General features: G+C 59.3%; 49 protein-coding genes and 2 pseudogenes (2 of these 51 running past the window's edge). 23 read left to right on the forward strand and 28 right to left on the reverse strand.

Features of this window, described 5'->3' with window-relative positions; genetic code table 11:
• Positions 1–693, forward strand: partial view of an SGNH/GDSL hydrolase family protein gene (locus ABIE13_RS05475; RefSeq protein WP_354441851.1) — the 3' portion only. It extends 468 nt beyond the left edge of the window; only the last 693 of its 1161 coding nucleotides appear in the window; its start codon lies off the left edge, out of view; its stop codon occupies positions 691–693.
• Between the two features lie 34 nt (positions 694–727).
• Complete coding sequence (locus tag ABIE13_RS05480; RefSeq protein WP_354441852.1) at positions 728–1408, forward strand: OmpW/AlkL family protein; 681 nt, start codon at positions 728–730, stop codon at positions 1406–1408.
• Positions 1409–1675: 267 nt separating this feature from the next.
• On the opposite strand, the gene ABIE13_RS05485 is transcribed toward ABIE13_RS05480, so the two are convergent.
• Entirely contained in the window at positions 1676–3010 is a 1335-nt protein-coding gene (locus ABIE13_RS05485; RefSeq protein ID WP_354442349.1) for a TIGR03862 family flavoprotein, read from the reverse strand.
• A gap of 162 nt (positions 3011–3172) precedes the next feature.
• Here ABIE13_RS05485 and ABIE13_RS05490 point away from each other — a divergent pair, with 162 nt between their 5' ends.
• On the forward strand, positions 3173–3409 hold the full coding sequence (locus tag ABIE13_RS05490; RefSeq protein ID WP_354441854.1) for a hypothetical protein: 237 nt from the start codon (positions 3173–3175) through the stop codon (positions 3407–3409).
• Between the two features lie 134 nt (positions 3410–3543).
• Here the strand turns inward: ABIE13_RS05490 and ABIE13_RS05495 are convergent, their stop codons facing one another.
• On the reverse strand, positions 3544–4545 hold the full coding sequence (locus ABIE13_RS05495; protein ID WP_354441856.1) for a Bug family tripartite tricarboxylate transporter substrate binding protein: 1002 nt from the start codon (positions 4543–4545) through the stop codon (positions 3544–3546).
• 43 nt (positions 4546–4588) lie between these two features.
• On the reverse strand, positions 4589–5962 hold the full coding sequence (locus ABIE13_RS05500) for a carboxylesterase family protein (RefSeq protein ID WP_354441857.1): 1374 nt from the start codon (positions 5960–5962) through the stop codon (positions 4589–4591).
• A 73-nt stretch (positions 5963–6035) separates the two neighbouring features.
• Here ABIE13_RS05500 and ABIE13_RS05505 point away from each other — a divergent pair, with 73 nt between their 5' ends.
• The gene (locus tag ABIE13_RS05505; RefSeq protein WP_354441858.1) at positions 6036–6956 is read left to right on the forward strand and encodes a LysR family transcriptional regulator; all 921 of its coding nucleotides are present in this window, start codon (positions 6036–6038) and stop codon (positions 6954–6956) included.
• Positions 6957–6962: 6 nt separating this feature from the next.
• Here ABIE13_RS05505 and ABIE13_RS05510 read toward each other — a convergent pair whose 3' ends face one another.
• The 3 genes from ABIE13_RS05510 to ABIE13_RS05520 are packed head-to-tail and all read right to left on the reverse strand — an operon-like array spanning position 6963 to position 12928.
• On the reverse strand, positions 6963–7097 hold the full coding sequence (locus ABIE13_RS05510; protein ID WP_354441859.1) for a biotin/lipoyl-containing protein: 135 nt from the start codon (positions 7095–7097) through the stop codon (positions 6963–6965).
• Between the two features lie 12 nt (positions 7098–7109).
• Positions 7110–10412: a UvrD-helicase domain-containing protein gene (locus ABIE13_RS05515; protein ID WP_354441861.1), complete on the reverse strand. Its 3303-nt coding sequence runs from the start codon at positions 10410–10412 to the stop codon at positions 7110–7112.
• Positions 10409–12928, reverse strand: a complete 2520-nt coding sequence (locus tag ABIE13_RS05520) for a PD-(D/E)XK nuclease family protein (protein ID WP_354441862.1) — start codon at positions 12926–12928, stop codon at positions 10409–10411. The genes ABIE13_RS05515 and ABIE13_RS05520 overlap by 4 nt, the downstream gene beginning before the upstream one ends.
• Before the next feature lie 143 nt (positions 12929–13071).
• On the opposite strand from ABIE13_RS05520, the gene trxA reads away from it, so the two are divergent.
• The 3 genes from trxA (at position 13072) to ABIE13_RS05535 (ending at position 15298) form a co-directional block, all read left to right on the forward strand.
• Positions 13072–13404 (forward strand): thioredoxin TrxA, encoded by a 333-nt coding sequence (gene trxA / locus ABIE13_RS05525; RefSeq protein WP_028602370.1) that lies wholly within the window; start codon positions 13072–13074, stop codon positions 13402–13404.
• A gap of 292 nt (positions 13405–13696) precedes the next feature.
• The gene (rho, locus tag ABIE13_RS05530) at positions 13697–14962 is read left to right on the forward strand and encodes a transcription termination factor Rho (RefSeq protein ID WP_354441864.1); all 1266 of its coding nucleotides are present in this window, start codon (positions 13697–13699) and stop codon (positions 14960–14962) included.
• A gap of 81 nt (positions 14963–15043) precedes the next feature.
• The gene (locus ABIE13_RS05535; protein WP_354441866.1) at positions 15044–15298 is read left to right on the forward strand and encodes a type B 50S ribosomal protein L31; all 255 of its coding nucleotides are present in this window, start codon (positions 15044–15046) and stop codon (positions 15296–15298) included.
• A 208-nt stretch (positions 15299–15506) separates the two neighbouring features.
• On the opposite strand, the gene ABIE13_RS05540 is transcribed toward ABIE13_RS05535, so the two are convergent.
• From ABIE13_RS05540 to ABIE13_RS05550, 3 genes are all read right to left on the reverse strand, one after another.
• Positions 15507–16481 (reverse strand): Bug family tripartite tricarboxylate transporter substrate binding protein, encoded by a 975-nt coding sequence (locus ABIE13_RS05540; protein ID WP_354441868.1) that lies wholly within the window; start codon positions 16479–16481, stop codon positions 15507–15509.
• A gap of 73 nt (positions 16482–16554) precedes the next feature.
• The gene (locus ABIE13_RS05545) at positions 16555–17481 is read right to left on the reverse strand and encodes a TauD/TfdA dioxygenase family protein (protein ID WP_354441869.1); all 927 of its coding nucleotides are present in this window, start codon (positions 17479–17481) and stop codon (positions 16555–16557) included.
• A 172-nt stretch (positions 17482–17653) separates the two neighbouring features.
• The gene (locus tag ABIE13_RS05550; protein ID WP_354442351.1) at positions 17654–18757 is read right to left on the reverse strand and encodes an amidohydrolase family protein; all 1104 of its coding nucleotides are present in this window, start codon (positions 18755–18757) and stop codon (positions 17654–17656) included.
• Between the two features lie 14 nt (positions 18758–18771).
• Between ABIE13_RS05550 and ABIE13_RS05555 the strand changes: the two genes are divergently transcribed.
• Both ABIE13_RS05555 and ABIE13_RS05560 read left to right on the forward strand, forming a co-directional pair.
• Positions 18772–20484, forward strand: a complete 1713-nt coding sequence (locus tag ABIE13_RS05555; protein WP_354441871.1) for a hypothetical protein — start codon at positions 18772–18774, stop codon at positions 20482–20484.
• 137 nt (positions 20485–20621) lie between these two features.
• Complete coding sequence (locus tag ABIE13_RS05560) at positions 20622–21977, forward strand: MATE family efflux transporter (protein WP_354442352.1); 1356 nt, start codon at positions 20622–20624, stop codon at positions 21975–21977.
• Here the strand turns inward: ABIE13_RS05560 and phoR are convergent.
• From phoR to pstS, 7 genes are all read right to left on the reverse strand, one after another.
• On the reverse strand, positions 21974–23281 hold the full coding sequence (phoR, locus tag ABIE13_RS05565) for a phosphate regulon sensor histidine kinase PhoR (protein ID WP_354441873.1): 1308 nt from the start codon (positions 23279–23281) through the stop codon (positions 21974–21976). The two genes, ABIE13_RS05560 and phoR, sit on opposite strands and share 4 nt — an antisense overlap.
• Positions 23282–23381: 100 nt before the next feature.
• Positions 23382–24110: a phosphate regulon transcriptional regulator PhoB gene (gene phoB / locus ABIE13_RS05570; RefSeq protein ID WP_354441875.1), complete on the reverse strand. Its 729-nt coding sequence runs from the start codon at positions 24108–24110 to the stop codon at positions 23382–23384.
• Positions 24111–24288: 178 nt separating this feature from the next.
• Positions 24289–24990, reverse strand: a complete 702-nt coding sequence (gene phoU / locus ABIE13_RS05575; RefSeq protein ID WP_354441876.1) for a phosphate signaling complex protein PhoU — start codon at positions 24988–24990, stop codon at positions 24289–24291.
• 55 nt (positions 24991–25045) lie between these two features.
• Complete coding sequence (gene pstB, locus ABIE13_RS05580; RefSeq protein ID WP_354441877.1) at positions 25046–25861, reverse strand: phosphate ABC transporter ATP-binding protein PstB; 816 nt, start codon at positions 25859–25861, stop codon at positions 25046–25048.
• An 18-nt stretch (positions 25862–25879) separates the two neighbouring features.
• Positions 25880–26743, reverse strand: coding sequence for a phosphate ABC transporter permease PstA (gene pstA, locus ABIE13_RS05585; RefSeq protein WP_354441879.1), 864 nt, complete (start codon positions 26741–26743; stop codon positions 25880–25882).
• Positions 26740–27771, reverse strand: coding sequence for a phosphate ABC transporter permease subunit PstC (gene pstC, locus ABIE13_RS05590; protein ID WP_436278374.1), 1032 nt, complete (start codon positions 27769–27771; stop codon positions 26740–26742). Before pstC ends, pstA begins: the two co-directional genes overlap by 4 nt.
• A gap of 72 nt (positions 27772–27843) precedes the next feature.
• Complete coding sequence (gene pstS, locus ABIE13_RS05595; protein WP_354441881.1) at positions 27844–28890, reverse strand: phosphate ABC transporter substrate-binding protein PstS; 1047 nt, start codon at positions 28888–28890, stop codon at positions 27844–27846.
• A gap of 251 nt (positions 28891–29141) precedes the next feature.
• On the opposite strand from pstS, the gene ppx reads away from it, so the two are divergent.
• Positions 29142–30659, forward strand: a complete 1518-nt coding sequence (gene ppx, locus ABIE13_RS05600; RefSeq protein WP_354441882.1) for an exopolyphosphatase — start codon at positions 29142–29144, stop codon at positions 30657–30659.
• Between the two features lie 41 nt (positions 30660–30700).
• On the opposite strand, the gene ABIE13_RS05605 is transcribed toward ppx, so the two are convergent.
• Together ABIE13_RS05605 and ABIE13_RS05610 are read right to left on the reverse strand one after the other, a co-directional pair.
• Positions 30701–31753 carry a hypothetical protein gene (locus tag ABIE13_RS05605; RefSeq protein WP_354441884.1) on the reverse strand — a complete coding sequence of 351 codons (1053 nt, stop codon included), beginning with the start codon at positions 31751–31753 and terminating at the stop codon, positions 30701–30703.
• A 296-nt stretch (positions 31754–32049) separates the two neighbouring features.
• Positions 32050–33108: a hypothetical protein gene (locus tag ABIE13_RS05610; RefSeq protein ID WP_354441886.1), complete on the reverse strand. Its 1059-nt coding sequence runs from the start codon at positions 33106–33108 to the stop codon at positions 32050–32052.
• Positions 33109–33495: 387 nt separating this feature from the next.
• Between ABIE13_RS05610 and ABIE13_RS05615 the strand changes: the two genes are divergently transcribed.
• The 7 genes from ABIE13_RS05615 (at position 33496) to ABIE13_RS05645 (ending at position 39868) form a co-directional block, all read left to right on the forward strand.
• Positions 33496–35625 (forward strand): response regulator, encoded by a 2130-nt coding sequence (locus tag ABIE13_RS05615; protein ID WP_354441887.1) that lies wholly within the window; start codon positions 33496–33498, stop codon positions 35623–35625.
• The gene (locus tag ABIE13_RS05620) at positions 35622–35999 is read left to right on the forward strand and encodes a response regulator (RefSeq protein ID WP_354441889.1); all 378 of its coding nucleotides are present in this window, start codon (positions 35622–35624) and stop codon (positions 35997–35999) included. The genes ABIE13_RS05615 and ABIE13_RS05620 overlap by 4 nt, the downstream gene beginning before the upstream one ends.
• Positions 35996–36451 (forward strand): ATP-binding protein, encoded by a 456-nt coding sequence (locus tag ABIE13_RS05625; protein ID WP_354441891.1) that lies wholly within the window; start codon positions 35996–35998, stop codon positions 36449–36451. The genes ABIE13_RS05620 and ABIE13_RS05625 overlap by 4 nt, the downstream gene beginning before the upstream one ends.
• Positions 36452–36463: 12 nt before the next feature.
• Positions 36464–36802 (forward strand): STAS domain-containing protein, encoded by a 339-nt coding sequence (locus tag ABIE13_RS05630; RefSeq protein ID WP_354441893.1) that lies wholly within the window; start codon positions 36464–36466, stop codon positions 36800–36802.
• A gap of 117 nt (positions 36803–36919) precedes the next feature.
• Positions 36920–37804, forward strand: coding sequence for a patatin-like phospholipase family protein (locus ABIE13_RS05635; protein ID WP_354441895.1), 885 nt, complete (start codon positions 36920–36922; stop codon positions 37802–37804).
• Positions 37797–38696, forward strand: coding sequence for a patatin-like phospholipase family protein (locus ABIE13_RS05640; protein WP_354441897.1), 900 nt, complete (start codon positions 37797–37799; stop codon positions 38694–38696). Before ABIE13_RS05635 ends, ABIE13_RS05640 begins: the two co-directional genes overlap by 8 nt.
• A complete protein-coding gene (locus ABIE13_RS05645; RefSeq protein ID WP_354441899.1) occupies positions 38693–39868 on the forward strand; it encodes a PP2C family protein-serine/threonine phosphatase in 1176 nt (391 codons plus the stop codon). Before ABIE13_RS05640 ends, ABIE13_RS05645 begins: the two co-directional genes overlap by 4 nt.
• Before the next feature lie 389 nt (positions 39869–40257).
• Here ABIE13_RS05645 and ABIE13_RS05650 read toward each other — a convergent pair whose 3' ends face one another.
• Positions 40258–41007: a tyrosine-protein phosphatase gene (locus tag ABIE13_RS05650; protein ID WP_354441901.1), complete on the reverse strand. Its 750-nt coding sequence runs from the start codon at positions 41005–41007 to the stop codon at positions 40258–40260.
• Positions 41008–41312: 305 nt separating this feature from the next.
• Here ABIE13_RS05650 and ABIE13_RS05655 point away from each other — a divergent pair, with 305 nt between their 5' ends.
• Positions 41313–43769, forward strand: coding sequence for an AI-2E family transporter (locus tag ABIE13_RS05655; protein WP_354441903.1), 2457 nt, complete (start codon positions 41313–41315; stop codon positions 43767–43769).
• A gap of 9 nt (positions 43770–43778) precedes the next feature.
• On the opposite strand, the gene ABIE13_RS05660 is transcribed toward ABIE13_RS05655, so the two are convergent.
• From ABIE13_RS05660 to ABIE13_RS05695, 8 genes and pseudogenes are all read right to left on the reverse strand, one after another.
• Positions 43779–44786: an aldo/keto reductase gene (locus ABIE13_RS05660; protein ID WP_354441905.1), complete on the reverse strand. Its 1008-nt coding sequence runs from the start codon at positions 44784–44786 to the stop codon at positions 43779–43781.
• Between the two features lie 354 nt (positions 44787–45140).
• Positions 45141–46106 carry a Gfo/Idh/MocA family oxidoreductase gene (locus ABIE13_RS05665; protein ID WP_354441907.1) on the reverse strand — a complete coding sequence of 322 codons (966 nt, stop codon included), beginning with the start codon at positions 46104–46106 and terminating at the stop codon, positions 45141–45143.
• Positions 46107–47012, reverse strand: coding sequence for a class III extradiol dioxygenase subunit beta (locus ABIE13_RS05670; RefSeq protein ID WP_354442356.1), 906 nt, complete (start codon positions 47010–47012; stop codon positions 46107–46109).
• Positions 47013–47096: 84 nt separating this feature from the next.
• Positions 47097–47465, reverse strand: a pseudogene (ligA, locus tag ABIE13_RS05675) (protocatechuate 4,5-dioxygenase subunit alpha); the annotation flags it as partial.
• A 13-nt stretch (positions 47466–47478) separates the two neighbouring features.
• A complete protein-coding gene (locus ABIE13_RS05680; RefSeq protein ID WP_354441908.1) occupies positions 47479–48423 on the reverse strand; it encodes an amidohydrolase family protein in 945 nt (314 codons plus the stop codon).
• A 13-nt stretch (positions 48424–48436) separates the two neighbouring features.
• Positions 48437–49435, reverse strand: coding sequence for a Bug family tripartite tricarboxylate transporter substrate binding protein (locus tag ABIE13_RS05685; protein ID WP_354441910.1), 999 nt, complete (start codon positions 49433–49435; stop codon positions 48437–48439).
• 37 nt (positions 49436–49472) lie between these two features.
• Positions 49473–50156 carry a 4-carboxy-4-hydroxy-2-oxoadipate aldolase/oxaloacetate decarboxylase gene (gene ligK, locus ABIE13_RS05690; protein ID WP_354441912.1) on the reverse strand — a complete coding sequence of 228 codons (684 nt, stop codon included), beginning with the start codon at positions 50154–50156 and terminating at the stop codon, positions 49473–49475.
• Between the two features lie 2 nt (positions 50157–50158).
• A complete protein-coding gene (locus ABIE13_RS05695; RefSeq protein WP_354441914.1) occupies positions 50159–51187 on the reverse strand; it encodes an amidohydrolase family protein in 1029 nt (342 codons plus the stop codon).
• Between the two features lie 178 nt (positions 51188–51365).
• Here ABIE13_RS05695 and ABIE13_RS05700 point away from each other — a divergent pair, with 178 nt between their 5' ends.
• Both ABIE13_RS05700 and ABIE13_RS05705 read left to right on the forward strand, forming a co-directional pair.
• The gene (locus ABIE13_RS05700) at positions 51366–52283 is read left to right on the forward strand and encodes a LysR substrate-binding domain-containing protein (RefSeq protein ID WP_354441916.1); all 918 of its coding nucleotides are present in this window, start codon (positions 51366–51368) and stop codon (positions 52281–52283) included.
• Between the two features lie 240 nt (positions 52284–52523).
• Positions 52524–53366, forward strand: a complete 843-nt coding sequence (locus ABIE13_RS05705; RefSeq protein ID WP_354441918.1) for a response regulator transcription factor — start codon at positions 52524–52526, stop codon at positions 53364–53366.
• An 89-nt stretch (positions 53367–53455) separates the two neighbouring features.
• Here the strand turns inward: ABIE13_RS05705 and ABIE13_RS05710 are convergent.
• Positions 53456–54340, reverse strand: a pseudogene (locus ABIE13_RS05710) (right-handed parallel beta-helix repeat-containing protein); the annotation flags it as partial.
• 196 nt (positions 54341–54536) lie between these two features.
• Here ABIE13_RS05710 and ABIE13_RS05715 point away from each other — a divergent pair.
• The 3 genes from ABIE13_RS05715 to ABIE13_RS05725 form a co-directional block, all read left to right on the forward strand.
• Entirely contained in the window at positions 54537–55229 is a 693-nt protein-coding gene (locus ABIE13_RS05715; protein WP_354441920.1) for a response regulator transcription factor, read from the forward strand.
• A complete protein-coding gene (locus tag ABIE13_RS05720; protein WP_354441922.1) occupies positions 55216–57243 on the forward strand; it encodes a sensor histidine kinase in 2028 nt (675 codons plus the stop codon). Before ABIE13_RS05715 ends, ABIE13_RS05720 begins: the two co-directional genes overlap by 14 nt.
• Positions 57244–57445: 202 nt before the next feature.
• Positions 57446–57671: the beginning of an isochorismate synthase gene (locus ABIE13_RS05725; RefSeq protein ID WP_354441924.1), read on the forward strand. Its footprint extends 935 nt past the window's final position; the window shows 226 of its 1161 coding nt (coding positions 1–226); the start codon lies at positions 57446–57448; its stop codon lies off the right edge, out of view.

The raw sequence follows: 57671 nt of genomic DNA on the forward strand, positions 1-57671 counted from the left end.
GATCTGATCGGTGCTTACATCGGTGCGGCAAGAGATGGCGGCGTTGCTTACGCGACCCTTCTCGGCTCACTTCTGCCACAAGCCACCCTGCAAGCCCTGATGGCTCAGCCTCAAGGAGCTGAAAAAGCCGGTGCCGCCTATATGAGTGCGCTGGCCGACTTGCTCCATGGAACCATCAAGGCTCAAGCTCTGGACAAGGGCGCAGAGCACATTGCCGTGCTGAACATGCCGCCTGTCACGCTCACGCCGCGTTTCCAGATGGTTCTGAAAGCCATCGCCGCCGCTCAAGGCGAAGCAGCCAGTGCGCAGGCAGCCGGTCTGTTCGACATGTGGATTCAAACTTTCAACGCGCGTCTGGCTGCAGATGCCGGCACGGACAAGCGACTGATCGTGGTCGATTTCTACACCAATTTCGTCAATGAGATGAAAGACCCAGCCCAGTACGGCCTGACCAATGTCACCACACCTGCCTGCCCACCTACCGGTGTGGGTAGCGATGGTTTGCCAACCTACACCTTTGCCACCTGCACGGCCGCCTCCTTGTCAGCCATGACGCCTCCTGCTGGTAGCTCCGGCGGCGCCAACTGGTGGACCACTTATGCCTTTGCAGACAGCTTCCACCCGACGCCTTACGGCTACCAGTTGATGGCCCAGATGGTCACCGTTGACTTGGCTAAAGCTGGCTGGTTGTGATGGCCTCGTTGCAAATTGGATTAGGAAACCCGTCATGAAAAAAATTCGCACGATTTCACTCTCCCTGGCTGCTTTGGCTGCCATGACCGTTGCTGGCGGCGCTTTCGCGCAAAGTGCAGGCACGTTTCAGGTTCGTCTGGGTGCTATCCATATTGCTCCGTCAGTTTCCAGCGGCGACCTGGGTCCACCCAGCCTGCCCGGCTCCAAGATCGACGTAGAAGCCGACACGCAACTGGGCGGTGGCATCACCTACATGGTCACTGACAACATCGCCCTGGACGTACCACTGGCTCTGCCCTTCAAACACCGCATTAAAGGTGACGGCGCCGTGGCAGGAACGGGAGAGCTTGGACACACCAGGAGCCTGCCCATGTCCCTTTTTGGGCAATGGCGGTTCGGTGAAGCCAACGCGAAATTCCGCCCCTACGTGGGTGGTGGTCTGACGTACGCGAAGTTCTACAAGGAAACGGCCAGCAACACGCTGAGCTCCATTACCGGCGGCTCTCCCAGCGTACCGACAACGATGAGCATCCAGTCGAAGCTGGCACCAACGCTGATCATCGGCATGGTGTATTCGATCAACGAGCGTTGGTTCGTCGAAGCGATGGTGGGCAAGACCTTCATCAAGACCAAGACGACTCTCTCCACAGGTCAAACCATCGACGCCCGCCTGAACCCAACCACCGCAGCTTTGTCTGTGGGTTACAGGTTCTGATCAGGTCAGTTCTTTACAGTAGCTCATCGACTTGAATCGGCAGTAGACGCAGCCGAGTACGGTGCGGGCCACGCGCCCACCCGTTCGGCAGTGCCTTCGCCTTACCTCGGCTGGAGAGTAAATAAGCGCCTTCCAGTTACCTGAGAGGCGCGCGTTATCCCGGGGAGCGCCAAGCTCCAGCTTGGCATTGAAGCGTTAGTAGAACCCCCAGAGTTGCCAAGCTGGAGCTTGGCGCTCCCAGGAAATACCAGCTGCTTCCCACACGCCCTAAGCAGGAGTAGTGCCCAAACGAAGCACACCCCGGGCCGCACGAACACCACTGGCCATGCAGGCAGTAAGCAGGTAGCCGCCGGTGGGTGCTTCCCAATCCAGCATTTCACCCGCGCAAAATACCCCCGGCGCATGGCTGATTTGCAAGAATTCGTCCAGGGACTCAAAACGGACACCACCAGCTGTGCTGATCGCCTCTTCGATGGGACGCGGCACAGCCAGCACGATAGGCAGGGATTTGATGGCGCGTGCCAGGAGTTCATGATCGCGCATCGATTCGCGGGGCAGCAATTCGTTGAGCAGTGCAGTTTTAACGCCCTCAAGCCTTAGCCGGCGACGCAGGTGATTGGCAAGGCTTTGCCCATCACGCGGCGCCTGTACCGCCGAAAGCACTTGTGCATACGTATGGGAAGGCAAGAGGTCCAGGTACAGCGTAGCTACGCCCTTGTCAGCCAAGGCACCTCGCAAAAGGGACGATGCGGCATAAATCAGGCTGCCTTCAACGCCGGTCTCGGTGACGACGAATTCGCCTCGTCTTTCAAACACGGAGGTCTGGTCGTCACCCCGGACCGTGATGGCAACAGATTTAAGTGGTTGACCGGCGAAACGCTCTCGAAAATAAGCGGACCAACCCGCCTCGTCCGCCGCAGTACCTTCACTTGAAGTCTTCTCTGTTTCGCGAGCTGCGGTGGTGGCCACATCAAATCCGCTGTTAGCGGGCGTGAGCGGCGCCACCCCTACCCCGTTCGCGCAGAACCACGGCACCCACGCTCCGTCCGAGCCGAGCCTGGGCCAACTGGCTCCACCCAATGCGAGGATAGCAATGCTTGTTTGCACGCGCTGCTCTCCCGCCGGTGTCTGGAAACTAAAAATGCCTCCGCTCTCACCCTGAGCTGCAGGCGCCCACCCCACGAGGCGGTGACGCATATGGAAACGAACCGGTACGCCACCCGGCCCAGGGTGGCGCAGACGCTGCAACCATGAACGCAGCAAGGGTGCTGCCTTCATCTCTTTCGGAAAAACGCGCCCCGAAGTGCCGACAAAGGTTTCCACTCCCAGCCCATGCGCCCAGGAGCGCACGGCTTCGGCGTCGAACTCACGCAGCCATGGCTCGATGTTCGACTGGCGCGCGCCGAAGCGGGAAACGAAGGAGTCGTAGGCTTCTGAATGAGTCAGGTTCAATCCGCCCCTGCCTGCAAGCAGGAACTTGCGCCCAACCGATGGCATGGCGTCGAACAGATCGACCTGCAAGCCAGCTTCAGAAAGAACCTGCGCAGCCATGAGGCCTGCAGGGCCGGCGCCAATGATGGCAACGGAAACGGAGGATGTCAGCAAGGGATAGAAGGTGTGATCAGGGCCGGACGCAGCGAGCGCTACGGTCTTAATGTACACAAGCAGCCAGGAGCGCGGCGTTCTTAGCGTCGAACCCCTTATCCAGGTGCGCTTGCGTAGTTTCACGAATAGGGCATGGGAGCGCGTCAACGATAATGGCTCATGGCCTCATCGACCCCATCTTCCAAACAAAAACAGGACTCTGAGCTACTGTTCAAGGGCGTTATTTGCGCCCTCATTGGCTTGGTCATCTTGATAGGGCCACACTTTGCGCGCTCAGCCGACATGGGGGAGATCTTGCGCCAGGCCTACCTGCCCGGCTGGTTCGCTCTGGTGTTGGGCTGCGCATTCCTGATTCGTTACGGCCTCATCCGTTGGCGCGATCGAGCCCGCAGGTGATTCAGCGTTTCTTATTCGGCGAATCTTGTAGCGCGGTCTGACCTCTGCATGAACAACCCAACAACCCGGATTTGACCGGGTTGCTCCGTTCGCACAATACGCACCACGGCGCGCCCAGGGTGCGAACCACGTTCTTACATGCGGATACCCAGCTGCTTGACCAGTGGCTCAATCACTTTGCGATCGCTTTCGATGACGCTTCGCATCTGCACTGCAGTCGAAGCCACCGGCACCATTGCCATACCTTCCAGTCGCTCACGCAGGGAGGCATGCTGCATGACCTCTTTCAAATCGTGCTGAACCTTGGCCAGAATGGCTGCTGGCACGCCTTTAGGTGCGGCCATGGCAAACCACGGATCACTGGAGAAGCCAGGTAAGCCTTGCTCGGCCAGCGTGGGAACGTCCGGAAGCATGGGTAGGCGCTTGGAGCTGGTGACAGCCAAAGGACGAACCCGGCCTGTTTCGATCAGACCCTTGGCGCTGGAAGGTGCGTCCAGTGCGATGTCCAGCAAACCTCCGATCAAATCCATCTGTGTCTTCCCGGCGGTGGACGAGGGCGCATACACGGCCTTGATGCCGGCGGCATGGGCCGTTTGTGCCCAAGTCAAATGGAACGCGGTGCCGACAGAATAAGAACCCACTGTAGTGTCTTTCTGACGCGCAAGCTTGACGTAATCCTGCCATGATTTCAGCGGGCTGTCCTTCGCAACCATGTAGACGAATGGGGTGCGCGCCACCAAACTTACGGCGTCCAGTGCATTGATTGGGTCCATCTCCATGTGCTCCACGGCAAACGGCAAGGTGGTGTATATGGCGCCGAACAAGGTGCCGAACGTATAGCCGTCCGGTTTGGCTCGAGCGAGCGTGCGCAACGGCACCAAGCCCGAACCACCTACTCTGTTATCGATCACCACCGACTGCCCCCATTTGGCTTCCAGCTCCTTTGCAATCAGTCGTATCGCTACGTCAACCGGTGCGCCAGCGGCGTTCGCCACGATCATAGTCACAGGCCTTTGAGGCCATGCTTCCTGGGCGAAAACCGATGCCGGCCCCGCCGCCGCAGCGGCCCCTGCAGCGGCGCGTTGCAACCAGTCACGGCGTGTCATGGCTTCAAGCGGTTTCAATGATGAAAGCATAGGATCTCCAGAGTGTTCGAAGGGGTTCAAAAATGGCACGCAATCAACGCACGGCGTCCACGTTATGCACCCCGCCATCGCGCTTCGGCCAGAGAGGATCGCCTTGTATGACGAAACTCTGCAGACCACTGCGCCAGTACCGCGACAGGGCTTCCATCTCGGCTGCATCGCCCCCCGCGAGCATCGGGGCTCGCTCAAAGGCAGGCAATGTGCCAAATGTGAATGGCAAGTCAATGCAGTGGCAGGCCCCTAAGCGCGGGTTGGGACCAAACCGGAACTCGTAGCGCCAGCACTTTTGCCCTGCGGCTTCAGCCTCGCACTGCCACTGCTCGGCACCGGCATTGAACATCCGGCGCCCAATGGCCAGATCCGGATCCACGCGCTTCATATCAGGAAACGCGGTCATCTCATCTGTCGTTGCGCCCACGATGCTCGGCACCCGCGAGGCTGACTGAAGATAGCGCGTACGACCTTCAGCGTTCACGTGCAAATCGTCTGCCACCACCATGTAGGCTTGGCCGGCAATGCCGAGAGCTTTCATTTTCCCCATCACCGCAGGGCTTGCCTGACCTTCAAGCAAGGTATCCAGCGGTAGCCGCTGAAGTTGATCCAGGTTGCTGACTCCCCACTGCTGCATGGCCATCTGGCGAATCGCGCGCGCCTCGTCCAGCGTGCGCATTGGCCTGCCGAGAGGCGCACTCTGTATAACTGCTTGTTGAAACAGCAAGGGATGACGGGATTGCATCAGCGCACCGATGTTGTCTCCGCCTGCCGACTGCCCCATGATGGTCACATGGTCCGGATTGCCGCCAAACGCGCCGATATTCTCCGCCACCCATTTCAGCGCCAGTTGGCTATCTTGCAAACCCAGATTGTTCTGTTCGGCGTCATCCCCCGCAAGCCAGCCTAGCGCACCCAAACGATAGTTAACGCCGACCACGACGATGCCTGCCTCCTTCGCCCACTGCGTACCTTCGTACCAGGAGATCCCACCTCCACCTGTGATCCAGGCGCCTCCATGTAGCCAGACCAGTACGGGCCGCGGTTGCTCATCTCGCAGCGCTTCCAGCGGGGACCATATGTTCAGACGTAGACAGTCTTCCTGCTGAACGGCTGCGAAGCTACCAAGAACGTCTTCCAACCTGGAAGGCCGTTGCGGCGCAACTATGGGGTTTGGTGAGCGTGCGTCCACCTGGATGGATTTCCCGGCAAACTGAGAAAGTGGCTGAGGTGGAGCAAATCGCAAGGGGCCCACCGGGGCACGTGCGTAGGGCACGTTCATCCAGCAGCCCACTTGGCCTGCAACGCCATCGCGCCCACCGACCACGCGTCCGACGATTTCTCCGTCCCCCGTATGCACATTGATGGCATTGCCATCCCTGTCGATACTCTTGGATTCGTGCGTTGTCATGTCCATGGGGTGCAAAGTATCCGCGTTTAAAGTCATATCCGGTAGTAGACTAAAAGGAATGCCTTGAAAACCTACAGTTATGAGTATGAACCTGGGGCTGCTGAAACACTTTCTTCAAGCCTACGAAACAAGAAGTCTCGGCAAGGCGGCCGCACGATTAGGAATATCTCAGCCGGCCCTGAGCAAAAGTATCAGAAAGCTTGAAGCAGACCTGGATGTGCCGCTTTTCAATCGCACGACCAAAGGCATTACGCCTACTTCGTACGCGGACACACTGGCTCGACGCGGTCAAGCGATCGAGTCGGACGTGCGCGCCTCGATTGCCGAGCTCCAAAAGCTGAAAGCCGGTGAAGTAGGGGAAGCACGAATAGGTATTGCGCCTGCCTTGGCGCCCCACTTCATGCCCGAAGTGCTCGCTCGTCTCGCGTTAACGCATCCGTCAATCAATATCACCGTGACCGAAGCTCTGATTTATGAAGGCGTGGCTCAATCTGTGGTGCGCGGTGAACTGGATTTCGCTCTGACCAACCTCCCATTGAGAGGCGTGAGCCCAGATCTGGCCTGGCGTGAACTCTTCAAGGATCACTTTGTGGTTTGCTGCGGGAAGGCCCATCCCCTGGCGCGCAAACGCATGGTGCAACCGGTTGAGCTGCTGAAATACCCGTGGATCACGCCCGCCCGAGACGGACCGCCCTGGCAACGGTTGGCGGATCTGTTCGTGGCGGCTCGATGCGCCCCGCCCCACGTCGTCGTGGAAACCAACTCCGCCACGGTCATCATGTCGCTGCTGCAGCGAGGCCCGTTCCTGACCTTCGTACCACGGCAATTGATACAACCCGACGCGAGACGTGCTGATGTGGTGGAGGTAGCGCTGGAGGGCATGACGCTCGAGCGCGCGATCGTAGTACTCCATCGCAAGGGGCACATTCCCCCCATGGCAGCGCAGCTTGTACTCGATGCATGCGAGGCAGTGGCAGCGCAGCAATTCATCGCGCGCTAATCCCGTTCAGGTCTCGACAATAGCGACCACTTGGCCGTCCTCGACGGCTTCTCCCTCACCGACCCTTAGTTCCACCACGGTCCCTGCCCGCTCGCTGGTAACCGGGATTTCCATCTTCATGGATTCGGCAATGAGGCGCATGTCAGCGCTTCGCTAGGCCTCTTGCGCCATCACCAGCCGTCCATCGGCACTCAAAAAGGCCGCGAGTACGACTTGCGTGGGATGAGCGACTTGAACCGCCGCTCTGTAGCGTGCCAGTTGTTCAAGCAGCAAGGGATCACGCTCAGGCTGGGCAGCGCTCTTGTAGTCAAGCACCCACCAGGCTTCAGGGCCATGCGGCCCCGCACGCCGGCGAACCAGGCGGTCCATGCGCAGCAACTGACCTTCGTGGATGAGTTCGACCTCATTGAAATGTTCTGCAATCTGGTCGGCATTCCACGCCCAGGCACCCTCCCCCTCCAGGATGCGGCGAGCCAGCGCTTGCGCGCGGGCGAGCTGCTCCACACTGGCATCAAATCTCTGCATGGCTTGGCCTACCCTCTCTGGCCGCCAGCCCAGCGGCGTATCGGCGGCATGCTCAAGCAACCAATGCATCGCCTGCCCCAAGCGAGAAGCATCGCTGACTTCAGGCGCAGGCGGCCAAGCCTCAACGAAGTCCCCACCGATTTCAGGTAGCGCTTGCGCGCCGGCGAGCGAGGGCAATTCCAGCAACTCGAATGAGGTCACCTGCGCTGCAGCGTCCAGATACTCTATGCTGGGCCCAGCTTCGGGCTCGGCCAAAGCCTCAATACGTTGCCACCAACTGCTGGCGGGCGCCGCATGAGGCGTCACACTGGACAGCATCAATCGTTCGCGGGCACGTGTCATGGCCACATAAAGCGCGTTGAGCTCTTCGCGGGCCCCCTCAAACCGTTCGCTCGCAGCGAGCCGAGCAGCACTGGGAGGTAAATCCTTTTCGCTCGCGACAAATATGAACTGATGCGGTGCAGGCGATTCACCGGGCCATTCGATCAAAATGCCCATGTTCTTGGCTCGCGGCGGCCCTGCTTGTGCGTCCAGCAAAATCACCGTATTGGCTTCCAGGCCCTTGGCCCCGTGCACGGTAAGCAGCCTTACTGAATCAGGGTTGGCCTGACGCGGCGCTGCAATGCGCTGCCGACGCAGGGCACGAACCAGTTGATAAGCTGTCAGATAACGCCCGCCTCCAACCTGCAACGCGGCAGCCAGCAGCGCACGCAGTTCCACCAATTGATGCTCTCGCTCAGAAGCGGGTGCGGCAGCGGCATAGCGGGCTAGCACATCACCATGGCTATAGATCGCCTGCAAGGCATCGTGGGGCGGCAAGGTGGTGAGCCACCTCCGGTATCGAATCAACGTTGCATGCAATGCGGCTGCGTCAACGGTTTCCAGCGCCACATGCTTAAGCAGATCGAGCCAGGTAGCGCCTCTGTGCGCACCGGAGCGTGCCAGCAAGGCTATTCGCACCAGGTCATCGTCACCCAAGCCGAACAGCGGGGATTTGAGCGCTCGCGCAAGCGACAAATTGTGATCGGGAGAAATCAGCGCGTCCATCAGCGCAAGCACGTCCTGGACCACCGGCAGATCGCCAAGCAACTGCTCTTCCGGTTGCTCACATGCAATACCGATTTTCCGCAGTTCCGATTGCAAAACACTCAGCGGCTCCCGCTTACGCGCCAGCACCATGATCTCCCGCAAGGCGATGCCGGCCTGCACCTGCTTGGCAATCCACTGCGCCGCCTGGCGGCATTCCAGGGTTCGCAGCGTGTCTTCAAGAATCGTGCGTGGAGCGCTCAAGCTGTCACGCCAGAAAAGTGCGTCCGTCTCCGCCGTACCCGTGCGCTCAGGGCGTGCAATGGCGGGAAGTGTCCGCACCTCGCCCGGAACATCAGACTCTGTGCTGTGGGCACGATAACCCTCGAACTCACCGGCGGACTGAGCTGTCAGCATCACCGTATTGACCGCACTGAGCACGCCCCGCGCATTGCGCCGAGTGTGATCGCACGCCAGCAGGTCACCGCCCAAAGCCGTCTTCACAAATTCCCTGGCAGCGACGAACACCTGCGGATCCGCTCTGCGAAACCGATAGATGCTTTGCTTGGGATCGCCCACGATGAACACACTTGGCGCGCCGTGTCCGCCGCCGGAGCCGGCGTAGCCAGACAGCCATGCGCTCAGCGCCTGCCACTGCAGCGGATTGGTATCTTGAAATTCGTCGATCAGCAGATGGCGCACGCGCGCATCCAGCCGCTCCTGCACCCAGCCTGCCAGAACGTCGTCGCTCAGCAGGGTGAGCGAGGCTCGCTCAATGTCTCCCATGTCGATCCAGCCCCGCTCGCGTTTCAGATTGGCGAACTCATGGATCAGGCTGCGCGAGAGCCTTACCAGTCTTTGCTGGTGCAAACGCCCGCGGTACTGGCAGGCCGCCAGCAGCAGGCTCTGCAATTCGGTTTCAGCTTCCTGAGCAGCGGGGAATTTTTTCAAATGCTGGGTAAGACGGTTCTCTCCCGCCACGAAAAATGCCTTGCGCAATGCAGCCATCCGAGCTGGAAGCTCCGGCAATGCAAAGGCGTCGACCACGGCATTGGCGGCCTTTTGCGGAGTCTTGTTGGCCTCTCGCCCCAAGGCGGCGGCACGCTCCATCCACCGTGCACGCGCTGCTTCTGAGGCCAGCGATTCGGCGGGTTGAGACAGGCCAGCCAGCTCCGGTACGACCGTCTCAAACGGGGGAACGGCTTCTTCCAGTATGTCCGCCGCATCTGACATGTTGAACTCCACTCGCCGGGACAAGGCCGCATTCAACGCCTGATGCGCCTGATGGCGGCCATGCTCATTCACCAGCGCGGTGTAGTCCGCACGCAGAACCTCATCGGCCGCGACCACGCGCAGGTAGCGGCGCCAGACTTCCGAGACAGCGTCTTGGTCGTCTTCGAGCAGTTCGTAGTTGGAAGGCAGCCCGAGGTCATCGAGCACCTGCAAAGGCGCGGTTCGCAGCAGCGCAGCGAACCAGCTGTGGAAAGTGCGTATCTGCACAGGCCGCGCTTGTTCCAGAACCTTCTGATAGAGGCTCTGCAGGCGCTCAGTTTGTGCCTCCAGCTTAGCGGGCTCTACGCCGCGAAAGATCAATTCCTTGCGGACACGCTCGCTCCATTGAGCACCCGTTTCCGCCGGTCTCGCCTGCCCAAAGTCGGCCAGCCATTCCTGCAGCCTCTGGCGCATTTCACCGGCCGCTTTCTTGGTAAACGTGATGGCAAGAATCTCATGCGGTGCGGCGCCATCAATCAACGCGCGCAAGATGCGAGAAACCAGCATCCACGTCTTGCCGGCGCCAGCGCAGGCCTCGACTGCAGCGCTGCGTCGGGGGTCGCAGGCAATGGCATAGAAGGCCTCTCTCGTACACGATTGCCCGTTGTGTTCGTAGGCGGGGTTCATGCTCATTCGCCGCTCCAGAAGTCCTTGCGGCACATACCACGCACCTCACACCACTCACACACGGCGCCCTCTCCCAAAGCAAGCAATGGCTCTCCCTGGGATATGCGTCCGATATCGCTTTCCATGCCCTCATACAGCTGCTGAGCCAGCAGCAGCAAGTCCGGCGGCTCATGCGAGCTGGTTCCCTCTCGCTCACTCACATTCACATAAGCAGCGCGCGGCGAATCTGCACCTGACAACAGGGCATAGAAGGGCAGCTGCGTGTCCTCGTTGCCCGCCTTCAACCGGTCCGTGGTGCGTTTGAGTGCTTCAGTCTTGTAGTCCACCACCAGAGGCGATCCATCCGGTAGGCGATCAACCCGATCAAGGCGTCCGCGCAGTTGCAAGATTCCCAAAGTCGCTTTGGCGTCAGCCTCCGCAACATCAAACACAGCGCCGGTGGCTTCATGGTCCGCAAGCCACTTCAGATAACCATCACGCAGCCCTGGCCACCCTACCCCGAAAGGTAAAAACTCACCTTCGTCCAACCCCAGATTCTGAGTGGCTTTGAGTGCGACGGCATCCAGCAAGGCCACCCGGTCAGCGGCAGGGTCGGCTTTCAAGGCCACATGAAAAAGATTGAGCGTCAGGTGCACCCAGTTGCCGAAGTCCCGCTTGTCGACGTCCACATCCAGTTCGCCCTCATCCTGCAAGCCCAACTGGCGCAGGGCGAAGAAGCGGTAGGGGCAAGTGCGCAGCATGTCGTAGCTGCTTGCCGACAAGGGCATGGCGGGCAAAGCGTCTCCACGCGGCTGGGGGGCATAAACGGGTTGTGTCGGCACAACACGGGTCTGCCTGGGATCTCGCCCTTCATCCCCTGCTCCTCGCAAACGCAGCGCTTGAACCAGGGGCGAAGGGAGTAACGGCTCTCCGCTGTCGTCACTGTGCCGCCACAGGATATCCGCCGCCGGCGTCTGAAGTGCAATGCGCCAGGCTTCGCGTTGCGCCCCCTCTAGCAGTTCCCGGGTGGGCAGGCGCATGGCCGTGCGCTGCGCCGTGCTCCAAGACCCCGGTGGCTCAGGAGCCGCAGGCAGGCGCTGCTCGTCTGCGCCTGGCAACACGAGCGCGGGAAACAACCTGCACAGCAACTGGCTCATGGGCAAGATGACGACTTGCGCGTCTGCCTGTGCCAGCGGCTTGAAGTTGACGGCTTCCAGGGCAGCACTTGCCCAAGCGGTGAACTCGCTCAAGGACATGTTGCGCTGGGCAGCAGGCCACGCCTGAAGTTCAACCTGCCTGCTCTCATGCAGCCCCAAGGCCGCGATCACGGACTCACCCGCAGCATCTGCGGCCCAGGCTTGCCACAAGCCGGCCGCTTCCAACAGCGCCTGCATGCCGGCCAACCAATCAGGCAGCCGGCGCGGATGACGCATGGTTTGCCGAAGCGCCTCAATGCTGGTCATGAGCGGCCCGTGATCGGGCATGCCGATGGCGCTGGCCCAGTCTCTCACGGCGCCACGACGCAAGTCCTTCTCCAGCGCTTGCACGGCAGTGGACTCAAGGACAGCAAAGGCAGGCGACAGCTTGAGCCAATCAATGACGGCATCTGTGGATGCATGGTGCGCACATGCGCGCAAAGCGCTCATCAACTGCGCAGCCGCGTACGTGGTGGAAAGCTTCCACCCCGTTTCATCACGCAGGCGTACCCCTTTCGCGACCAGCAGTGCACTGATTCGCCGCGTCAACATGCGATCTCCAGCCACCAGCGCGACGGGCACACGGCCGGCGCCGATGTGCTGCAGGACGCAGGCGGCAGCCCGCTGCGCTTCATCCTCGCCATCTCGCGCTGCATGCAAGGAAATGGCCCCTTGCGCCGCACCAGAGTCAGGGGTCACCACCAGCGCCCGGTCCGCAAAATGATCGACCAAAGACGACGTCAGCTCGTCCGGCTGCAAACCATTGACGACCAGCAGCGCATCCATATCGCGTGCCACCCTCGATTCGAACAGCACATCTGTGGCGTAGTCCGAAGTGGCCGCCCATGCGATCGCAATGCGAGCCACAGCGGCTTCCAGCGCGAGCGGACCGCTGGGAATCTCTGGCAGGGCTGCGTAGGCCTGTGCGGCCCAATCCTGGCGCAATGCAGAGGGTACGCTGGCTGCCAAAGGAGCCAGTTGCATGGCCTGCTCTACCAGGGGTCCCGAAAGAAGGCCACGCCGCGCGCCGAGTCCAGCCCCTTCCAGCAACGATGTCGCGGTGAGCAAATCCCGTCCGTGGTCGAACGCAATGTCACTGGGGCCCGGCGTGAACATGCCGACGCGAGCGGCCCAGCTCCGGGTGGTTTCAAAGTGCGGAGCGAAGCCATTGGGGAAACGCTCGGCCCACATACGGATGGCCAGTGGCACCAGCTGCGCGTAAGGCAGCAACACCACGCTGCGAGCCGGATGAGCGGCTCCACCCTCCAGATAGCTCTGTATCTGGGTGAGTAAGGCGCTCCAGGTTTCGAGGTAGGGCCCGTGAAGGCTCACACCTGACTGGGCCATCGTGGAGCCATCCGCAGAGGGGGAAATGAAAACGCCGGATGTTCCAGCATCTTCCTGAGAGCCAGCAGGGGCGCAAGGAAATGGGGTTTCTGTCACAATGATTCAACTTTATCTGCTTATCCGCCGTTTTTTCGAGGATTTTCATGGCCAGCGATTTGATCAAGCATGTGAGCGACAGCTCTTTCGAAACTGACGTTCTTCAGTCCAGCAAACCCGTGCTGGTGGACTTCTGGGCCGAATGGTGCGGCCCTTGCAAAGCCATCGCTCCAGCTCTTGACGAGCTGGCAGGTACATATGGCGACAAACTCCAGATCGCCAAGGTGAATGTGGACGAGAACCGCGCTATTCCTGCCAAATACGGCATTCGCGGCATCCCTACGCTGATGGTGTTCAAGGACGGCCAACTCGCCGCATCCAAAGTTGGTGCGATGACCAAGGCCCAGATGGCCCAGTTCATCGACCAGCAACTGGCCTGAAACCCTGGCGCCTATCTTGCGCCCCTATTGCGCGCTTGTCAGGCCTCAAAGCACACGTTTTTTTGAGTTCTCTCGCGCCGGCTAAGCATTCCCACGCAACACCGGCGTTTTTCCTGTCATAATCTTTCCTCATTGCTGACGCGCAAGTGAACGTCAGCCCCGTGCTCTGAAGTCCAGGGCACCAGAGATCAGGCCTTCTGCCTGAGCCTCCATCCACTCCCCTCTGTCTTCATTCAGTTTCAGTTTTTTTCTGGTCGCGCATCCGGGTGGCCCCATCGCAGGACAAGCATTCATGCATTTGAACGAACTCAAGGCACTGCACGTGTCTGAAGTACTCAAGCAGGCCGAGGCCCTTGAGATTGAAAACGTTGGCCGTATGCGCAAGCAAGAGCTGATGTTCGCCATCATCAAAAAACGCGCCAAAGCCGGCGAACAGGTTTTCGCCGATGGCGTTCTCGAAATACTGCCCGATGGCTTCGGTTTCTTGCGCAGCCCTGACACCAGCTATACCGCCAGCACCGACGACATCTACATCAGCCCCAGCCAGGTCAGACGCTTCAACCTGCACACCGGCGACATGATCGAAGGTGAAGTGCGTATTCCCAAAGATGGCGAGCGTTATTTCGCTTTGACCAAACTGGACGCCGTCAACGGTGGCCCGCCAGAGCAGAACAAGCACAAGGTGATGTTTGAAAACCTGACGCCTTTGTTCCCCCGTGAACAGATGCGCCTGGAACGTGATGCCTTCAAAGGTGAAGAAAACATCACCGGCCGCGTGATTGACGTCATTGCCCCTATCGGCAAAGGCCAGCGTGCCTTGATCGTGGCGCCCCCCAAGAGCGGCAAGACGGTGATGATGCAAACCATTGCGCACGCCATCGCCGCCAACTACCCTGATGCCCACATGATGGTGCTCCTCGTGGACGAACGCCCTGAGGAAGTGACCGAAATGCAGCGCTCTGTGAAAGCAGAAGTGATTGCCTCCACCTTTGACGAGCCTGCAGCCCGTCACGTGCACGTCGCCGAAATGGTGATTGAGCGCGCCAAACGCCTGGTGGAACTCAAAAAAGACGTGGTGATCCTGCTGGATTCCATTACCCGCCTGGCCCGCGCCTACAACAACGTCGTTCCTTCGTCCGGCAAAGTGCTGACAGGCGGTGTCGATGCCAATGCACTGCACCGTCCGAAGCGCTTCCTCGGCGCTGCGCGAAATGTGGAAGAAGGCGGAAGCCTGACCATCATCGCTACCGCCTTGATCGACACCGGCAGCCGCATGGACGAAGTGATCTTTGAGGAATTCAAGGGCACGGGTAACAGCGAGATTCATCTGGATCGTCGCCTGTACGAAAAGCGGGTGTTCCCCTCGATCCAGCTCAACCGCAGCGGTACCCGCCGCGAAGAGTTGCTGCTGGCTCCTGAAGTGTTGCAAAAAACACGCATCCTGCGCCAATTCATGTACAACATGGACGAGGTCGAATCCATGGAAATGGTTTTGAAGAGCATGAAAGCGACCAAAACCAACGTCGAATTCTTCGACATGATGCGCAGAGGCGGATAACGCTTATAATGCGAGGTTTATCGGAAAGTACGCCGGACAGGCTGGCGCGGCTCCCGCAACGTAAATACAAGGATTTTGATCATGCGTGAAGGCATTCACCCCGACTACCGCGAAGTTTGCTTCGTTGACCTCTCCAACGGCTTCAAGTTCGTGACCCGTTCTTGCGTTCCTACCAAGGAAACCGTGAAGATGGATGATGGCCGCGACCTGCCCCTCTTCAAGCTCGATACTTCCAGCGAATCGCACCCCTTCTACACCGGCACACAGAAATCTGTGGACACCATGGGTGGCCGCGTTGAGAAATTCCGTAACCGCTTCGGTAAAGTGGCGCGCTAAGTACTCGCACCCAAGTACCCAAAAAGGGGTAGCACGGTCATCCGTGCTACCCCTTTTTTTCATTTAACCGGAATCGCAAGTGCCCCCCTGAGCGACCGCGTGAAGAACGACGCAACCGCTTAGGTCATAGCACGTCCGGAGGGTTCGCACACCTGCGGCAATCAGGGGCCCGGGTTCAACACGCTGCTGCGTCAGCTGAACAGCTCGATCATGTCGACTGGATATTGGCTTGCTGCACCACCTTCTTGTAAGCCGTGGCGTCTTCGGCGATGGTCTTGTCCACCTCCGCCGACGTGCCCGCGGAGAGGTTAAAACCCAGGTCTTCCAGTTGCGCGGTAATGTCCGGTCGGCGCAGCACGCCGACCACGTCACGGTTGAGCTGGGCAATCAGGGCCGAAGGCGTAGCAGCCGGCGCCAATAGACCTTGCCAGCTTTCCACCACATAGCCAGCGACGCCCAGCTCTTGCAGAGTGGGCACTTCCGGCAGCGCTTTGGAGCGCGTCGGCGTGGTGACGGCCAAAGCCACCAGCTTGCCCGAACGCACATTCTGCGTGGCCGCAGCCAGCGTGATCAGCATGGTGTCAATGTGGCCACCCAACACGTCCAGAGTGGCCGGCCCACCGCCAGGGTAAGGAATGTTGTTGGTACGCAGGCCAAGGCGGGCGTTCAGCATCTCCACGGCCAGGTGCTGCAGGCTACCCTTGCCGCCCGGCAGGGCCAGCGTGACCTCACCAGGGCGTTTTTTCAGCAGATCGACATAGCCTGCGAAGTCTTTCACCCCCAATCCAGGTCGGGCCACCAGCAACTGGGGATTGACGACCGCCTTGACGATGCCTTTCAAGTCTTTGCGGGCGTCGTAGGCCAGTTGGCTACCAATTGCCAGGCTGACCGCGAGTTGGTCACCACCCAGCAGCAGCGTATGGCCGTCGCCAGGCGCGCGCACCACCTGGAGCGTGCCGATGGCACCGCTGGCGCCCGGTACATTCTCAACCACCACTGAGTGCTTCCATTGCTCGCTGAGCTGCTGAGCCAGGATGCGGGCCAGCTTGTCAGCGCTGCCGCCTGCCGCGACCGGCACCACGATGCGCACGTTGCGCGTGGGGTAGCTCTGGGCCCACGCGCCGCCGGCGGTGATCAGAGGCAGGGCCAGCGCCCCGGCATGAAGAAAGGAACGGCGTTTCATTGCGGAACTCCTACGGATGAAGGAAAGGTGGGAAGCTGGCGCTGCCTTGCCGAAGTCCGGATGCCCGGCGGGCTCACTGCGGAGCACCTGCGGGCGTGTCGAACGCAGTGAACGGTTGGCCGGCAATCAAGCGCGAAGGTCTCCCGTCGATACCGACCGGCACGTCGCCTTCCAGCGTGATGCGGTAGAGCACGCGCTCGGTGTCCAGGTAGGCGAAATCGCCTGGTCCCTGGTGAGCAGAAGCGCGGTTGTCCCAAAACGCCAGGCTGCCTGGCGCCCACCGAAAACGCACCTGGTACTCGGGGCGCGAGATCTCCTCGAACAATAGATTCAGCAAATGGCGGCTTTCCGACTCGGCTACGTCGTTGATCCGACGCGTGAACCCAGGGTTGACGAAAAGCACGCGCTCTCCAGTCTCGGGATGCACCCGAACCACGGCATGGTCCGCCGCATTCGGGTTGGAGCGCACCTTCTGTGCATAGACCGTGGCGTTATCCAGATCGCCGTTGTAGCCACCGAACTGGTGCCGAGCCCACAAGCCGTCGACCAAGGTGCGCAGCGGTGTCGACAAGTGCGCATAGGCCGCCGCGAGGTTGGTGAACAAGGTATCCCCACCGTAGGGCGGCACCTGGCCGGCGCGCAGGATAGAGCCAGCCGGTGGGTTGATGACGCCGGTGACGTCGGTGTGCCAGCGGTCGCCGCGGCGGCCTGTGGTGGACTTGGACGAGATGGTGCGGATCTGCGGGTAGCCCTCTGGAGGATGGCCGTCGTAGGGGTGTGCGGCCGTGGGTTTTCCAAAGCGCCGGGCGAAGGCAAGGTGCTGAGCGTGGTTGATGTGCTGGTCGCGAAAGAAAATCACCTTCCAGCGCAGCAGGGCTGCACGGATCTCAGCAGTGGTCTCATCGTCCAGCGGCTCACGCAGGTCCACGCCATGAATTTCCGCACCGGTAAAGACCGAGAGCGGGCGGATGTCGAGTCGGGTACGTTCAAGTACGGTCATAGAGGTCCTTATTACTTGCGATGAAGTATGAGAACCTGCGGCCAAGATGAGAAAGAAGGCTTGTGAATATGCAAGCCCAGTTGTCGCATATGCAATGCGGAGCTTGAGTGGGCGCCCCGCACCCTGGTTTTGGTCGGTAGCGCTTCAAAGGCTCAGCAGGCGGGGCGCGCTTTTATTTTTCCCGAGTCCCCACCAACTTCAGCAGCGTGCCGCTGCCTACTTGCTCACGTGCGGCCGGCGACAGCTGGGACAGGAAGTTCTGCACACTGGCAAACTTCATTGCATCTGCTGAAACGGAGCGATTGCTCGCATCGGTTCCCACCATGAAGCGATGCGGCATGGCCTCAATTAACCGCAGCCACTCCGGCCAGACCTGATGGCCATCGCGCAAGATGGTGTAGTCGGGCGAGCGTGGATGGTGCGGCCAGGTGCGGGCGCTCAGCTCGTAGTACAGATTCGGGTGGCGCTCGAGCATACGGCGCGCCAGAAACAGCGGCGTGTACCCGCCATGGGCCCAGATGGCCGGCACATCAGGAAAGCGCTCCAGCAATTGGCTCAGCTCAGCCATTCGCGTGCTCTCCACATGCAACATCACGGGCACCCGGTGCTTTCGCGCCAACTCCATTATTCCTGTCACCATGGGACTCAGCGGGCTGAAATCAGCCTCATCGAAACCCGCGGACGGAAAATGCACAGCTGATATCTCGCCAATACCTTTGAACAGGCCTGTGGCGAGCAAGTCGTCGAGTTGCTTGAGCAATGTTTCGTCAAACTGAATCCAAGCCGGGCGATAAGCTGTGCGTTCCGGAGAAATAGAAGCAAACGGTATCAATCGGTCAGGAAATGCCCGGGCAGCCTCCGCTACTGACTCGTTGTTGCTGCGTCCACCCCAGAACACCACCGCACCGCTTGCACCCCAGCGCTTCATCAAATCCAGCTGCATGGCAGGATCATTGAGATGTACATGTGCATCAACAAAGGTTATGGGATTCGCCGGTGGCGCGGAGCCCGTCGGGTCTACCGGCGCGGCAGACGGTGTTTGCACCTTCATTTGCCGCACTCGCGACGTAGAAGCCGGGTCATTGGCCTGCGACCATGACGAAATAGGGAGAAAGGCCAAACAGGCCAACAAGAGGAATGGGGCCATACCCCGATTTAACGAATATGATGCCCCACCGTTGACCGTGATCGGATGATTGGGTACAGGCATGCCAAGGACATTTTTGGCCATGGATGGCCCCTCGCGACAATGCGGCAAAATCGCTCGGTCCCCCATCTGAACAGACCCCTTTGAATCAGCCAAGTCCAGCCATCGTTACACAAGATGCCGTGCGCCGACTGCCGCGCTGGGCACTGCTCATGCTGTGCGTGGTTTATGTGCTGCCTGGCTACATTGGCCGCGAGCCCTGGAAGAACGCCGACATTTCGTCCTTCGGCTACATGCTGGAACTGCTGGGGTCACACCAATGGCAGGCCTGGTTGCATCCCACCTTGATGGGCGTGCCTTCGGACACCTCTGCCCTGCTTCCCTTTTGGATCGGAGCCTGGGCCATGCAGTTGGCGCCTGCCTGGATAGCGCCTGATTTCGCGGCTCGCATTCCGTTTGCGCTGATGCTTGGCCTCACGCTCGCAGCCACCTGGTACGCCGTGTATTACCTGGCGCGCACCCCGGGTGCACAGCCGGTTGCCTTTGCGTTTGGTGGTGAAGCTGAGCCCACAGACTATGCACGCGCTCTAGCAGATGGCAGCCTGCTGGCCCTGATCGCCACTCTGGGACTGGCGCAGTTGTCCCACGAGACCACGCCTGCCCTGACCCAACTCTGCTTCATGGCCATCGTGTTCTATGGATTTGCAGCCATACCATTTCGCCACCTGAGCTCTACTCTGGCTCTGTTGATCGGGCTGCCGGGGCTTGTTCTGTCCGGCGCTCCGACGATTGCCCTCATCTATGGCGCCGTCAGCATCTTCGGTTTGTTCAACGCGCGTGTCATGCACCTGGAGGCCCAGACACGCCGGCGTGCCTTGATCGTGGTTCTGGTCAGTACGCTGGTCAGTCTCGCACTGGCCTTCGGCCTTGATCTATTCATCTGGAGCATTGACCTCTCGCTGGGCGATTGGGACCGTTGGCGCATTCTGGGCCGCCTGTTCCTGTGGTTTACCTGGCCGGTCTGGCCGCTGGTGCTCTGGACACTCTGGCGTTGGCGGTATCAGTTGCTTGACATGCAACAACACCGCCACCTGGGACTGCCCTTTTTCATGGCCGTGGTGCCCGTAGCGGGCACGGTCTTCACCTACGCCGGAGACCGATCCCTCTTGCTGGCACTGCCCGCGCTCGCAGCCCTGGCAGCTTTCGCATTGCCCACCTTCAAGCGCAGCGCAGCGGCATTCATCGATTGGTTCACCGTACTGTTCTTCAGTGCGTGGGCCATCGTGATCTGGGGCGTTTGGCTTTCGCTCCAGACGGGCATACCGCCCAAGCCGGCCGCCAACGTAGCTCGCCTCGCGCCCGGCTTCGAACCCGTATTTCAGTGGGTGGCGCTGATTGCTGCGCTGGCCGGCACACTGGCCTGGGGCTTGCTAGCTCGCTGGCGCACCGGACGCCACCGCACCGCGCTTTGGAAAAGCCTGGTGCTCCCTGCTGCCGGGGCCACACTGTGCTGGTTGCTCTTGATGACGCTCTGGCTGCCTGCCCTGGATTACGGGCGCAGCTTCGCCCCCCAGATGCGCGAGGTGCGCCACATCATTGGCGAGACCCCCTGCGTACAGGTTTACGGGCTGAGTACGCCGCAAGTGGCTGCGGTCCGTTTTCATGGCGGCTGGATGTCGCGGCCACTTGGCAGCAGCGCAGATTGCGCATGGCTGTTGGTGGATATCAACGCCGAGAAAGACCTTCAGCATGCGATCACGCCATCGCAATGGTCGCTTGTGAACCGAGTACCCCGCCCAACGGATGTCAGCGACACCCTTTTGCTCTTCAAACGCGCCGAACCTGCACCTCAATGAGATTGAGATGATTGCCCGCCTTGGCGCCCGGGCAGGCGCTCGCGTCTGCCATCCCCCACACATGCCGTTCTCTCGCATCACCTTTTCGGCGGCAAATCATGCCTAAAGTTAACACCCCTGTGGCCTCCACAGGGAGAATGGCCGAGTTCAAACAGATCACACACCACGCAGGCGTCGTCCTCGTGGGTCAATTGGCGGTCATGGCTTTCGGTGTGACCGATACGGTGGTCGCAGGACGATACTCGGAAACCGCCCTCGCGGCGCTGTCGGTGGGTGCAGCCGTCTACATCAGCGTCTATGTAGGGCTCATGGGAATACTGCAAGCCTTGCTACCCATTTGGGCCGAAATGCACGGCGGGCAAAGACGTGAGGAAGTAGGCCCTTCGGTCAGGCAGGCACTCTATCTGTGCGGCTTGACCATCATCGTCGGCATGGGGGCCCTTCTGGCGCCTGGCCCTATGCTCCGCGCCACGGGCGTTCCTGATGAGCTGCAAACAGAGGTCAGCCGCTACCTGGCTGTCCTGGCCTGGGCGCTACCGCCGGCTTTGCTATTTCGGTTGTTCAGCACATTGAACCAAGGCCTGGGCCACCCACGGCTGGTCTCTGTGTTGCAGTTGGGCGCGCTGCTACCCAAGGTGCTGCTTTCGATCTGGCTCACCTTCGGCGGCGCCGGTCTGGACCCGCAAGGTGCGGCCGGCTGCGCCTGGGCTACCTTGTTGGTCAACTACGCCCTTCTGATCGTCGCTGTTTACCTGCTGCGCACGCAGCGACTGTACCTACCCTACAGAATCTGGGCCCCCATGGAATCGCCTGACTGGCGCCGGATTGGCGCATTTGCCCGATTAGGGATTCCTGCGGGATTGGCGGTCATGGTAGAAGTGACGTCATTCACGCTGATGGCTTTGTTCATCGCGCGCCTGGGCACACTCGCGTCAGCCAGCCACCAGATCGCATCCAACGTGGCAGCTATTCTCTACATGGTGCCGCTTGCCCTGGGCATCGCCACCAGCGCCCGCGTCAGTTTCTGGCTGGGTGCGGGTGATGCGTTAAAAGCGCGCGGCGCTGCCTATCTGGGCATTGGCGTTTCGGGGGGTATCGCCGTGGGCCTGGCCATTTTCGTCATGTTGTTTTCGCGGCCACTGGCGGCTCTGTATGTCGATCAACCCGCGATCATTGCGATGACTTCCGGATTGCTCACATTGGTAGCGCTTTACCACCTGGGAGACGCCATCCAGGCAGTGAGTGTTTTCGTGTTGCGCAGCTACCGCATGGTCCTGGCCCCTCTGCTTATCTACTGCCTGCTGCTGTGGGGACTGGGCCTCATGGGCGGCTACCAACTGGCGTTCAAAGGCGTGGGCGCATTGGAGGCCATGCAAGCGCCCAACGCATTCTGGATGGCTAGTGCAGGAGCCACGGCTTTGGTGGCCGTGATTTTCCTGACGTTGCTGAGGCGAGTGACCCATGCCCCCTCAGGGCGTGGTAACACGCCCTAAGCCTTGGCCGGCCTCACTCGCTGAGCTGGAAAAACCAGCGCAAAGCATGAACCTTTGCCCAGTTGGCTGGTGATCTGCAATTCACCGCCATGGCGCTGAGCCACGTGCTTGGTGATGGCCAAGCCCAGTCCGGTACCGCCGGATTCTCGTGAGCGACTTCTGTCGACTCTGTAGAAGCGCTCAGCCAATCTGGGAAGATGCTCGGGTGCAATACCAGGGCCACTGTCCGTAATAGCCAAGCGCACACGGTTATCAGCCAAGCGTTCCCAGCGCACGTCGATAGTGCCTCCGCCCGGGGTATATCGGACTGCATTGTTAATGAGGTTGGACGCAGCGCTTCGAAGTTCCCCCACGGAGGCTGCCAGCGTGAAATCTGGCGCGGGGGCAAAGTTCAAGGTCTGAGGCTTTTCGTCCAGGGGGTGCAGCAGCCTTGAAAGCCCACGTGCTTCGACCTCGCACTGAGCCATCAACGCACCCAGGTCGACGAGCTCCCCCGCACCTGGAGGGGGGCTGCCTTCCAACTGGGAAAGCGTCAGCAAATCATTGACCAGTGTTTCCATGCGGCCGGATTGGGAAGCCATGAGGGCCAGGTAGCTGGAACGCTCAGCCTCGGACAAAGGCAGGCTTTGCATGGTTTCCACGAATCCGGCCAGCACTGTCAGCGGGGTGCGGATTTCGTGCGAAACGTTGGCAACGAAATCGCGGCGCATGGCTTCCGCTTGCGCCAGCGCCGTCACGTCTCGTGACAGCAGCAGCTTGTAGCCATCGCCATAGGGGTGCAACTGCGCCGACAGCTTCACGGGATGAGTGGCTGTATCACCGTGGCCTATCAGCTTGACGTCACGCTCGTAGTTTTTGCCCGCGTAATAGGCGGCAAACGCGGGCTGACGCACCAGATTGGCGATGTGTTGCATCAAATCGCGCTCGGCGTCGAATCCGAAATGCTCGGCTCCGGCCTGATTGCACCATTCGATGCGGCCTTCGGGGTCAAGCAGGACCACACCGTTGGGGGAAGCCTGAATGGCTTGCAGAAACTCTTCCAGTCTGCGCTCACTGTCACGGGCGTCTTTCTCAAGCCCGCGCAATGCCCGCCTGGCCCGATAGGCTGCCTCGCCCCACAGGCCATGCAACATGGGAGGCTTTGAAGTGTCCGGATCCGTGATCCAGCGTATGAAATGCTGCGCACGCAAGGAATCGGCGATGAACACCACCGTCGCACCGAGCACCATGCCCGCGAGCGCTCCCGGCCAGCCGCCAAGAAACCAGCCCGGCACGCCGCCCACCAACTGGGCAAGAAAAAACATCGCGAGCCGGAAAATCATCTCGGGTGTGCACTTCCTGTGTCCCACGCCTGCGTTGGCAAGGTGGAGACAAACTGTGCAATCAGCATGTGCCTGAAAGGACTCAAGTGGGCGTGGCTGCCTGGGGAGTCTGAATCTGGATCAATGGCTGCGCGGTCAAGCGGTAGCCTGCGCCGCGCACGGTCTCGATCAAGATGCCTGCCACACCCAAGGCCTCTCGCAGGCGTTTGACGTGTACGTCTACCGTACGCTCTTCAATGAAAACGTGGTCACCCCAGACCTTGTCCAGCAACTGGCCACGGCTGTGCACACGCTCAGCGTTTTTCATCAGATAGTGCAGGAGCTTGAATTCGGTTGGACCCATCTTGAGCATCTGCCCATCATAGGACACTCGATGCGTGGCCGCATCGAGCAGCAAGCCGCCAATGGCCACCGAACCACCTGCCTGCTCCGGCGACCGGCGACGCAGCACTGCGCGGATTCTGGCCAGCATCTCTTTCGTGGAGAAGGGCTTGATGATGTAGTCATCTGCACCAGCGTCCAGTCCGGCCACGCGGTCGGCTTCATCGCCACGAGCCGTGAGCATGAGAATGGGCACGCTCTTGGTCCGTGCATCCTTGCGCCACTTCTTGGCGAGCGACAAACCACTCTCTCCAGGCAGCATCCAGTCCAGCAAGATGACGTCGGGCAGTACCGCATCCAGCTCTCGCTGGGCTGTTTCGCTGTCCATCGCCCATGTGGGCTGGAAGCCGTTGTGGCGCAGGTTCACCGCGATCAGCTCAGCGATCGCGGCCTCATCTTCCACTATTAATACACGAGGCATGGTTCTCATTGCAGGGCCGTTCCAGAAATAAAAAGCCCCCCTGAGGCGCTAACGCGCCATCCCCCAAAGGGGGACGCACCTAGCGGCCTGGCAAAGCCAGCTCCGCGGGTGCGCTGGCAGGGCCTAACGGAGCCTTTCGAGCTTTCGGGGTTCATGCGAATCAAGAGTGCATGATCATCACGATTTCTCATCGTGCGGCAGATTCCACTTCTTCCATCGAAGCGTGGCGCACATCGGCACCCTTGACGATGTAGATGATGAACTCCGCAATGTTCTTCGCGTGGTCACCAATCCGCTCAATGGCCTTGGCCAGGAACAACAAGTCCAGGCTCGCGGAAATGGTGCGCGGATCTTCCATCATGTAAGTGATGAGCTTGCGCACAAATCCGTCGAACTCCCTGTCCAGATAGTCATCCTCCTTGAGGATGGACACCGCACCAGCCACGTCCAGACGTGCAAAAGAATCCAGCGCTTTGCGCAGTTGCGAGGCGGCCATGTCGGCAGCTACGCGAAGCTCACCTGCGGGAAGCGAGCGAGCAGCCCCTGCATCAATGATGGACTTGACCATGCGAGCAATTTTGCTGGCTTCGTCGCCAACGCGCTCCAGGTTGGCAGTGGTTTTGGAAATCGCCAGCAACAACCGAAGATCCACGGCCGTTGGCTGACGCCTGGCAATGATGCTGGAGAGTTCCCGGTCAATCTCCAATTCCATGGAGTTGACGCGTATCTCGGTTTCCAGGACCTGGTCTGCGACCTCTGTGCTGAATTCCGACAAGGCGTAAATCGCTTGACGAATCTGAGATTCGACCAAGCCGCCAAGCTCCAGCACTCGCGTGGACACGCGGTTGAGGTCGCTATCGAATTGACTGGAAAGATGCTTTTCGTGCATGAATACTTCTCCTTGGAATGGTCACGTTTGCGTTGGTGCAATCGCCGCCAGGCGATTAACCGAAACGGCCCGTGATGTAGTCCTCGGTCTCCTTGCGCTTGGGCTTGAAGAACATCTGCTCGGTCTCACCGAACTCGATCATGTCGCCCAGGTACATGTAGGCTGTGTAATCGCTCACACGAGCAGCTTGCTGCATGTTGTGCGTCACGATGGCGACGGTGTACTCGTCTTTCAACTCGGCAATGAGTTCTTCAACCTTGCCAGTGGAAATCGGATCCAGCGCAGAGCAGGGTTCGTCCAGCAACAAGACTTCAGGCTTGATGGCAACTCCGCGTGCAATGCACAGACGCTGTTGCTGGCCTCCGGAGAGGCTGCTGCCGTTCTGGCCCAGCTTTTCCTTGACTTCATTCCAGAGAGCGGCCTTGCGCAGCGCCCACTCCACGCGGTCGTCCATATCGCCTTTGTTCAGGTTCTCGAACAGACGAACGCCGAAAGCAATGTTGTCGTAGATCGACATGGGGAACGGCGTGGGCTTCTGGAACACCATGCCGACCTTGGCGCGGACCAAGGCCACATCGACTTTCTTGTCCAGCAGATCGTTGCCATCGAGCAGGATCTGCCCTTCAGCACGTTGCTCTGGGTACAGCTCAAACATGCGATTGAAAATACGCAGCAGCGTGGACTTTCCGCAGCCAGAAGGGCCAATGAACGCGGTAACTTTTTTCTCAGGAATATCGAGATTGATGTTCTTCAGCGCGTGGAATTTCCCGTAATAGAAATTCAGATTTCGTACCGATATTTTCGGTTTAGACGCGGATGCCGAGGCACTGGTGCCTCCAGCGACGACAGGAGCTTCAAGGACGGCAGACATTCTAGGAACCTCTCGTTTTCAATTCTTGGTTCTGGACAGCAAACGCGCCAGGATATTCAGGCCAAGCACAGCCATGGTGATGATGAACACACCAGTCCAGGCCAGGTTTTGCCAGTTTTCATATGGGCTCATGGCGAACTGATAGATCACTACCGGCAAGCTGGCCATGGGGGAGGAAAGATCGGCGGACCAGAACTGGTTCGACAAAGCGGTAAACAGAAGCGGTGCGGTCTCACCGGCAATACGTGCGACTGCCAGCAAGATTCCGGTGATCACACCAGCTCGTGCGGCTCTCAAGGTAATGGCCAGGATGACCTTCCACTTGGGCGTGCCAAGCGCATAGGCTGCCTCACGCAAGCCTGGCGGAATCAGTCGCAGCATATTCTCTGTCGTGCGGATCACCACCGGAATCACGATCAAAGCCAAAGCCAGGGAGCCGGCCCAGCCAGAGAAGCCGCCGAACGGCCTGACTGCCGCTTCAAAGACGAACAGGCCGATCACGATCGAAGGCGCCGACAGCAGAATGTCGTTGACAAAACGCGTCACGCTGCCGAGCCAGCCACTGCGGTTGTACTCCACCAGATAGATACCAGCGAGGATACCAATGGGCGTGCCTACCAGCGTCGCCACGCCCACCATCATCAAAGAGCCGTAGATGGCGTTGATCAAACCACCTTCCGCATTGGGCGGAGGGGTTGCCTGGGAGAAGGTAGACCAGCTGATTCCGGACAGGCCCAGCCTCAAGGTTTCCCACAGAATCCAGGTCAGCCAGAACAGGCCGAAAGCCATGGCTGCCAGAGACAGCGTAAGTGCGATCTTGTTGACAACCTTGCGCCTGTTGTAGATCGACAGGCGGCTTGCAGACATCAAAGCGGTACTCATGTTCTGGTTCCTTCACCCTTGGCCAGCTTGGACAACAAGACTTTGGACAATGCCAGCACCACGAAGGTGATGAAGAACAGAACCAGACCCAGGTACAGCAGAGAAGCCTGGTGCAATCCTGGCGCCGCTTCAGCGAACTCGTTGGCCAATGCCGAAGTAATGGAGTTGGCTGCCTCAAACACGCTGATGGAATTCAACTGGTTCATGTTACCAATCACGAAGGTCACCGCCATGGTCTCTCCCAGCGCTCGGCCAAGCCCCAGCATGATGCCGCCGATAACGCCAGCTTTGGTGTAGGGCAGCACCACTTTGTAGACCACTTCCCAGGTTGTAGCGCCCAGCCCGTAAGCCGACTCTTTCAGCAAGGCCGGAGTGACCTCGAAAACGTCTCGCATCACCGAAGCGATGTAAGGAATGATCATGATGGCCAGAATAATGCCTGCCGACAAGATGCCAATGCCTACTGGCGGGCCTGCAAACAAGGATCCAAGGATAGGCCAGTCGCCAAACCAGCGTTGCAAAGGTTGCTGCACATAGGTCGAAAGAATGGGGGCGAACACCAACAGGCCCCACATACCGTAGACGATGGAAGGAATCGCGGCCAGCAATTCAACAGCGGTTCCCAACGGGCGCTTAAGCCAAGCTGGCGCCAACTCAGTCAGAAACAGCGCAATACCGAAACTCACCGGAACTGCGATCGCCAGCGCGATCAGCGAAGTCACCAGCGTGCCGTAGATCATGACCAGGCCGCCGAACTCCTGTTTCACGGGATCCCACTTCGCACTGGTCAGGAAACCAAGACCGAAGTGCGAAATGGCAGGCCAGGCGCCCACGACGAGCGACGCCAGAATGGCGATCAGCACGACCAAAGTCAGCAGAGCCGCGCCTTTGGTAATGAGGGCAAACACCACATCGGTGCCTGCGCCAGAACGAGCCTTGCGCTCGGGGGGCGGATTGTTCATGGTGACCCGGGGCCGTTGGTCAGGTCTGGCAAAGCCATCGGCGCCGACTGGAAGAGTGGAAGACACGACGTTTATACCCAATACTTGAAAAAGAGCCGGAACTGGGTCCGGCTCGTGAATGGATGGGTCTTCTATGGATTACTTGAATGCGACGGCTTTGCCGGAAGCATCCTTGATTTCGCCCCAGGCACGCTGGCGAATCAGGTCCTTCACGCTGGCAGGCATAGGCACGTAGTCCAGATCGTTGGCAGTCTTGTCAGCCTGGGTGTAGGCCCAGTCGAAGAACTTGAGCACTTCGGTCGCTTGCGCAGGCTTGTCCTGAACCTTGTGCATCATGATGTAAGTAGCCGTGGTGATAGGCCACGAAGCATCGCCTGGCTTGTTGTTCAGGATCTGGTTGAACGACTTGGCCCAATCAGCACCTGCGGCGGCAGCCTTGAAAGCTGAGTCGTCAGGGCTGACAAACTTGCCGGCGGCATTTTTCATGTGCAGGTAAGTCATCTTGTTCTGCTTGACGTAGGCGTACTCCACGTAGCCGATGGAGTTAGGCAGGCGGCCCACGAAGGCAGCGACGCCTTCGTTACCTTTACCACCAGCACCTGTGGGCCAGTTCACTGCCGTGCCTTCGCCGACCTTGCTCTTCCACTCAGCGTTGACCTGGCTCAGGTAGTTGGTAAAAGCGAAGGTAGTGCCGGAACCATCCGCACGGCGCACAGGCGCGATGGCGGCATCAGGCAACTTCACGCCGGGGTTCAGCGCGACGATGGCGGGATCATTCCACTTGGTAATTTTACCCAGATAAATATCTCCCAGCACTTGGCCGTCAATCTTCATCTCGCCCGGCTTGATGCCAACGATGTTCACTACAGGAATCACGCCACCGACCACGGTAGGGAACTGCACCAAGCCTTTTTTGTTCAGCTCTTCGTCCGACAGGGGGGCATCGGAAGCGCCAAAATCAACCGTCTTGGCTTCAATCTGGCGCATACCGGCGCTGGAGCCCACCGATTGGTAGTTCACGCGAACGTTCGTTGCTTTGTTGTAATCGGCAGCCCATTTGGAATACAGGGGGGCGGGGAAGCTCGCGCCGGCACCGGTGACGCCCTGAGCGAATGCGGTAGCGGACAGGCCGAACATGGCCAGGCCAGCCAAGCTGCTAAGAACGAAAGTGCGAGAGTTGGTCATGAAATCGAACCTTTGTGGTTGGGGAATGCAACGGACTGTACGACCGTTGTGTGACATAACCGTGACATACACAATTTCAAAAAGATGGGCGAACGCCGTTGTACTAGTCCAGGGATACCATGACGTTTGCAGCGCTGTCATATGACGATTAGTGCCTGTAAATGCGTGCGGCGCGACTCTCTGTCACGACAAACAAAAAGATATGAAACATCCAGCGAGTACTATGCTGGGCGCCCAACTCTCCTCGGATCATGCAAACTGGTACTCGTCTCGCCGCCGTCGATCTCGGCTCAAACAGCTTTCGCCTCGAAATCGCCCGCCTGGAGCTGGGTCAGATCCAGCCTATGGAGTATCACAAGGAAACGGTACGCCAGGGCAATGGCCTGGACGCTGATCGAAGGCTCTCTCAAGAGGCCATGCAGCGCGGCTGGAATTGTCTGGCCCGTTTCGGCGAAAGGCTGGCTGGATTTGCTCCAGGGCAGGTTCGCGCTGTAGCCACCCAGACCTTGCGGGAAGCCCGCAATCGGGAAGAGTTTCTTGTCGTGGCGCAACAAATTCTCGGCTTCCCCATCGACGTGATCTCCGGCCGCGAGGAAGCCCGCTTGATTTATCAAGGCGTGGCGCATTCGCTGCCTCAATCCGCCGAAAAAAGACTGGTCATCGACATCGGTGGCCGTTCCACCGAGATGATCCTCGGCCAGGGCTACACCGCCGAGACCATGGAGTCCTATCGCATTGGCAGTGTCGCCTGGTCCATGCGTTACTTCGCGGACGGAGCCCTTTCGGCGCGCTCGTTCGAGATTGCAGAGATCGCCGCTAAGGCGGTGCTGGATGACGCACTCACCGCGTATTCACGCGAACACTGGGAAGCCGCCTACGGATCGTCCGGGACCATAGGTGCGGTGGCCGATGTGCTTCAAACAGCCGGACGCAGTTCAGCAGAGGGTGTCATTACCCTTGAAGGACTGGATTGGCTGCGAGACAGGCTCATCAAGGCCGGCCGCGTGGAGGCTCTTCGCATTGAGGGCATCAAGGAAGAGCGAAAACCGGTCATTGCCGGGGGTCTGGCTGTCCTGCGAGCCATATTCGAGCTGCTCAAGATCGACTCCCTGCAGCATGCGCATGGCGCCTTGCGGCACGGTGCCCTGTACGATCTCCTGGACAGAGAAGACAAGCAGACAGACGTGCGCTCTTCCTCTATTGAGCGGTTGGCAGCCAAATTCAGTGCCGATCAGGCACAGGCCTCGCGCGTGGGCCGTTCAGCGGTCCACCTGCTGGAGCAGTTGCTGCCGCGTTCGAAGAAGGCTGAGCGCCTGACTTGCGAGCGCAACCTTGAATGGGCAGCCCGGCTGCACGAGATAGGTTCACGCATCTCTCATACCGACTACCACAAGCACAGTGCCTACATTCTGGACAATGCCGATGCTCCAGGATTTTCAATGCACGAGATGCATAACCTGAGCCAATTGGTCCTCGGCCACCGCGGAAAACTGCGCAAGCTCGAAGAACGTTTTGGCGACGAACTGTTCATGCGCCAGTTGATGGCCCTGCGCTTGGCCGTCATCTTCTGCCATGCGCGCCAGGACCCTGACATCCAGGACATAGTCATCGTGGCAGACCCGGGGCCAGCCCTTGGTTTCACCCTCACGTTCCGGGCAGGCTGGGCAGAAGCCTGGCCGCAATCAGCCCATCTGCTTCGTGAGGAAGTCCTGGCGTGGCAGAAAACGCAGTGGGGCTTGAGATTGGTGCAAGCCCCTCATTCGACCTAGGCAAGCCTATGGATGGGCGGCAAGGGGCCGCTCTGCTGGGCTTAACCGAGCAGCCGTGGGTCGCGATGGTAAGCGACAGGTCCTTCTGCGTGGAGCTGGACAGGCATATCTGCTCCGGGACCTACAAACTCCCCTAGGGTCATTGCCACTGTGACGCGTGGTCGGGTTTCGCCCAGCGGAAAGAAAAGCGTGGTCTCCATTGACCACCTGAGAAAAGTCTTTGTGACCTCTCCTGGCGTTTGACTTGAATACTGATCGTTCTCTTGAAACTCTCGCGCGGTCGTGCAGACTTCTTGCAAACTATACCCGACGCCGGCGTTACAACGAGAACTCAGACGGATTTGGAGCCCTTGATCCAAACTTTCAACGGCATAGACCTGCGTGCCTGGGTCGTGTTCACCCTGCATTAATGCGATCTTGTAGTCATTGACACCCGTCAAAAGAACTATTTTCTCTGTTTTTTCAGAGCAAAACCTGGCTATCAATTTGATGTGATTACCGCTATAGCCCAGTTTCTCCAACTGACTTACCAGATTTTTGGCTGACGTATATACCCCATTTTCTTTGCCACCATCGAAAACCGTGACTGCAGTTCGCGTTAGATCTGCACTAAACTTCGCCTTGTCTGTCTTGAGGGCTTCCTTGGCAATTTCTTCAAACAAGGTTTCGATTCGATCGATATTTATCTCTGGCTCTATATCTTCAAAGAAAATCTCATCTTTATCCACTTGAAACCGCTCAATCATACCGCCTATATCAATATTCAGCGTGCAAACCCTTGTGCCATCGGAATAGCCGTCATCGATAAAGAAGTTCTTTTTGTAACTTTCACCAGTAAGCGACTGCAGCGTTTTAAACGCTGTGTACTTTTGCGTACCGGTTGAATCCGGAGAACACAAGTCAAATAGGCACCGTTTGGCTTCTGCGTGATTGGTACCACTAAACCAGTCAACGATTTTATCGAAAACTCGGTTAAAAACATTCCCGACGTGGTCTCGATCCAGGCCACGCTCCACAGCGGCCTTGCTGTCTGCCAAATCCTGGCAAGAAATGCTAATTGGCTTGAAGCTATTCGAGTTTACGCTGTTATTCATGGTGACTTCAGGACTTAATGCTGGCCGCGGTGACGGTTCTGTATAGTCAAACCTGACGCTCAGAAGCGGGACTGTGAGGTAATGCCTCAACAGGTAAGTAACTGCGGCCCCCTTTGAGTTCCAATGCCAAGGAACGACTGACCGTGCTCGACTCAAGATGCTCCCGGCCATCTTCCGACATGCGCGGCAGAATCTTGGCGCCCAGGTATCGAAAGCACCAGAGGCTCTCTGGCGCAGGGTTTCATGCTCATATTACGGGTTGACGAATGGGCGGCAAGTGAGCCGCTCCGAACCGCTCAACCAAACATGCGTGGATCGATACCAAAAGCCGGAGGTAAGCCTCCCTGGGTGGGGGCAGGCATAGCTGCTCCCGGGCCTACATACTCACTCATGGTCATAGCGACTGTGACGCTAGGGCGCGTTTCGCCAACAGGAAAGAAAAGCGTAGTCTCAGTTGAACCCTTGATAAAAGTTTTCATGTCTTTTCGATGCGTCTGACTTGCAATCTGGTCGGCTTCTTTGGCAGTTTGAGCCATGTCGGACAAGTCCTCCACGGATCTGACGGCTCCGGCGTTAAAACTGGCACTTAGTCGAATTTGGAGGCCATCGCTCGATCTTTCCACGGTATAAACCTGAGTCGCTGCGGTGCCCTGGCCTTGTGTCACCCCAACTTTGTAATCACTGACACCCTCTGAGCAAACGATTCCCTCTGTCGTTTGAACGCAAAACTTGGATATCAATTCAATTTGATCGGAGTCATAGCCCTGCTTCTCCAACTCTGCGCTCAGTTCTGCACCCGATCTAAAAACGCCCACTTCATCACCATTGGCCACAATGGTGACGCCAGTTCGCGCCAGATCTGCTCCAAATTGATGGGTTTGCTGTGGGCTGATGGTGGCACTGGCAACTTCCTCAAATATTCTTTGAAGATGCTCTACCTCAATCGTCGGGTTCAGGTCTTTGAAACAAAGCTCATTTTTGTCCACCTGGAATCGTTCAACCAATCCATTTCCCAAGTCAATGTTTAGCGAACACATCAAGGTTCCATCCAAATAACCCTCTTCGACAGCGAAATTTCCTTTGTAGCTTTCGCCGGTGAGTAGCTCCAGCTTACTGAATGCTTGGTACTTTTGTGCAACGGACGTATCAGGAGAATACAAATCAAATAAGCAACGTTTCGCTTCTGCGTGATTAGTGCCACTAAACCAGTCAACAATGCTATCGAAGATCCGGCTGACAACACTACCGATATGCTCTCGATCCGAACCGCGCTCGACAGCGGTCTTACTGACCGATAAATCGCGGCCACCAATACTAATTGGTTTAAAACTTTGCGAATTAATAGGGTTATTCATATCGAGACTCCAGGAAAGAATGGTGGACTCTGAGACGGTTACGACAGGCAAGTCCTAGTCAACTGAGGCAGGACGAAGAACGTGATACCTCAGCAGGTATGTAACCGAGTCGCGCCGAAAGTTCCAAAGTCGATGGTCTACGGAAAGCCAGGCAAGCACTTCGCCATGGAGGCGACGAGGCCCTGGGTCACGATGGCAGTTGGGAAATCAAAATAAGCGGGTGATTGTCGCCAAAAAAGGCGACATACAGGTCCGCCTTGCTTGCGTAACCTCGCCTTAAGCAATTTTTACGACTCGTTTCGAAGTGCAAGGGATTTCCCCAAACCTCTGAGGCGAGCACCAGGCGCCTTATCCATGCAACTCATGCGCTCACGTCCGAGAGTTCCCATGAGCAGAACCAGGCTGCATCCGATCGTTCGGCTCGACTATGTCGTTCGGATCACCTGCTTCCCGCTGCTGATCGCCGTGTTCTATTCGGTGTTCCATGCCGAAGGCCGCGCGAACGCAACCACGGTAGGGGTATTGCTGGCCTGGGGTTTGCTGTGGCCGCAACTGGCTTACCTGCATGCGTACTTCAGCAAGGACTCCAAGCGCGCGGAGCACCGCAATCTCTTCATCGATTCGATGATGGTGGGGGCCTGGACGGCAGCGATGTACTTCAGCCTCTGGCCCAGCATCATGTTCATTACCGCAGTCAACCTGGGCAATCTGGGGGTTGGCGGGTTCCGCGCCGCACGCAGGGGTTGGGTCGGGTTGGCGCTGGGCCTTCTGATCTGCGGCGGGTTCACTCAGTACCGGGTCGAATTCGAAACGCCGCGGTTGACCGTCTTCGCCAGCATTCTGGGCATCTTCCTTACCAGTTCGGTGTTTGCCTTTCACTCCTACCTCCAGAGCAAGCGCTTCGTGCGCAGCCGCAAACTGCTGGAGGAGCAGAACGTCACGCTGGAAGAGCAGAACCGCAAGATCGAGGAAAAAAGCGCGCAGCTGGAGCAGGCCAAAGAGGCCGCCGATACGGCCAACCGCTCCAAGAGCTTGTTTCTGGCCAACATGAGCCACGAGTTGCGTACCCCGCTCAACGCGATCATCGGTTATAGCGAACTGCTGGTCGAAGAAGCGGAAGACACAGGCGACGAAGCGATGATCCCGGATCTGCAAAAGATCCACCGTGCGGGCAAGCACCTGCTGGGGCTGATCAACGACGTGCTGGACTTGTCCAAGATCGAGGCCGGCAAGATGGAGGTGCATCTCGAGGACGTTGAACTCGCGCCGATCGTGCATGAAGTCATCGGTACCGTACAGACACTGGCCGAGCAGCGCGGCAACCGCTTGCTGCTGGAAGCTGAAGCGCCGGGCCGCATGCATACCGACGTTACGAAACTGCGGCAGGTGCTGTTCAATTTGCTGGGCAACGCTGCCAAGTTCACCGAGAACGGCCAGATCTACCTGCGCGTAAGGCGCGAAGAGCGGGCAACGGGCGATTGGCTGGTGTTCGAGGTTGAAGACACGGGCATCGGCATGACACTCGAACAGCAGGTCGGCTTGTTCCAGCCGTTCTCGCAGGCCGATGCATCTACCACCCGCAAGTACGGCGGCACGGGCCTGGGCCTGGCGCTGTGCCGGCACTTTGCCCACATGCTCGGCGGGGAGATCGGCATGCGCAGCGCGCACGGTGAGGGCACCACCTTCACCGTGCGCCTTCCCGCCAATGGCACCATGGCCCCCGCGACGCCCGAAGCGGACGCCACCGCGCCGGCGGACGCCCCGCTGGCTTTCGTCATCGACGACGATCCGGCAGGGCGTGATCTGATTGTCCGCATGCTGGTCCGGCATGGCTTGCGCGTTGCGTCTGCCAGCAATGGCGCGGAAGGCATCGAGCGCGTTCGCGAGCTGCGCCCGGCCCTGGTGCTGCTGGACGTGCTGATGCCAGGCAAGGATGGCTGGAATGTATTGGCCCAGTTGAAGGCAGACCCCGAGCTGGAGCAGATTCCGGTGGTGATGGTATCGGTGACCGAACAAAAACCCCGGGGCTTTTCCCTCGGCGCCGCCGACTATCTGGTCAAGCCTGTGCGCAGCGAAAGCCTGATTCAAGTGATACGCCGGCATCTGGGCACGGTACCCGCCCGGCCTATTCTGGTGATCGACGATGACCCGACCACCCGCAGCATGTTACGCAGACAGCTTGAGCGCCGAGGCTGGCGGGTGATCGAGGCCGCCGACGGCATCGAAGGCCTGACGCAGGTGGACGATGCCAACCCGGCCCTGGTGCTGCTGGATCTGATGATGCCACGGATGGACGGGTTCGGCTTTCTCGATGCGCTACGCGAGCGCAGCCTGGCAGACGCATTGCCGGTGATTGTGTTGACCGCCAAGGAGCTGACCCGTGCCGAGCAGCAGCAGTTGTCCCTGCGCGCCGCCAGCATCTTTGCCAAGGGCGGATACAAAGGGAGTCAACTGGAAGATGAGGTGCGGCGGGTGCTGGCCACGGCCGAAGAAGCGGCGATGGTGGAGTCGGCATGAAGATCCTGCTGGTCGAGGACAACGAAATGAACCGCGACATGCTTACCCGGCGGCTGACCCGGCGCGGCTACGCGGTGGTGGCGGCCGTGGACGGTGTGGCAGCCGTGGAAGCGGCGCTTCAGGAACAACCGGACGTGGTGTTGATGGACATGGGCTTACCGGTGCTGGATGGCTGGGAGGCCACGCGCCGGATCAAGGCCGACCCGCGCACCGCGTCGATCCCGGTCATTGCCCTGACCGCGCACGCCATGGCCGACGACCGTGAACGTGCGCTGGCCGCTGGGTGCGATGACTTCGACACCAAGCCCGTGGACTTCGAGCGCCTGCGCGCGAAGATCGCCGTGCTAATCCCTGATGGAGGCACCGTGCCATGACACGCCCTGGCGGCTGTGACGCCCTGTTCCGCGCCACAGCCATGTCCGATCTGCCCGCGCTGGAGGCCCTGATCGAGCGTGCCTGCACGCGCGTGGGCGCCAGTGCCGAGGTGCTGTCCGAGCTGCGCCTGGCGGTGGAAGAGGTGTTTACCAACATTCTCCGGCACGGTTACCGCAGTTCGACCGGCCCCATCACGGTGACCGTGACCACCACCCCCTTGGCGATTGCCGTCACCCTGGCCGATGCGGCACCGGATTTCGATCCGGCCAGCCTGGCCGTTCCCGATACGTCCTCCGACTGGCAGGGGCGCCAGGTGGGCGGACTGGGCTGGCACCTGGTTCACCAGGTAATGGATGAGGTACGCCGAGCGCCCGGCAGCCACGGCGGGAATGTCTATACCTTGGTCAAGAAGATCCGCGCCCGGCCGACACCGGGCGCTTTGATTTCCTGAAGGAGCTACGAAATGCAAATCGAAATTCAAGCCCGCGAACATGCGGCCGTTGCGACCATCACGGGCAGCGTGGACGGGCTGACCGCTGAAACCCTGCAGGAAACGCTGCAAGGCTATGTCGAGGCGGGCCATATCCAGCTAGTCGCTGATTTGCACCAGGTGGAGTACACGAGCAGCGCTGGCCTGCGCGCCCTGCTGGCCACGGTCAAGCAAGCGCGCCAGCGCGGCGGCGACCTGCGCCTGGCCAACATCAATCCGGTGGTCCTCAAGGTGCTGGAACTGAGCGGCTTCACCACCATCATGAAATGTTACGACGACGTGGACGGCGCCCTGGGTAGTTTTCTTGCTTGACCACCCTCCGTTCGGGCTGAGCTTGTCGAAGCCGGGCGCAAGGCTTCGACAAGCTCAGCCCGAACGGGAGTTTTTGCGACCAAGGAAACCATACTGCGCTTAATCAGGAGACACAAGATGCGATCAGGCACGATATCAAGCGCGAGTTCAGGCCCGCGCCGCAAGCGGGTGGCTTTGGTGATCGGCTCCGGCAGCGTGCAGTGCGCCGCCGCGCTGGGCATGTGGAAGGTGTTGCAGCGAGAAGGCATCGGCATCGACCTGCTGGTCGGTTGCAGCGGCGGTAGCCTGTATGCCTCGGTAATGGCGCTAGGCAATGACGTCGGCACCTGCGAACGGCTGACCCGCGAGTTGTGGACACCCGCGCTCACGACTCAGCGCGACCTGCCCTCGTTGCTGGCAGCAGTCATGCCGCGCCTCTTCAAATTCGACGGCTCCTTCGGTATGGTGAGCGACAGGCCACTGATGAAGGCACTGGACCGGCTGTACGGCGACCGCCGCTTCGAGGACGCGGCCATCCCGCTGCGCATCGTCGCCACCGATCTGCACAGCGGGCGGATGGCCACTCTGTCCCAGGGGCGTGTACGCGACGCGGTGCGCGCCAGCATTGCCATCCCCTACATCTGGAAGCCATGGCAAATCGACGGGCGCTGGCTGCTGGACGGTTGCGTGTCCGACCCGTTGCCTGTGGACGTGGCCATCCGCGAAAGCGCGGACGTGATCCTGGCCATGGGCTTTGAAAGCCCTTATCCGAAGACGATCCGTTCAGCCACCCGCTACGCTTTCCAGGTCAACAGCGTCTATACCAACAACCTTCTACGCGCCAACTACGCTTTCCACAACCTCGCCCATCACGCCGAGATCATCCCCGTGTTGCCCAACTTCGATCGGCCCATACGCTTATTCGATACCCACGAGATTCCCTACGTCATCGAGGAAGGCGCGCGCGCCACCGAGGCCCAGCTCGGCCACCTGATCCGGGCATTGGAGAGCGTCGATGCTTGAAGCAGCGGCAGCCAAATCCGGCGCTCGCCCTTTACAGCGGCGCCCGAGGCTGGCCGTAGTGATTGGCTCCGGCGGCCTGAAATGTGCTGCCGGGGTGGGCATGTGGAAGGTTTTGCAGCGCGAGGGCATCCGTCCCGACCTGGTAGTAGGCTGCAGCGGCGGCAGTCTCTACACCGCCGGGATGGCCCTGGGCATGGATGCACGGGAAGCCGAGCAACGCAGCAGCCGCATGTGGAACGGCTTGTTCGAGCGCGTGCACTATGTGTCGGTGCTGCGCAGCCTGCTGCCCAGGCGGTTCGGCTTCAGCGAGCGCGTCGGCCTGGTCAACGACCGAGCTGTGAGCGAGGTGCTGAAGGAGCTCTTCGGCGATGCCAGTTTTGCCGACACCAAGGTCCCGCTGCTGATCGCCGCGACCGACCTGCATACCGGCGAGCGCGTGCGCCTGGCCTCGGGCCGCCTGTTTGACGCCGTGCGCGCCAGCATCGCCATGCCGCTGCTGTTGCGGCCCTGGCCGCTCGATGGACGGCTGCTGATCGACGGCGGCGTGTCCGATCCGCTGCCCATCAGCCTGGCGATCCGCGAAGGTGCCGACATCATCCTCGCGATGGGCTTTGAAACCCCTCCTCCCGAACGCATGGATTCACTGCGGGGCATGTTCCGGCACTCGATCGCCACCACCGTCAACCACCTGCTGCGCTCGACCTACGCCTTCTACAGCGCCGTGCACCATGCTGAGATCGTGCCGATCATGCCCGTGTTCGAGAAGCCGGTCGGCGTGAGCGACACTCACATGATTCCGTACATCATCGAGCAAGGTGAGCGCGCCACCTTGGAGGCATTGCCCTACCTGCGCCAGCTGAAGCTGGCCGATGCATCGGTAGAGGGCACATGACCAGCTTGGAGCAAAGCCCTGGACGTGTCCTGGTGGTCGATGACAACGAGGCCAACCGCGACCTGCTGGTGCGGCGGCTGCAAAGGCAAGGCCATGCCACCGAAACCGCCGCTGACGGGCAGCAGGCGCTGGACATGATGCGCGCCAGCGCCTTCGACCTGGTGTTGCTGGACATCATGATGCCGGTGTTGAATGGCTACGAGGTGTTGAAGCAAATACGCGCCGACGCTGGCCTGCGCCATGTGCCGGTGGTCTTGATCTCGGCGCTGGGCGATGGCGAGAGCATCGTCAAGGGCATTGAACTGGGTGCGGACGACTACCTGCCCAAACCCTTCAATCCGCATATTTTGCGTGCCCGCGTAGATGCCAGCCTGGCCAAGAAGCGCTTGCACGACCGCGAACAGATGCACGCGCGCAGCCTGGAGCGTGAGTTGGAGATCGCCCGCAAAATTCAGGCTGGCTTCTTGCCTGAGGCTCTGCCGGAAGCGCCAGGCTGGGAACTGGCCGCCTGGTTCCAGCCCGCCCGGCAGGTCAGCGGCGATTTCTACGATGCCTTTCCCGTCCTCGGCGACACGCGCACCGCGCTGGTGGTGGCCGATGTCTGCGGCAAGGGCGTGGGCGCGGCGCTTTTCATGGCGCTGTTTCGCAGCCTGTTCCGGGTATTGGCCGAACGCCTGCTCACCCCTGCCGGCGACGGCGCGGCGCAGGTGTGCGAACTGGTCTCAGGCGTTAACGACTACATCGCCCGCACGCACGACCGCGCCAACATGTTCGCCACCGTGTTCGTCGCCATCCTCGACCCTGCAACCGGCGGACTGGTCTACGTGAATGGCGGGCACGAAGCACCGATTTTGGCCGGCCTCCACGGCGTGCGCGAGCGCCTGACGCCAACCGGCCCAGCGGTCGGCATGATGCAGGGACTACCTTTTTTACCCGGGCACGCGGTGATCGCCCCAGGTGAAAGTCTGATCGCCTTCACAGACGGCGTGACCGATGCCATCTGCACCGACGGCACACGCTTCAGCGAAGCCCGCCTGCTGGATCTGCTCGCGCAGCCCGCTCAAAGCGCGGATCGCACCGTGGCCAGTATCCGCGCTGAGCTGCAGGTCTCCACGCACCACGAGCCCTTCGACGACGTCACTCTGCTGGTGGCGCAGCGGCAACGGGCTTAAGAACCTGTTCAAAGCCTCCTCGCGGTCCCATTGCGCCCGTATGCACGGCGCCCGGGAAGCCGCGTCTGCGGCGTTGTCTACGCTGGCGTTGAAAATACTCGCGATACCACGAGGTATCCCTGTGTTTTTCGTCGCATGGTCGCACCCCTTGCAGCCACAGCTTTTCGAACACAACGGCCCTCGCGCAGAGACCATGAACAGCCTCTAAGAACATGTTGGGTATCTTTTCGGGGTCGTGAAAAGATCATGAACACGTTCCAAGGCTATTACTCCCCTCACACCGGGAAGGACAGCGGGGGTAAGGGCATGCGGCGCCACCTTAGAACGTCGTCAGCCCCACCGGATGGCCGGCCCTTTCTCCCGCATACCGGAGAAGGAGCCAAAGCCGTTCAGGTCTGGGTCAAGTACATTTCTTTCAGCTGCGCACGCTCTCGGCTTCCCACACCCAACACGTCAGCCAGGTAGGCCTCAACGCCCCCATAGTCTTTTTCCACCGCCTGCATGGCGGCATCCAGGAATGCCTCCTGTACCCGCCACAGCACATTCAGCACCTCTTGAGGCGTCTTGCTGGTACTTAGCGCCGGCATGCGATAAAGATCATTGGTGAGCAAGTAGTCTTGCATGACTACGTCACGCGGCACGCCCAACGCCAACAGGATCAGAGCGGCTGCAAAGCCGGTACGGTCTTTTCCGGCGGTGCAATGAAACACCAGTGGCGCATCGCTTTGCAGCAGATGCTCGAACAGGCTGGCAAAGCGGTCGGCGTTGTCATGCACAAAGGCCCTGTAGGTGTGCTGCATGAGTTCTACCGTTTCGGCAGGGGTGACTTCGTGCCCGGCATCTATCAAGTCCTTCATGCGCTGGACCACCGTGGGCTCAATGGGAAGCGAATGCTGCGCCATGCCGGACCAGTTGTAGGGAACGGCGGCACGTTCGCCCACTCCGCGGAAATCGAAGGCCCGGACCACTCCCAGCGCGGCAAGAGATTGTTCGTCTTGTCGGGTCAGTGAAGCAAGATGGTCAGAGCGAAAAAGGCGCCGCCACTTGACAGCCATTCCATCGGTTGCCGCATAGCCACCAAGATCACGGAAATTACTTGCACCAGAGAGTTTTAACGAACGATCGGGGTGGTGGAGCATGGCGGTAGTAGATAAATTGATTCAAATTTGTATTCTCGCCGACAGGCCATGACAGATCCATGGCCTGTCGGCACGCGCCCTTCGAAACCGCAGTTTTGAGGCCAATGGCACTTCGCGACCTCATTCCGCCGAACGTCGCCGCTATTTGGTGTCGCATAATTCTCGCGATACCCTTAGGCTTGCCTGCAGTTCACACAAGGCAAACTATATGCCGACAAAACGCAACCTGGCTTCAGGCGCTTGTCCTACAGGGTAGAAGCATCCACACTGCCGACAATTCATGCTTAATAAACGGAGTGCGCCTTATGGCGGCTGACATGCGGGGAGCAAAAGAGGAGCCGGTTGAGCCGGAAGTTGCAAAGCAGAACCTTCAAGACCAGCGCGTGGATGCGTCGGGTTGGCGGGAAACACATTGGCAAGACACTTCAGATTCTGAGCAAAGGTTGACAAGCCAGGAATTGCAGTACGGGCCCACCTCGCGCACGCCCATCATGAATTCTCTGGTCAGCATGGCGGTGATCACTGCTGCGCTTTATTTTGGCCGTGATCTTCTGGTGCCACTGGCCTTTGCCATTCTCATCAGCTTCGTTTTGGATCCGCTGGTCACCTGGCTGAAGCGCGTGGGTGTACCGCGGGCGGCTGCCGTGACATTGGTGGTGGCCGCCACCCTGGGGTTGATTGCCGCGACGGGGTTTTTCGCCGCCACGCAGTTGCGCCAGATTGGCAACAACCTGCCGACTTACGAAACCAACATCACCAAGAAACTCAGGGATTTTGGCCGCGATTTGCGCAAGCCCGGCATCCTGGATCAGTACTCGCGCGTATTCGGGAAAGTAGAAAAGGAAATCGGTGCGGTGCAGGCTGCACCTGGTCCCCGGGTGGCTCCCCCTACACAAGTGGAGCTGGTCACGGTGGGCAAGCCGATGGCCAGACTGATGGGCTGGGTGGAAACCTTTGTGCCCACGATCGCATCTGCGGGCATTGTGATCGTCTTCGTTTTCTTGATATTACTTGATCGAGGGGACTTGCGAGACCGATTGCTGAGGCTCATGGGAGGCAATCTGCATCGGGCGACCGATGCTCTTTCAGAAATCGGCGAACGCGTTAGCAAGTATCTGACCATGCAGCTTGTCGTCAACGCGACGTACGGGGTGCCTATGACCATTGGCCTGCTTGTCATTGGCGTGCCTGGTGCGCTGGTTTGGGGGTTGCTGGCGGCCCTTTTACGCTTTGTACCTTATGCAGGCCCGCTGATCTCTGCGGTGTTTCCCCTGACGCTGGCGTTTGCAATAGACCCTGGCTGGAACATGGTGCTATGGACACTGGCACTGATTCTGGTTCTGGAGCTCATCAGCAACAACATCATCGAGCCATGGCTCTACGGTTCCAGCACAGGGCTATCGACACTCTCGCTGATCCTCGCCGCACTGTTCTGGACCGCGCTGTGGGGGCCCATGGGCCTGATTCTCTCTACGCCCATCACGGTCACGCTGCTTGTGGCGGGCCGCTATCTACCAGCTCTGAATTTTCTGGAGGTGCTTCTAGGCAGTTCTCGAGCCCTGGATGAGCCCACCCGGCTTCACCAGCGCTTGCTGGCCGGCGATACCGAAGATGCGGTGGAACTGGCCCTGGAGCATGCCGAAAAGACTTCTCCTGAAGATTTCTACACGCAGGTGGGTCTGGGGACGCTGCAACTGGCCACCAACGCCCATGGCACCGTTGCAACGGCCGAACATCGGCATCGCGTGGTGTCGGGCATGGAGCAGGTACTCGAAGAGTTGCGCGAGCAATATCCGCCAGAGCCAGGCCTGCCGGTGAAGGTGGCTTGCATAGGCGGGCGGTGGGCAGTGGACGCTCTGGCTGCTGAAATGGCAGCGCATGTGCTGACCCTCAAAGGCTATGGAAGCCGGGTGGTTCAGGTCGGCAACGTTTCGGCAGAGCACTTTGCCCAACTTGACCTGGACGGTATCGACGTGGTGTGCCTTTGCTACTTCTCTCCCTCCCCCACCACACACGCGCGGTTCTTCGTACGGCGGCTCAAGCGCCGGTGGCCCCACACGCAAATCATTCTGGCGGCATGGAACCACCTGCCTGATCCCAAAGAACCCAGCCCCGTCAAGCAGATCGGCGCTGACGCGCTGGTGACTTCCCTGGATGAATTGATGTTGCAAGCCGGAACCCTGCTGGATCACGCTGATCCCTATGTGCCAGCGCCCCTGCCCGAAAACGAAAAAGAGCGCTTGCGAGCGCTGCAGTCAAGCGGGTTGCTGCAAGAGGGTATGCGATCTCGCCTTGACACCTATGCACGTCACGCCGCAGACGCCTTCGACTGCACCATCGCCCAGGTTTCACTGGTTGACGACCAATGGCAGCTGGTGCACGGCTATGCTGGCTCTGATGGCCCGCTCACAGGACTCGCTCCGGAGCAGGCGGCCCCGCGAGATCAAGCCCTGTGTTCGCATGTGGTCGCGCTGGGTCAAACCCTGGTGGTGCCAGACGTGCAGCGCGATGCTCGCTTTGCTGGCAACCAATTGCTGCGTGAGCGTGGTATTCGCTTCTACGCGGGAGCACCGCTGCGTGATTCGGACGGCATGATTCTCGGGACCTTGTGTTTGCTCGACACCCAGCCCCGATCGCTCACATCCCGCGACATCCTGCTGCTTGAATCCATGGCAGCAGAACTGATGGCGCTCGTCAAACGAAGCCAGGCCGCAGTGGAGCAACCACCCCCAGACATGGATCTTGCCCCCGGAGCAGCCTGATTCAACCGTTCAGGCAAGCGGCTCTGTATCGACTTCCCTGGCGCTCTGCTCGCTGTAGCGGTTTCCAGAGACCGTGCGCTGGTTGATCAAATTGTTCAAGCGATCCAGGACCTCTTTGGACAGCACAATGTCCGCAGCCGCCATGTTCTCTACCAAGTGCGCTTCATTGGCAGTACCTGGAATAGGAAGAATGTCCTGGCCCTGGTGCAAAAGCCAGGCCAGCGCCAATTGGGCGGGGGTGCATCCGACCTCCTGGGCGATTTTTCTGTAGGGCGCCAGCAAGGCCTGATTCTTGGGATAGTTTTCAGCCGAGAATCGCGGCATGGCCCGGCGGATGTCCTTCTCGGGGAGTGCGGCGACATCAGGCACAGCGTCGCACAGGAATCCGCGCGCCACAGGACTGAATGCGACAAAGCTCACGCCCAGTTCGCGGCAGGCAGCCAATACCGCGATCTCCGGGTTGCGAGTCCAGAGAGAATATTCAGTCTGCACGGCGGTGATGGGGTGCTCTTTGTGAGCTTTGCGCAAGGTGGTGGCTGACACCTCCGACAAGCCTATGGTGCGTATCTTGCCCTCGCGCACCAAATCGCCCAACGCCCCTACGCTTTCCTCAATCGGAACGCTCTTGTCCCAGCGATGCAGGTAGTAGAGATCAATGACATCGGTCTTCAGGCGCTTGAGCGAACCTTCACAAGTCGCGCGCAGCGTCTCGGGACGGCCATCGATTACGCGACCCTGTTTGACGCGATGGCCGTCCTCTTCGACGGTCATTCCGCATTTGCTGGCCAAGGTGAACTTCTGACGATAGGGGCCCAGCACCTGGCCTACCAATGTCTCGCTGACACCAAAGCCATAGAGTGCCGCCGTGTCGAAATGGGTGACCCCCACATCGAGTGCAGTGCGCAAAAATCGCTCTGCCTGCTCTTTGGAAACAGGGTTTCCATAGGCATGGCAGATATTCATGCAGCCCAGGCCGATGGCGTTGACAGCAAAGGGACCCAGTTGGCGTTGATGCATTGCTCTTGTGCTCCTAATTCAGTTGGGGGGGATTCACCGCTTGAAAGACCCCCGTTTGGGGTTCTCTATTGACGTTTCCGAAACTCACGACAAACAATCTACCACCGTTCGCGCTGAGCCTGTCGAAGCGTTGCGCGAGGCTTCGACAGGCTCAGCCCGAACGGTTTTAGGTAGTTCAAACGCCAATTTCTATTTGACCAAAACCATAGAACCTCAGCGCGAACGGGTATCTGTCTTGATTTATGAAATCATCAATAGATTAAACACAAGTGGTTCAGACCATGGCTGGCAGGGGCATTGCAGCGGCGCAAGGCCGCCGCAGGAGGTACGTGAACCCAGGCCGTCGAAGAAGTCCTATTTCAGCTGCTGCTCCAGATTGTGCAGAACTTCATAGCAGGGCATCACTTGAGCAATGCTGGAATTGGGCTCGCGGCCTTCGCGGATGGCGGCAAAGAACTCCCGGTCTTGCAGTTCGATGCCATTCATGCTCACGTCCACCTTGCTGACATCGACGGTTTCTTCACCGCCTTTGCTGCTGGACTTCACAAGATCGTCGTAGCGGGCAATGTAGGTGGCTGTATCGCCAATGTAGCGGAAGAACGTACCCAGGGGGCCGTCGTTGTTGAAGCTGAGCGAGAGCGTGCAAATGGCGCCATTGGCAGCCTTGAGCTGGATGCTCATGTCCATGGCAATGCCCAGATCCGGATGGACAGGGCCTTGCACCGCGTTTGCTTTCACGATGGGGGAACCCGCTTGATAGGCAAATAAGTCCACCGTGTGCGCGGCATGGTGCCAGAGCAGGTGGTCTGTCCAGCTGCGTGGCTGACCCAGCGCGTTCATGTTGGTCCGCCGGAAGAAATAAGTCTGAACATCCATCTGCTGTATGTTGAACTCACCTGCCTTGATCTTCTTGTTCACATACTGGTGGCTGGGGTTGAAGCGGCGCGTATGGCCGCACATGGCCACCAGGCCTGATTTCTTCTGCGCATCGAGTACGCGCATGCCGTCTTCAAGGCTGTCACAAAGAGGAATCTCTACCTGCACGTGTTTACCGGCTTGCAGGCATTGCAGGGTCTGATCCGCATGCATCTGGGTAGGCGTGCAGAGAATCACGGCATCCACTTCAGGCAGTGCAAGACTTTCAGCCAGGTCGGTGGCAACGTGCTTGATGCCGTACTTGTCAGCCACTTCCTCGGTTTGGTCCCTGCGGCGCCCGACCAAGGAGACGACTTCAACGCCGTCGATATTCTTGATGCCATCCAGGTGTTTGATACCAAAAGCCCCCGCACCTGCCAGAGCCACCTTGATCGTCTTGCTCATTTATTGATTCTCCAGAATGAGGTGCCCGACCGCCGTGTTGGAGGCCGGGACGTGGAAAAAGCGGTGCGCCACTTTGGGTGCGGGCCCGCCGTTGACATCAGCCATGGCACCACGGGCAATGAACCACATGACCAGTTCAATGCCTTCGCTGCCCGCTTCACGCACATAGTCGATGTGCGGCATGGTGGAGAGATCGGCCGGATCAGCAATGAGCCGATCCAGGAAACGGTTATCCCATTCGGCATTGATCAAGCCTGCGCGTGGCCCCTGCAGTTGATGGCTCATGCCACCCGTACCCCAGATCTGCACGTTCAGCGGCGTGTCAAAGCTCTCGATGGCGCGTCGAATCGCCTGGCCGAGTGCAAAGCAGCGTGCACCTGAAGGCACGGGATACTGCACGACGTTGACATGCAGAGGAATCACTTTGCATGGCCACTCGGCGGGCGAGCCAAACAAGAGGTTCAGTGGTACGGTAAGGCCGTGGTCCACCTTCAGCCTGTTGACGATGGTGAGATCAAAATCCTGCTGAATAACCGACTGTGCAATGTGAGAGGCCAGTTCAGGATAGCCCTTGACCACCGGCACCGGACGCGGACCATAACCTTCGTCAGCAGGTTCAAACTCTTGCGCTGTGCCAATGGCAAACGTGGGGATCACGCCAAGGTCGAAGTTGGTGGCGTGGTCGTTGTAGACCAGGAAAATGACATCCGGCAGGTTGTCTTTCATCCATTGCTTGCTGAACTCATAACCCTTGAAGAGCGGCTGCCAATAGGGTTCCTCCGTCTTGCCATGGTCAATGGCAGCGCCAATGGCAGGGACGTGCGAGGTGTACACCGATGCCGTAATGCGGGCCTGCCCAGTCTTTTGACCTTTGGCTGCGTCTTGAGCTTCGACTGCCGCCGCCAATTGCTGTTGGGCTTGCTCTTCCCAGGCTTTCCACGCGTCCGAGTGGGACGCGGGTCCCTGTGCGTCACCGCCCTCACCCACCACGCGGTTGCCCTCGACAGAGCGGCCACCGCCGATCATCATGTCGCGGTACTTTTGCTCGGTCATGCCCGTCATGCTTCCAGCCATCTGCTGAAAGCTCAGCCCGTCTGTAGCGCCCAGCTTGGCAAGGAAGTAAATATTGCCACCGGTGCGCATGGCCCAGTTGAGATCACGCGCGCGCACCGCCGCGCGCTGCTCGTCGGTCATAGGCCATTCGGCAAGATATGCATCTTCATCGGCCTTGAAACGGGCACGGTTGTCCGCTTCCATCAGCGACATGCAAAACTGATTGAGCCAATAGCCTTTGCGGCTCTGGTCTGCATCGAAAATGGTCGTCCCTGGTACATCCAGGTAAGGCTTGTCAAGCGACATGCATGCTCTCCGTTCAGGCTTTACCGGCCGATTCTTCCGGCCAATACAGCCGCATGGGGTTGTCTACCAACAGCTTCCTTTGCAACTCGGCAGTGGGCGCAATATGCGGGATGAAATCAACCAGCAGGCCATCGTCAGGCATATGGCCTTTCAGGTTGGGGTGCGGCCAATCGGTGCCCCACAACACACGGTCCGGGAAGGTTTCAACAATTTTCCGCGCGAAAGGCACCACATCGCGATAAGCGTTTTGCTCACCATTCAATGCCTGTGGACCGCTCACGGAAAGGCGTTCCGGGCAGCTGACCTTGCTCCACACATTGGGGTGCTCGCGCATGAACTTCACGAACAGCTCAAATTCAGGGCCATCAAGGGGCTGGGTCACATCGGGCCGGCCCATGTGGTCCACCACCACGGTGGTGGGCAAGGCTGTGAAAAAGTCCCAGAGCTCAGGCAGATCCACGGCTTCAAAGTAGATGACGACGTGCCAGCCCAGCTTGTGGATGCGGCTGGCAATTTCCATCAACTCATCTCGTGGAGTGAAATCCACCAGGCGCTTGACGAAGTTGAAGCGCACGCCTCGTACGCCGGCCGCATGAAGGTTTTGAAGCTCTTCATCGGTCACGCCTCGTTTGACCGTGGCCACCCCACGTGCACGTCCGCCAGCCGCTTGCAAGGCATCTACCATGGCGCGGTTGTCAGCGCCGTGGCAGGTTGCCTGCACGACGACATTGCGCGCAAAGCCCAGGTGATCTCGCAACGCAAACAACTGTTCGCGGCTGGCATCGCAAGGCGTGTACTTGCGCTCGGGGGCGTAGGGGAAGGTTCCGCCTGGCCCAAAGACGTGGCAGTGTGCATCTACGCTGCCCGGCGGTACCTGAAATGCAGGCTTGGAAGGCCCTTCATACCAGTCGAGCCAGCCGGGTGTTTTTTCGAAGGGGCCTGAGGTGGGTTTACTCATATCGCCGTATTGATCAATCAATGGAAATGTTCGCCTTGCGAATCACTTGCCCAATATTTCTGGAGTCTTCCTTGACGAACTCATTGAACTGAGCGCGCGTGACCGGGAAGGGTTCATAACCAAAAGTCTTGAATCTATCTGCCACATCCTGGCCACTGAGCGCTTGCAAAATGTCGGCGCGAATCTTGTCAGCCACGCCTGCAGGAAGGCCCGGAGGAACCGCAATGGCGTTCCAGCCCATCACAGCAAAATCCTTGGGGCCACCCGATTCAGCCACAGTCGGCACATCTGGGTAATCGGTGGAACGCTTGGGGCCAGCATAGGCCAGCAGGCGCAGCTTGCCAGCGCGGTACAGCGGCCCAGCCGTGGCGGCGCTACCCAGCGCAAACTGGATGTCACCCGTAGATACCGAGGTATAGAGCTGCGACGTTTCCTTGAAGATCACGTGTTCCATTTGCGTGCCCGTCATGCTCTTGAAGAGCTCCGAGCCCAGGTGAACAGGATTGCCTATGGACCATGAGCCATAGTTCAATTTGCCGGGATTGGCCTTGGCATCCGCGATCAGGTCTCCCACCGTTTTGTACGGGCTGTTGACCGGAACGGTGAAGAAAAAGTGCGTGCGGAACAAGGGCAGCAGCGTGTCAAAGTCTTTCGCAGCGTCGTACGGAAGTTTCTTGAACAGGTAGGGGTAAGCCGTCAGGTGAACGTTGTCGAGAAGCAGCAGGTCGGTGCCGTCTTTGGCACCGCGCTTCCAGGCATCGATGGCAATGAAGCCGTTACCACCTGGGCGGTTTTCCACCGTCACCGGTTGACCCCACATGCGAGAGAGTTTCTCAGCCACAAGACGTGAAAGGCCATCTGGACCACCACCTACCGGAAAGGGGTTGATGATGCGCACCGGTTTGTTCGGGAACTGTGCCGCATTCTGGGCGGTCGCCGGCAGAGCGACAGAAAAAGCTGCAGCGGCACAGGCGCCCAACAAGGTGCGGCGGGCAATGGAAGATTGACGCATGGTTTTGTCTCCTGGTTGTTGTCTGAGAATGGAAAAATCAGTCCACATAGCGAAGGCCTGCTTTTTGCAGCGGCTCACGCATTTGGTACATGTCAAGGCCCAGCACGCCACTGGCCAGCTTCTGGCGCTTGGCGCCTTCGTTGGCTTCACGCGCTGCGGCAGCCTCCAGCGTCTTGGCGGCCATGGCGCTGGGCACGCAGACCACGCCGTCATCATCAGCCACTATCACATCGCCTGGAGTGACCAGCATGCCGGCGCACACAATGGGAATGTTGACGGAGCCCAAAGTCGCCTTGATAGTGCCTTTGCTGGAAATCGCCTTGCTCCAAACGGGGAAGTTCATTTCCTGGAGCGTCTTCACATCTCGCACACCGGCATCAATGATCAATGCCCGCGCACCACGCGCTTGGAAGCTTGTGGCCAGCAGATCGCCGAAATAACCATCGGTGCATTCAGCGGTCACGGCAGCGACGACGACATCGCCGGGCTGGATCTGCTCTGCAGCCACATGCATCATCCAGTTATCACCGGGTTGCAGCAGCACGGTCACGGCCGTACCACTGATCTGGCTGCCCGGATAGATAGGACGCATATAAGGCTTGAGCAAACCTACGCGGCCCATGGCTTCGTGCACGGTGGCGCTGCCCAATTTGGCCAGCCCGTCGGTCGCCGTGCGATCAGCCCGTTTGATGTTTCTGTAGACCACTCCGAGTTCGTACATGCTTACTTCCCCTTCTTCTTGAGAGCCGCGTCCAGCCGCGGATAAACACGGCGCGCGTTGGCCTCATACACTTTGTGCCTGTCGTCTCCGACAATGATGGTGGAGGCTTCTATATAGCGCTTGGTATCGTCGTAGTAGTTGCCGGTCTCTGGATCGATGCCCCGCACGGCGCCGATCATCTCGCTGGCAAACAGAATGTTTTCTACCGGGATCACCTTGGTCAGCAGATCAATGCCTGGCTGGTGGTAAACGCAGGTATCAAAGAAGATGTTCTTGAGCAAGTGGTCCTGCAGCAAGGGCTTTTTCATTTCCTGTGCCAAGCCGCGGAAGCGGCCCCAGTGATAGGGCACCGCGCCGCCGCCATGGGGAATCACAAACTTCAGCGTGGGGAAATCCTTGAAAAGATCACCTTGCAGGCACTGCATGAATGCCGTGGTGTCTGCATTCAGATAATGGGCCCCTGTGGTGTGAAAACAGGCATTGCAGCTGGTGCTCACATGGACCATGGCAGGAATATCCCACTCCACCATCTTTTCGTAGATGGGATACCAATGGCGATCGGTCAGCGGTGGGCTGGTCCAGTGGCCACCGGAAGGATCCGGGTTCAGGTTGATACCGACGAAGCCATATTCCTTGACGCACTTTTCCAGCTCAGGAATGCAGGTCGCGGGGTCCACACCTGGCGACTGCGGCAGCATGGCTGCGCCAATGAAGGCATCAGGGAACAGCTCGCTCACCCGGAAGCACAGTTCATTGCAGATCGCAGCCCAGGTGCTGCTCACCTCAAAGTCGCCAATATGGTGGGCCATGAAACTGGCGCGCGGGCTGAAGATGGTGAGATCGCTGCCGCGCTCTTTCATCAGGCGGAGCTGGTTGGTCTCAATGGACTCGCGTAACTCGTCATCGCTGATCTTCAAATCGGCCACTCTGGGCTTGGCGGCAGGGTCTTTAATCCCTGCAATCTGTTGGTTGCGCCAATCTTCCAGCGCCTTGGGGGCCGTGGTGTAGTGGCCGTGGCAATCAATGATCATGAACTCTCCTCTTTTATGGGCAAACCCGCCGAATGACTGGCGATTGCTAGCCGGCCATTTTGGCGCCTGGACGATCGGGACGCCAGCCTTCGGAGGCACTATCAGTTATAAAACTTTGATATAACTCAGCGTTAGTCATGCCGTCATCAGCACTTTCATACGCCGCTTAACCCCTCCCATGGACCTCAAACAACTGGAATACTTTGTCCGCGTGGCGGAACTTGGCAGCTTTACACGGGCCGCCACCGCGATTGGCGTTGCGCAGCCCGCGCTCAGCCGCCAAGTACGGTTGCTGGAAGTGGAGCTGCGTCAACCCCTGCTCACGCGCAATGGCCGCGGCGCAGCGCCCACGGAGGCTGGAACCTTGCTGCTGGAGCATGCCCGCGGGATCTTGCACCAGGTAGAGCGCACACGCGACGAACTGGCTCGTATGCGCGGCAGCCTGGCTGGACGAGTGGCGCTGGGACTGCCGCCCAGCGTGGCACGCGCCTTGGCCGTTCCGTTGACGAAGGCGTTTCGTGCGGAGCTGCCAGAAGCACGGCTGGCGATCACGGAGGGCCTGTCCACCAGCATGCAGGAAGCGCTGCTGAGCGGACGCCTGGATATTGCCGTGCTCTACAACGCCCAGGCGCGCGCCGGCCTGGACATTGCGCCGTTGGCGGTGGAGGAGTTGCTGCTGGTCCAAGCGGCCTCCAGCCAGCCGCCCGGTGTTGCGAAACCGGCCACACTTCGCGAAATCTCCGCCCTGCCCCTCATCATTCCCAGCCATCCCAACGCTATCCGCATGCATGTCGATGCGGTGCTGGCTGCCGCGGGGTGCACACCAAGAGTGGAGCTGGAGATAGATGGCGTGCCGGCCATCCTGGACCTGGTAGCGGGAGGTGCAGGCTGCGCCATTTTGTCGCGCAACGCGGTGGCAAGCGCTCCGCGACCTGAGGCCTTCAGCGTCCGAAGAATCGAGACACGCGGCGCGCCTGCCCTGCGCATAGAGTTGTTCACTGCCGTCAGCGCCTTGCGCCCAGCCACGCGCACTCAGCAAGCTGCTCTGGCTTTGGTCCAGGCCAGCGCGCTGGAGAGGCTTGATGCACCCCATTAATTCCGTGTGGTGATGTACTTACCGTGGGTTCCGATCCGATCAGCATGAACCTCCTCCGCTGAAGCTCGCAGCAGCAGGACCGGTGTATCGCCTGCCGGCGGTGGCGCCGCTGGGGCTTTGCGCGACCGGCGTAGGCAACGCCGAGTGCAGGTTGCCAGAACCTCACCTTTCGGGCCAGGGCTTTCCGCCGAAATTCACCTGCGCCTTTTGCGCCATCTATTTTTAACGCATGATGGAGCCATGTCGCTTCTCCCGCCTCAGCCGGCTTCAGATGCCCCTATATACATAGCCATCGTCGAAGACGACGACGAGTGCCGCGCCGCTCTGGTATCGGCGTTGAGCGAAGCGGCTGATATGCGGTTGGTATGGGCAGCCAGTAGCCATGCTCAGGCTTATCAGGAGTTGACAGCGCCAGATGCCGTCCCGCTAGACGTCGTCCTTGTGGATTTGGGTTTGCCCGATGGCAGTGGCCTTGACCTTATTGTGACCACGCGTACTCGCTGGCCAGAATCTGCGCCTATGGTCTGCACTATCTTTGCGGATGAGACCAGCGTCTTCAAGGCCATGGAAGCAGGTGCGCTGGGGTATCTGCTCAAAGACCTGCCAGCACATAAGGTGATCGAAGAAATACGTCACCTGCATGCTGACGGAAGCCCGATCAGCCCAAAAATCGCACGCAAGATCTTGATGCTTGCAGCGTCTTCAGCTTCTGCCACTGCCACTGCCACTGCCACCGCATCATCCACCCCCTTCCCCCCGCCGGACGCAGCCGCCAGCATGGCGCTTTCTCCTCGCGAGCGCGAGGTCCTTCGGCTCATAGGTCAGGGCCACACCACAGATGAAGCGGCACGCGCACTGGGAGTCACGAGCACGACCGTACTGACCTTTGTACGCCGAATCTACAGGAAGCTACAGGTGAACTCGCGGGCCGAAGCCATCCACGTGGCACATCAGCGGGGTTTTCTGCTTGCGCTTGACCATCCGAATAAACCGAGAAGCGCTGACAACACCCCCAGTGCCCATGGCGCATCGACAGGCACTGCGACAGGAGCCGCGGGAGCTGGCGGCACCGGATTGACGTAAGTCCCCGTGCCCGCAGGACAGCTGGTGTCGCTTTCTGGCCAATACTCGTTGCCGGACCCCGTGAAGGGCTCTCCCCCACAGTTATTGCCCGGCGAATTATCGGTAATGCTGCTGTTGGAGATGTTTCGCGGTGTGATGCCCGTCAGCGTAAATGAAACTCCCGCGCCAGTTCCGGGGAAACGCAATTGATTTGCGGTGATCGTGCTGTCGCTGATCTGGATGGGGCCCCCACTGCGAATGGCACCGCCGAGCGCATCCGCCGAGTTGCCTTCAAAGTGGGTGCGCTCAATGGTCAAAGAACCACCACCTGGACTATGCACAGCTCCCCCTTGGCTTGCACTGTTGCCTGTAAACACGCTGTCTCTGATGATGACGGTACTGCTGCGGGCATAGAGTCCGCCACCAAAAATACTGGCCCGGTTGTTTGAAATCGTCATGTCCTCCAGGGTTAGCGCGGCAGATGAATCCACGTACAGGGCCCCTCCATCGCCATAGCCGGAACTGGAAAGGCTTACGCCGTTTTGCAAGGTCATACCCTTCAACGTGAGTTCGGCTTTGCCCGCGATTCGGAAAAACTGCGTACCGTTGCCACCATCCAGGGCCACGCGCCTACCCCCGTCAATAGCCAACACGATGGCTGGGTCCAGCGGACTCCATATGGGGTCAGGACCATTCATTTCCATCGCGCCCCAACTGGGGTCAAGTGTGATGACGGTGAGACTGTCTGCAGGGAAAGCCACAGTGTCGAACACGATGGTATCTGCACCGCTCCCCGACACACAATCTGGATTGCCGCCGTTGTCGTCGTACAAAGCGCTGTAGAACGCATCACGCAAACTGCATTGGCCGGCCTGGCCCAAGGTGTCTCCCGTCGTATTGACGGTAATGGTGGCAGCATGGCTCGCGGACATCAACCCTGCAAGCGCCAGGCAAGGGACCAATCGGCTGGATGAAATTGAACGAAGCATGGACATGGGTATTGGCGGCAAGCCAGGCAGTGTGCTTTTGGGGGAACGGAACGCAAAAGTTCACCGCACCATGCTAGACGAAGAAGCCGCCTTTGTATGTCCTCAATTCTGATGACATCAAGGGCGCAAGCGATGAAGCAGTTCTGGCAGCCACATCAAAAGACGTTGTAATGAACGGCCTGTTTGAGTCAAGATATGGGCCATGCTCCCAACATCTTCCTCGCCCAAGCCCACTAACCCTATCCGTGTCGCAGTGGTGGAAGATGACCTTGCGTGCCGCACCTCCCTGGTGACCGCCTTGAATGATGCAGAAGATATGCATCTGGTGTGGGCTGTCGCCACCAGGACTGAAGGACTTGCAGCAGTGAGCACCCGGGACGCCACACCCCCTGACGTCCTCCTGGTAGACCTGGGCCTGCCCGACGGCAGTGGTTTGGATGTCATCGCGGCGGCACGGGTACGTTGGCCGAACGTCGCGTCCATGGTGAGCACCATTTTTGGCGACGAATCCAACGTACTTCGTGCCATTGAGGCAGGTGCTTTGGGATACCTGCTCAAGGATGTGCCGGCCCAAGGTGTAGTGGAAGAGGTGCGCCACTTGTATGCAGGAGGCAGCCCGATCAGCCCGATGGTGGCGCGCAAGCTGCTCGTGGAAAAGCGTGTCCCAGCGGGAACAGTGCAAGAGTCAGACTCTTTGCTGTCAGCACGTGAAACCGAAGTGCTGCGCCTGGTAGCCCGGGGCCATACGCTTGACGAAGTGGCGCATGCGCTGGGTGTGTCGCGCCACACGGTACGCTCTTTCATAAGGCGCATGTACGCGAAGCTGCAGGTGAAAACGCGAGCGCAGGCGGTACATGCGGGCGTTCGGCAAGGGCTTCTAGATGGGCCTGCCTGAAGTTCCGAGGACTATCCCTGCCTACGGGCAGCCCCTTGCAGAATGGCGCAACAGCCTCAGCGGGATAGGTCTACTGCTCTGCCTGATCGCGTCGCTCATGTTGCTAGCGGGTTGTTCGCCTTCGCCAGGGAATCTGCCGCCCGCCGCGCATCTGACACACGCTGAGGTTTGGTCTTCTCCAAGCACCCAGTGGGAACCTCCACACACCCTGGCTGAAAGCGATGATTCAGTACTGGCTTCCGGTACGTCCTGGAAAACAGTCGCCCTTCCTGATGCCAAGCCGCGAGTGATCGCTGGCGCAGCCAACCCTGAGAGTGAGCCGCCCCAGGTGCTTTGGTACCGCATGGCACTGCCGGCGTCGGCACTGGCAGAGACCCCCCAAGGCCCAAGGCTCTACATCCCGCGCTGGCAGAGCGTGGGCACGAAGGCACTGTACGTCAATGGCCAACTGCTTTGGCAATCAAGAGGCAGCCGGGTATGGAACAGCTTCAATCGTCCGATCTGGCTTGACCTGGGAGGCGCCACGCGCCCCGGAGAACCGGCCGTTTTGTACGTCCGTGCCGCGATGGTGGAAGGCGTCGGTGGAGCCCTGTCTTCGGTGTGGGTAGGTCCTGACGAGGTGCTCGGCAATTCCTGGCGTGTGCGCAACGTATTGCAGGTAGACCTCATTTCCATGCTGCGCGGAGCCTACCTTGTGTTGGGTCTGTTTTCGCTCGCGGTATGGCTCATCCGCAAGAGAGAGGCGTCAGCCTACTTGCTGTTTTTTCTGATTTCCATTTGCCAGGTGTTTTCTTCACTTCACTTCCTGGTGGATGAACGCGGCTTTGGTCTACCTGACGACTGGTTTGCCTGGTTGACGCTGGCAGGATCACAGGGCTCTTTGCTTTGCTTTTTCTACGTGTTTTGCATTTTCGAGCAGCGTCAACGCCCCCGCCAGGCCAAAGCCTTGCTCATTTACTCCCTGGCAGTCACTCTGGCCGCGATTCCTGTCTGGGGCCCCGCCTTGACCACCATGCTGCCCTTGCTGCGGTTCAGCTTGATACCGACCTTCCTGCTGGTGATGTACGTCGCAGTGGCCGGCGCCTGGCGTCGACGCACGCCAGGCAGCTTCTTGCTCGCGGGGTGGATGCTGATCTCGTTTCCTATGGGTTTGCACGATCTGGTCTTGCAAAACTACCAATACATCGAGAACATCTATCTCTCCTCGTACATCTATCTGGGCATCATCACTCTGTTTCTCGTGATCGCGCTCAACCGCTACACCAGTGCGTTGCACGTGGCCGCACGCGCCAGCGCCACACTGACTGAACGGTTGGCCGAACAAGAACGCATCTTGGCCATCACACACGAGAGGCTGCGAGAAGCCGAGCGTTCCCAGACCCTGCTGAACGAGCGGCAGCGTGTCATGCGCGATATGCATGATGGCGTGGGCTCATCGCTGATGAGCGCGCTGCGCATGGTGGAGAACCCATCGACAGCCCACTTGGACGTAGCCCAAGTCCTCCGCGAATGCATCGACGATTTGAAGGTTTCCATTGATTCGCTGGAACCAGTCGACGCCGACCTGCTGGCTCTTCTGGCCAATTTACGTTTTCGCCTGGGGCAGCGCCTGGAGAGTGCTGGCTTGAAATTGCATTGGGCCGTGCAGGACCTGCCGCCACTGCCCTGGCTGGAAGCTCAAAACGCGCTGCACGTGCTGCGTATCTTGCAAGAAGTACTGACCAATATCGTCAAACATAGCAGTGCGCGAGAGATCACCGTACGCACTGGGCAAGCAGATTGGCAAGGCGTGCCGGGTGTCCAGGTATGCATAGAAGATGACGGTACCCCCTACACTCCGCCACCGCCCGGTGAGCGTCAACCAGGCCGTAAGGGAATTGGCAATATTCAGGCCCGTGCAGAAGCACTGGGAGCCCATGTGCAATGGCATGCGAAGTCCACCAAAGGCACAGAGTTCACGCTTTGGTTGCCCTTGGAACGCCATCAGGATCACGCCGTTTCAGATAAATCTTGATCACGTTTCTATTAAAAACCTTGCCGCTCCTTGCTCGGGGCGCACTCAGCTTGGCATGCCCAACAATCTGTTCATGATCTAAAAACACCGAGAGGGATAATCGTCTCTTCAATGGTCGGGAGCCCTGTGAGTTTTCGAGGTCCCCGGCCCAGATCATGGTGATGGAGTAAAAGCTGACATGGTGCAGGCGAAGGAAAATGAAGTGACCCAAAGCTCTTGGCTGGTAGATGGAATGAAAAATGGCGACGTGTTCTTCGCGTCGCCCTCTCTTCAGTGGCGTTCGCGAGGATTGCAAGGAGCGGTGCGCAGCCATGTGCCCGCCAGCGCGGCTGCCATCAAGAGCCTCTTTGAGCAAGCGCGTTCGCAGGGCCATGCAGAGCCTGTGATGTTCGGCCTGGTTCCTTTTGATCCCTCACTCAAGGCCAGCT

Source organism: Ottowia thiooxydans (genome assembly GCF_040548795.1).
GTDB lineage: Bacteria > Pseudomonadota > Gammaproteobacteria > Burkholderiales > Burkholderiaceae_C > Ottowia > Ottowia thiooxydans_A.

Coding starts and splice junctions, on each gene's coding strand:
- ABIE13_RS05480 (WP_354441852.1), top strand. CDS start 728: ATGAAAAAAATTCGCACGATTTCACTCTCCCTGGCTGCTTTGGCTGCC.
- ABIE13_RS05490 (WP_354441854.1), top strand. CDS start 3,173: ATGGCCTCATCGACCCCATCTTCCAAACAAAAACAGGACTCTGAGCTA.
- ABIE13_RS05495 (WP_354441856.1), bottom strand. CDS start 4,545: ATGCTTTCATCATTGAAACCGCTTGAAGCCATGACACGCCGTGACTGG.
- ABIE13_RS05500 (WP_354441857.1), bottom strand. CDS start 5,962: ATGGACATGACAACGCACGAATCCAAGAGTATCGACAGGGATGGCAAT.
- ABIE13_RS05505 (WP_354441858.1), top strand. CDS start 6,036: ATGAGTATGAACCTGGGGCTGCTGAAACACTTTCTTCAAGCCTACGAA.
- ABIE13_RS05510 (WP_354441859.1), bottom strand. CDS start 7,097: ATGCGCCTCATTGCCGAATCCATGAAGATGGAAATCCCGGTTACCAGC.
- ABIE13_RS05515 (WP_354441861.1), bottom strand. CDS start 10,412: ATGAGCATGAACCCCGCCTACGAACACAACGGGCAATCGTGTACGAGA.
- ABIE13_RS05520 (WP_354441862.1), bottom strand. CDS start 12,928: ATGGCCCAGTCAGGTGTGAGCCTTCACGGGCCCTACCTCGAAACCTGG.
- trxA (WP_028602370.1), top strand. CDS start 13,072: ATGGCCAGCGATTTGATCAAGCATGTGAGCGACAGCTCTTTCGAAACT.
- rho (WP_354441864.1), top strand. CDS start 13,697: ATGCATTTGAACGAACTCAAGGCACTGCACGTGTCTGAAGTACTCAAG.
- ABIE13_RS05535 (WP_354441866.1), top strand. CDS start 15,044: ATGCGTGAAGGCATTCACCCCGACTACCGCGAAGTTTGCTTCGTTGAC.
- ABIE13_RS05540 (WP_354441868.1), bottom strand. CDS start 16,481: ATGAAACGCCGTTCCTTTCTTCATGCCGGGGCGCTGGCCCTGCCTCTG.
- ABIE13_RS05545 (WP_354441869.1), bottom strand. CDS start 17,481: ATGACCGTACTTGAACGTACCCGACTCGACATCCGCCCGCTCTCGGTC.
- ABIE13_RS05550 (WP_354442351.1), bottom strand. CDS start 18,757: ATGGGGGACCGAGCGATTTTGCCGCATTGTCGCGAGGGGCCATCCATG.
- ABIE13_RS05560 (WP_354442352.1), top strand. CDS start 20,622: ATGGCCGAGTTCAAACAGATCACACACCACGCAGGCGTCGTCCTCGTG.
- phoR (WP_354441873.1), bottom strand. CDS start 23,281: ATGTTTTTTCTTGCCCAGTTGGTGGGCGGCGTGCCGGGCTGGTTTCTT.
- phoB (WP_354441875.1), bottom strand. CDS start 24,110: ATGAGAACCATGCCTCGTGTATTAATAGTGGAAGATGAGGCCGCGATC.
- phoU (WP_354441876.1), bottom strand. CDS start 24,990: ATGCACGAAAAGCATCTTTCCAGTCAATTCGATAGCGACCTCAACCGC.
- pstB (WP_354441877.1), bottom strand. CDS start 25,861: ATGTCTGCCGTCCTTGAAGCTCCTGTCGTCGCTGGAGGCACCAGTGCC.
- pstA (WP_354441879.1), bottom strand. CDS start 26,743: ATGAGTACCGCTTTGATGTCTGCAAGCCGCCTGTCGATCTACAACAGG.
- pstS (WP_354441881.1), bottom strand. CDS start 28,890: ATGACCAACTCTCGCACTTTCGTTCTTAGCAGCTTGGCTGGCCTGGCC.
- ppx (WP_354441882.1), top strand. CDS start 29,142: ATGCAAACTGGTACTCGTCTCGCCGCCGTCGATCTCGGCTCAAACAGC.
- ABIE13_RS05605 (WP_354441884.1), bottom strand. CDS start 31,753: ATGAATAACAGCGTAAACTCGAATAGCTTCAAGCCAATTAGCATTTCT.
- ABIE13_RS05610 (WP_354441886.1), bottom strand. CDS start 33,108: ATGAATAACCCTATTAATTCGCAAAGTTTTAAACCAATTAGTATTGGT.
- ABIE13_RS05615 (WP_354441887.1), top strand. CDS start 33,496: ATGAGCAGAACCAGGCTGCATCCGATCGTTCGGCTCGACTATGTCGTT.
- ABIE13_RS05620 (WP_354441889.1), top strand. CDS start 35,622: ATGAAGATCCTGCTGGTCGAGGACAACGAAATGAACCGCGACATGCTT.
- ABIE13_RS05625 (WP_354441891.1), top strand. CDS start 35,996: ATGACACGCCCTGGCGGCTGTGACGCCCTGTTCCGCGCCACAGCCATG.
- ABIE13_RS05630 (WP_354441893.1), top strand. CDS start 36,464: ATGCAAATCGAAATTCAAGCCCGCGAACATGCGGCCGTTGCGACCATC.
- ABIE13_RS05635 (WP_354441895.1), top strand. CDS start 36,920: ATGCGATCAGGCACGATATCAAGCGCGAGTTCAGGCCCGCGCCGCAAG.
- ABIE13_RS05640 (WP_354441897.1), top strand. CDS start 37,797: ATGCTTGAAGCAGCGGCAGCCAAATCCGGCGCTCGCCCTTTACAGCGG.
- ABIE13_RS05645 (WP_354441899.1), top strand. CDS start 38,693: ATGACCAGCTTGGAGCAAAGCCCTGGACGTGTCCTGGTGGTCGATGAC.
- ABIE13_RS05650 (WP_354441901.1), bottom strand. CDS start 41,007: ATGCTCCACCACCCCGATCGTTCGTTAAAACTCTCTGGTGCAAGTAAT.
- ABIE13_RS05655 (WP_354441903.1), top strand. CDS start 41,313: ATGGCGGCTGACATGCGGGGAGCAAAAGAGGAGCCGGTTGAGCCGGAA.
- ABIE13_RS05660 (WP_354441905.1), bottom strand. CDS start 44,786: ATGCATCAACGCCAACTGGGTCCCTTTGCTGTCAACGCCATCGGCCTG.
- ABIE13_RS05665 (WP_354441907.1), bottom strand. CDS start 46,106: ATGAGCAAGACGATCAAGGTGGCTCTGGCAGGTGCGGGGGCTTTTGGT.
- ABIE13_RS05680 (WP_354441908.1), bottom strand. CDS start 48,423: ATGAGTAAACCCACCTCAGGCCCCTTCGAAAAAACACCCGGCTGGCTC.
- ABIE13_RS05685 (WP_354441910.1), bottom strand. CDS start 49,435: ATGCGTCAATCTTCCATTGCCCGCCGCACCTTGTTGGGCGCCTGTGCC.
- ligK (WP_354441912.1), bottom strand. CDS start 50,156: ATGTACGAACTCGGAGTGGTCTACAGAAACATCAAACGGGCTGATCGC.
- ABIE13_RS05695 (WP_354441914.1), bottom strand. CDS start 51,187: ATGATCATTGATTGCCACGGCCACTACACCACGGCCCCCAAGGCGCTG.
- ABIE13_RS05700 (WP_354441916.1), top strand. CDS start 51,366: ATGGACCTCAAACAACTGGAATACTTTGTCCGCGTGGCGGAACTTGGC.
- ABIE13_RS05705 (WP_354441918.1), top strand. CDS start 52,524: ATGTCGCTTCTCCCGCCTCAGCCGGCTTCAGATGCCCCTATATACATA.
- ABIE13_RS05715 (WP_354441920.1), top strand. CDS start 54,537: ATGCTCCCAACATCTTCCTCGCCCAAGCCCACTAACCCTATCCGTGTC.
- ABIE13_RS05720 (WP_354441922.1), top strand. CDS start 55,216: ATGGGCCTGCCTGAAGTTCCGAGGACTATCCCTGCCTACGGGCAGCCC.